We start from the raw sequence: 57671 nt of genomic DNA on the forward strand, positions 1-57671 counted from the left end.
TGACAGCCGTCGCCCGCAAAGTCCTCGTCATCGCAAATGCCCGCGTCCGAGATGCAAATCTGGCACTCCCGCAACTGACTTGATGACAAGGAGTGGGATTTATTTGATGGGGTCGGCGCCTTCCACCGCAACCAGGTAGTCAGCGCCAAGCTCGCTCGCTCTTCGCCAACTATCTTCCAAAAACAAAACCCGTGTCATCCCTGACGGATGCCCGGGCGCGAAGCGGTCCGGGCGGAGATCAGGGCCCCAGACCCGGCATCGCTGATCCAGCTCGCTGACGAGCAAAATTCCACCACCCCGCTGCTGACGCACCGTGCGTCGGCGTCTGGGTTCCTGATCTGCGCCCCCGATCAAGTCGGGGGCATCCGTCAGGGATGACAACGCGTGGTGAACTTACCAATTGCGCAATTCGACCGGCGCCAGGCTCGCCGGATCGGTGCCGCCAATACGGGCGTAGAGATCAATCCAGTCCGGATTCTCGCGCTCGATCATTGTCGTCTTCCAGTCGCGCCGCCAACGCTTGATCCGTTTCTCGCGCGTGATGGCAGCATTGATGTCCTCATGCATTTCCCACCAGACCAGCCGGTCAACGCGGTATTTTTTCGTGAAGCCTGGCACCTGTGCCGTCTTGTGCTCGAACACGCGCCGCACGAGATCATTGGTCACGCCGCAATAGAGCGTGCCGTGCCGGCGCGAGGCGAGCAGGTAGACGAAATAAACCATGTTACAATCTTAACGCGAAACTCTCTTCATGTCATCCCTGACGGATGCCCGGGCGCGAAGCGGTCCGGGCGGAGATCAGGGACCCAGACGTGCCGCCAATCATCCAGCTTGCGCAGGGGAAATTTCCACCGCCACGCTGCTGACGCACCGGGCGTGGGGCGTGTGGGTCGCTGACCTGCGGCCCGACCAAGTCGGGCCATCCGTCAGGGATGACAAGGAATTGGATTTTGAGGGGTGTAAGTCAGGGCCTCGCAGCGCTATCCCCGCCCTCCACTCTGAAAGCCCGAGGCACAACAACCCCTTCCCCCACCACCTCCGCCAGATACCCACACCCCCGCCCAGCGAGCCCATAATACCTCCACGTTCTGCCCCAGACGGTGCACAGGAAGAGGCAGACGGGTGGCGCCGGGTTGGCCTTGATCAGACCGCCCTTAATTGGCTCGAAGGAGCCGGGCTTCACCGGGTTGTGGACGGTCCCGAGGGACGCATTCACCTACATATAAACGCAGACTTCCCGATGGATCGTCCGCAATGCCCGAAAGTGCCGATGCCGCTTGGTAACGGCGTTCTTGCCTATGAAAAACCACACCCTTGTCATCCCGGCCGGATGCCCGGCCTTGTGCCGGGCGTAGCGCCGGGACCTGCCCCCGAATGACAAGTCTGTTGAAAGGCACACAACAAACGTCCAAACCACCACTAAACGACCAAGGAACGACCCCATGAGCACCATCTGGCGCCTCACCGCTTTCGCTGATTTCAAGCCCCTGGCCGATGCAGTCGAGCGGCTGGACGAGGTCTATCCACCGATTGCCCTGTCCTGGCTGTTGTTTGAGGACGGCGCAGCGGCGCGGATGGATGTGTTGTTTGAGGCGCGTCCCGATGAGACAGCGTTTCGGGCGGCTTCAGGGCTGGCGGACGATATCGCGGTCAGCGTCGAGCCGATGCCGGACGAGGACTGGGTGCGCATCTCGCTCGAGGGGCTCAAGCCGGTCGATGCCGGGCGCTTCGTGCTGTTCGGGGCCCATGACCGCGAGGCGATCACGGCCGGGCAGGTCGGGATCGAGATCGAGGCCGGGCCGGCGTTTGGCACCGGCCATCACGGCACCACGCGCGGCTGTCTGATCGCCTTTGATGACATGCTCAATGCCGGCTTCAAGCCGACGACCGTATTCGATCTCGGCTGCGGCACCGCGGCGCTGGCGATCGCGGCGGCCAAGGTATTGCCCGACTCTGAGGTCATCGCCTCGGATATCGACCCGGAAGCGGTCGAGGAGAGCGTTGAGAATTGCGTCAAGAACGGCACGCCGGGGATTGATTGCTTCGTAGCCGAAGGACTTGATCATGCCAAGCTGGCGGGGCGCGAGTTTGAGCTGATCTTCGCCAATATTCTCGCCGGACCGCTGGTCGATCTGGCGCCGGGCATCGCACGAGCGCTGGCGCCGGGCGGGCGGGTCATCCTGTCCGGTCTGCTGACCGAACAGGAGCCCTGGGTGCGCGATGCCTATCTCGCCGCCGGGCTCACCGTCCACCGGCAGCCGCCTCTGGAAGGCTGGGCGTGTCTGGTAGCCAGCAAGCGCTAGTCCAACGACAGGGCAGCGATAGGTTAGCGATAGGCCAACAGGCTATTTGCGCTTGGCTTTCAGGCCGCAGGACGACAGGAAGCCGTCAACATCATAACTGCGTGCACGCACCCGAACACCGGCGCGTTCACGCGAGCGATCCAGGGTGTGGGAAAAGCTGTCACCGCCATTGAGGCGCAGAACGTCATCCATCATCGAATACATTTTAAAGTCTCTCGTTTACGCGCAGTCCACCATCGGGCTTCGAGCGCTGTCTGCGCCGCTTTGTGTCAGCTGTGGAGGCCCGTTACCGCAGGGCCGGTCTGCGCAAATGCATACAGAAGCCAACAGGCATTGAAACCCGCCGCCGCTAGGCCTAGCTTGCGCGAATGACCCAAATGATCTCCCAGACTTTCGACGTAAAAGGCGGCTATCGCTATGGCCGCGAGAATGTTCCCAAGCTGCGCGCAGAGCTGGAAAAGCTCGGTCTCGACGGCTTCCTCGTCCCGCATGAGGACGAGTATGACAATGAGTATCTACCTGATTGCAATGAGCGTTTGCTCTGGATCGCCGGTTTCTCCGGCTCCGCTGGCGCCGCCATCGTGATGGCCGACCGCGCCGCCGTCTTCGTCGATGGCCGCTATACCGGCCAAGTCAAGCAACAGGCCGACCCGGAAATTTTCGAATATTGCGACCTGGTCAATCAGGGCATGTATGGCTGGATCGAAGAGCATGGTCAGCCTGGCCAGAAGATCGGTTATGATCCGCGCCTGCACAGCCCCGCAGCGCTCGACCTTTTGAAGACCGCCGCGATGCGGGCCAAGGTCGATTTGATCCCCGTCGAGACCAACCCGATCGATCTCGCTTGGACCGATCGTCCAGCCGCGCCCATGGCCAAAATCAATCCGCAACCGCTTGAATTTGCGGGCGAAGACCATAATTCCAAACGCCACCGCATCGGCATTGCCGTCGCACGTGGCGGTGCCGACGCCGCTGTTATCACGGCCCCGCCATCCATCGCCTGGCTGTTCAATATCCGTGGCGGCGATGTCTCGCGCTCACCCCTGCCCTTATCCTCCGCGATCATCAACAAGGACGGCACCGCCACCCTGTTCGTGGCGCCGGAAAAGATCACCAATGAAACCCTCAGCCATCTCGGCAATCAGATCGCCCTGCGTCCGGAAACCGAGTTCGAAGCCGGCCTGTCCGAGCTGAAGGGTCAGACCGTCCGCGTCGATCCGGCCACGGCCTCAGCCTGGGTGCTCGAACGGCTCGGTGCCGGCGGTGCCAAGGTGCAAAAGCTGGAAGACCCGGTGATGCGGCCCAAGGCGGTCAAGAATGCCGCCGAGATCGAGGGCTCCCGCCAAGCGCATATCCGCGACGGTGCCGCCATCGTCAAATTCCTGCACTGGCTCGACACCGTTGCCCAGGCCGGCGAGGTCGATGAAATCATCGCCGCCCGCAAGCTGGAAGCGATCCGCAAGACCTTGCCCGAATTGCGGGATTTGTCGTTCGACACCATCTCCGGTGCCCAGAGCAATGGTGCGTTCGCGCATTACCGCGTCTCCGAAGCGAGCAATCTGAAACTCGTGCCCGGCTCGCTCTATCTGGTAGATAGCGGCGGCCAATATCCAGACGGCACCACCGACATCACCCGCACCGTGCCGATCGGCCAGCCAACGGCTGAAATGCGCACCCAGTTCACCCGCGTCCTCAAGGGCCATATCGCCCTGGCCCGCGTGCGCTTCCCCAAGGGCACCACGGGTACCCAGCTGGATATCCTGGCGCGTCTGCCACTGTGGGAGGCCGGTTTCGATTATGATCACGGCACCGGCCACGGCGTCGGCGCTTTCCTTGGCGTGCATGAAGGCCCGCAGCGCATTGCCAAATCACCCAATGCCGTCGCGCTCGAGCCCGGCATGATCCTGTCCAACGAGCCCGGCTTCTACAAGGAAGGCGGCTATGGCATCCGGATCGAGAACCTGCAATTCGTCACCGAGGCGGCCCAAATCGACGGCGGCGAACGGCCGATGCTCGGGTTTGAAAGCCTGACCATGGCGCCGATCCATCGCGAACTGGTTGATGTCACGGCATTAACGGCGGCCGAGATCGGCTGGCTCGATGCCTATCACGCAGAAGTCCGCAGCCGCATCGCTCCGCTGGTCGAGGGTGAGACGGCAGCCTGGCTGCACACCGCGACCGAACCCCTTGTCGGCGCCACACCCTAGTGTCGCGTTTCGTCCCAGCGTCGCGTTTCGTCATTGTTCTTGCGGCACTGATCCTGAGCGGCTGTTTCTATTCGGAACGGCCGCTGATCGGCCGCTTTAGTGCGGAATTTCCGCTGCCCGACGGCATTTACACCCACACGCCCTATCTGACCGACGGCACGCCCTTCGACCAACCGATGTGGCGCGGCGAAGTGCGCCGGCGCGGCGCCAGCTATCACTCCGAAGTCCCCGATTTCCCGCACGAAAACGTTCGCCTGCGCGAACTCTCTCCCGGCATTTACGTCGCCCAGAAGCCCGATGACGATAATTGGGTCTATGGCCTGGTCTGGATCTATCCCGGCGGCATCGTCACCTATCACCAGCCCTCCTGCGCGGAACTGGAACAGGCCGTGCTCGATGATTACGACGTCACCCAGGCCGAGGGCGAGGCGGGCTATTGCCGCGTCGATGACTGGGAGCGGCTGAGCGGGATTTTGCTGAGCTATCTCGAGGCTGTGGGTGAGCCGCGCATTGACGGGGTTTACCGGCTGGTCGGCGAATAGTCTGACACAATCGACACTTCCGCAATTGACGCCACGATCGCCTCCAGCGTGTTCTGAATATCAGGCAGCGGGGGCGGCAGTTCACTTCTAAGGGTGATTTGGATCGTCGGTCCGGTTCCACGCAACCACCAATCCACAAACGCCCCGAATTCATGGAATTCGCCATAACGCTGCCCGGAGACCGAGCCAAATTCGACAGGTTCGGTCGACACAGGCTTTCGGGTTTGTTGCGTAATCCACATGCCCAGATCAACTGGCAATGCCCGCACCGACAATGAAATGAAGAAGGTGTGGTCGAGAACATCAACGCTCCACACCGTTGTGGTCAATGAGTCCGCCGCCCAGTCGGCGCGGCCGCAAAGACGGACAGAGGCGTTCGCCTCGTTCGGAAACTCCAGGACATAGGGTCCGACCAACAGTCTCATAAGGTTTGCTTTCCCTGCAGTGAGACAGACGGAGTGTCGTTGGCACGGCGCAAGACTCACCCCTCCCCGATCAGCACAAACCACTCATCTTCCGAGATCATCTCCACCCCAAGCTCCGCAGCCTTCTTGGCTTTCGAGCCTGCCCCCGGCCCAGCCACCACCAGATCCGTCTTCGCCGACACGCTCCCCGCGACCTTGGCGCCGAGCGATTGCGCCTTGGCCTTGGCTTCGTCGCGGGTCATGCGTTCGAGGGCGCCAGTGAAGACGACGGTCTTGCCCGCGACCGGGCTGTCTGACGCGACGGCCTGCGCGTCTTCGATGGTGAGCTCGGCCACCAGCCGCACCAGAAGATCGCGATTATGCGGTTCGGAGAAATACTGGTCGAGCGCCTCGATGACGGTCTCGCCAATGCCGTCAATGCCGAGCATTTCGGCGCGGACAGTCTCGTCGGACAGGGTCTCGGCGGCGGCGCTGAAGGCGACCCAACTGCCATAGGTCCGCGCCAGCAGCGTCGCCGTATTCTCGCCGACATGGCGGATACCGAGCGCATTGAGCAGGCGTGACAGGGCAATCGTGCGGCGGCTCTCTATGGCGGCGAAGAGATTATTGGCGCTGGTCTCGCCCCAGCCCTCGCGCTCCTGGATTGGCGGATCGATCTCACCGGCCGCATTGCGCGCCTTGAGGGTGAAGATGTGCGAGGGTTCGGTGATCAGGCCTTCATCATGAAAGGCCTCGATCTGCTTGGCACCGAGCCCCTCGATATCGAAGGCCTTGCGTCCGACGAAATGGCGCAGTCTTTCCTTGATCTGGGCACCGCAGATCAGCCCGCCGGTACAGCGGCGCACGACATCGGGCTTGCCGGTCTTCTCGTCATGCTCGCGCACCGCCTGGCTGCCACAGATCGGGCAAGTCGTCGGGAAAACAAAAGCCTCACCGCGACCCGGGCGATCAGCATCGACGGCCCGCACGATCTGGGGAATGACATCACCGGCGCGCTGGATCACCACCCTATCGCCAACGCGGACATCCTTGCGCGCGATCTCGTCCTCGTTGTGCAGCGTCGCATTGGAGACCACAACGCCGCCAACGGTGACTGGCTTCAGCCGCGCCACCGGGGTCAGCGAGCCGGTGCGGCCGACCTGGATGTCGATGCCCTCGAGCACGGTGGTGGCCTGTTCGGCGGGGAATTTATGGGCGATAGCCCAGCGCGGCGCGCGGGCGACCTGACCGAGGCGGGCCTGCCAGTCGAGCCGCTCGACCTTGTAGACGACACCGTCAATATCATAGCCCAGACTGGCGCGCCGGGCCTCGATATCGCGATAGACGGCAATCAAGCCCTCAACGCTGTCGCAGACCCGCATCAGCTCATTGATCGCAAAGCCCCACTCGGCGAAGCGCTGAACGGCGCCCATCTGGGTCTCGGCCAAGGGCGCGCTCAACTCACCCCAGGCATAGGCAAAAAAGCGCAAAGGGCGCTGCGCCGTCATCGCCGGGTCGATCTGGCGTAGCGAGCCGGCGGCGGCATTGCGTGGATTCTTGTAGGCGGGCTTGCCGGCCTCTTCCTGGCGCTGGTTGAGGGCCGCGAAATCGGCATGGCTCATATAAACCTCGCCGCGCACTTCCAACACATCGGGCCAGTCATTGCCTGGCAGACTTTGCGGGATGTCCTTGAGGGTGCGGATATTGGCGGTGACGTCCTCGCCTGTCGTGCCATCGCCACGCGTCGCGGCGGAGACGAGCTCGCCCTTCAGATAACGCAAATTGGCCGAGAGCCCGTCAATCTTGGGCTCGGCGGTGATGGCGACAGCTTCGTCCTCGGACAGTCCGAGAAAGCGGCGCACCCGGCCGACGAAATCGGCGACGTCCTCATCATTGAAGGCATTGCCGAGCGAGAGCATCGGCACGGCATGGGTGATCTCGCCGAACTTGCCCGATGGCGCGGTGCCGACGCGCTGGGTCGGGCTGAACAGATCGACCAATTGCGGAAAACGCACCTCGATCGCCTCGAGCCGCTGGCGCAGGGCGTCGTAAACCGCGTCGGAAACCTTGGGCGCATCTTCGGTGTAATAAGCCTTGTCGTGGCGGGTAATCTCTCGCGCCAGCCGGGCATGCTCGGTGCGCGCCTCGGCCTCGCTGAGAGTTTCGACATCCTTCAAAGCGCTCATGCTCGACCCCGAACCCCGGCCCGCCGCGAATCGAAAGCGGATACCGTTTTACGCCAATACAATAGCATCCTGCTCGCCCGACTCGACTGCCAAACGCCGATCAGCTCACGGCCGGCCGCCGGCCGGGAAGAAGCGGATACGGGCGGTGTCTTTCGTACCGGGAGGGTCCTGAAAAATCGAGCCGGCAGGGCCAGCAGCCTGCGCAGAAATCATTGGCGTCGCTTCTGTCTGTTGCGCCAGTGGCTGAATATTTCCAGCCCGACCGAGAGGGCGAAAACAGAAATCGCCAGCCCAACTGCGGTGCGATAAATCAGCATTGAAATGCAAAACAGGATCGAGCTGCAGGTGTGTACAAGCGGCGAAAAACTGATCCCGAACACTTCCATGAAGTCGAGCAATGCGCCGCGCCCGGTCTGGTCTATCGCGAACAGAAAAAGGGCTCGCAGCCCTATGGGATCGGAAACCGAGAAGGTCCGTAATGCGAAGTCGGGATCAAGGCTCATCTCCCAACCCATAATCAATGTGATCACGACCGGTGCGGCGATGATGAGGATAGGTAGTTGATACAGGGCACGACGCCGGAAGCGGACATCATTGACGCACCGCCGCAGGACCTGCAGCGACCGCAACAAGAGCAGCGCCGGAGCCAGTGCCAGCACGTAGATGAGAAGTGAGTTATTCATTTTCGACCTGTCCAAACACCGATGATATGCGCAGGCACTGGATCGACATCACCCGGCCCGCGCCACAACCCAACTCTGGCCAACTCTGGCCAACTCTGGCCAACTCACTCTCGGGATTGATCCCCCAGAAACCGCGGGGTGTAGCTTTGGTCGATGTGCCAGAAGTTGAGGTCGAGATGCTCAAGCGGCCGCTCGGGATCGCCCGGTTCGGCCCCGGTTCGCATGGTGATGGCGATGTCGGCGAGCACACCGGGATGCAGCCGGAAGTGATTATGCCGGGCCTCACCATGGGCGTCGTCGACCAGGATGAAGTGGACCGAATCCACCCCTTGGAACACAGCCCGGGACTCCGCCGATAATTCTTCAGGCGCGAGCGAGCCGAAGCGCACGCCGCCGAACAGCCAGCCCGACACACCCAAGGCATCATCATGCCGGTTCAAATAAACATCGATCTGGCCAAAGCCGAGGCCAAACATTTCGGCGACCAGGCGTTGTTCCATCACGCCCAGATCAATGTCAGGCGCGGCCAGGATCAGCGTATTGATGCGATAGGTATCGTGCATCGACACGCCGGCACCGCGCGATTCGATCAGAAGTTCGCGCAGCGCCGTCGTCGCAATCTGGGCACCGCGGCTATGCGCGATCAGGATGATTTCATCGACCTCTTCGGTCGCGGCGAGCAGGCGCAGCGTCTCCTTGAGATGAAACACCGAGAACTCGCCATCCTGGGTGTCGCCGAAATAGCTGAGCGCATTCGGCTCCCCAGTCGGCCAGCTGAACATGATCGGGACCCCGTCCCAGCCCGATGCAGCCCACAATTCGAACAGGCTGAAAGCGCCGCGTTCGAAGCTGTTGTTGAAGCCATGAACGAAGAGGACGACCTTGCCGGTGTGACGTTCGGCCAACTCGCCGGTCAAGACGCGGCTGAACTCGCGGCGGGCCGCTTGGTAGGCCAGAATCGTTGTGCGATCGCGCCGCATCTCTCCGTCCTGGATTGAAAACGGCATCGGGGTTCCGGGAAAACGAACCGTCTCCACAATATTGGCAAGATCATATCGCGGGGCAGCGTGGGAGTGGTCTGCGCCCGACATATAGCGGGCATAGGCCTGCGGCGTCATATTGGTGACGCCAACCTCAAGCGACCCGAACGCCATCGAGCTGGACCGGTCAGTGCCATATCCGCCGCCATCAGCCTGACTGCGGTCAGTCACGTAGAGGAGCGTCGGCACCGTCGGTTCGGCGGAAATATCGCTATCAGGCTCAACGGCAGCCGAGCGGATCCAGGGATTGGGTGAAACCGCACCCGGATAAGGATGCGCGCAGGCGCCCAAGGCGAATACCAGAAGAATGCTGCCAATTCTGTTCATTCTTCCAGCCCCCGCCAGTGAAAGAAGATTGTGGATCTTCTCGCTGATTTGCCGGGCGAAACCTAGCAGAACCGTCCAGACAGCCAAGTTTGAACGTCAAAAAGCGCGCAGACGTGAACGGCTGTGATCGGAAACGGAGCGGCTGCTCTTTGGCGAAATCTACGCCCCGACCGCCATCAACTGATCCGCCTGCGCCCGTGCGGCATCGGTGACTTCGGCGCCGGACAACATGCGGGCAATCTCTTCGCGGCGGGCCTCGCCGGTGAGCTGGACAAGCACGGTTCGAACACCGCCAGCACCATCATCTTCCTTGATGATTTTCCAGTGATGATCGGCCAGCGCGGCGACTTGTGGGCTGTGGGTCACGACCAGCGTCTGGCCGGATTTCGCCAAGCGTTTCAGGCGGCGGCCAACCGCATCGGCGACGGCACCGCCCACGCCCTGATCGACCTCGTCAAACACCAGCACCCGGCCATCCTCATCGCCGGCCAGCGACACTTTGAGTGCCAGGCCGAAACGCGACAGCTCGCCACCAGAGGCGATCTTGTCGAGGGCCCCGAAGGGCGCGCCCGGATTGGTCGAGACTTCGAAACGCACACTGTCGCACCCTTCTGGTCCGGCGCGGTCGGTATCGGTGACCAGGGCGACGCGAAATTGGGCCTTGTCCATTTTCAGGGGCGGCAATTCGGTGGCGACGGCGGCGGCGAGCTTGTGGGCGGCGGCGTCGCGTGAGCGGGTCAGGGCGCCTGCCGCGTCGCGATAGAGCGCCTCGGCTGCCTGGACACTCTTTTCGGCCTCAGCGATACGCTCACTGGCGTTCTCGATCGCGTCGAGCTGGTCGGCGAAGCGGATCTGCAGACCAGACAGGGCATCGACACCAACTTCATGCTTGCGCGCCAGTGCGCGCAGGGCAAACAGTCTTTCCTCGACGCTCTCCAGCCGGCCCGGTTCGAGATCGAAAGCGCGCGCCGCGTCGGTCAGAGCGTCACCGGCCTCATTAAATTCTATCAGAGCGCGGTCGATCGCCGCCGAGGCGCGCTCAAGCGCCTCGCCGGCCGCACCGCCTGCGCTGCCGATCTGATCACGCACGCGCTCCAGACCCCGCATCGCGATATTGAGCCGCGCCTCGAGTCCGCCACCATCACCGGCCAGCGCATCCTGGGCCTCCTGCAGATCGCCAAGCGCGCGCTCGGCGCCCATCAGAAAATGCCGTTCGGCGGCCAATGCCTCTTCTTCGCCCGCGCGCGGTTGCAGCGCGTCAATTTCGCCGAGCGCATGACGCAGAAAATCCTGCTCCTCGGTCGAGGCCGAATGGGCCCGTACCAATTCGTCCAGACTGGTGCGGGCCTTCGACAGCTCCGACCAGGCCTTGCGGCAAGCTTCGCGTAGTCCGGCATTGTCGGCATAGGCGTCGAGCTGGCTGCGATGGGTTTTGGGGTCGAGCAGGCCGCGACCGTCATGCTGGCCATGCACTTCGACCAGCACATCGCCAAGAGAGCGCAACAGACCGATACTGGCGGGTTGATCATTGACATGGGCGCGGCTGCGGCCGTCTTCGCCCAGGCGCCGGCGCAGGATCAACGCTTCGCCGGGTTCAACCAGAATACCGGCCTCATCGAGCACCGCCCAAGCCTCATGGCCAGCGGCGAGATCGAACTCGGCAACGGCAGAAGCCTCGTCGGTTCCGGCGCGGACCAGACCACGTTCGGCGCGCTCGCCAACCGCCAGTCCGAGGGCGCCAAGAAGAATGGATTTGCCGGCGCCGGTTTCGCCCGTCAGGGCGCAAAGGCCGCGGTCAAAGCCGGCATCAAGACTATCAATTAGAACAACATTGCGGATCGAGAGCGATTGCAGCATTCAGAGCGACAGCACCTCCCCGTCCGACCTAGCCGAAGATACGCTGCATCGCGCGCTCAAGGAAGGTCGGATCGCGCTGATCGATCGCCTCATCAATCGCAATGCCCTCACGGGTCAGCAGATCATAGCTGTTCTGATACCAGTCGCTGCCGGGAAAGTTATAGCCGAGCACGGCAGCCGTCTGCGTTGCTTCAGCGTCAAGACCGAGCGCGACATCAGCTTCCACCAGGCGATGCAGGGCCTCGGGGACGTGTGAGGTCGTGCCATAATTGCGAATCACGTTTTGAAAGCGATTGATCGCCGCGAGATGGTAATTGCGACGCAAATACCAGCGTCCGATATCCATCTCTTTGCCAGCAAGGTGGTCGCGCGTCATGTCAATTTTCAGACGGGCATCGGTCGCGTAGCGGCTTTCGGGATAGCGGCGGACCACCTGCTGCAGCGCATCGAGCGCCTGCTGAGTGATTTGCTGGTCGCGGCCGACATCGACGATTTGCTCGAAATAACTAAGGCCTATCAGGTAATACGCATAGGGCGCGCTGCGATTGCCGGGGTGCAGTGAGATGAAGCGTTGGGCGTCGGAAATCGCCTCGTCGTATTTATTGGCCTGATAATTGGCGAAAGCGGCCATCAGCATCGAGCGACGGGCCCATTCCGAATAGGGATGCTGGCGCTCGACCTCGTCGAACTGGGCCGCAGCGAGTTGGTACTGACCGCGGTCCATCGAAGCAAACGCGTCGGCGTAGATCGACTCGGCCGGGCGTTCGACATAAGCCACCGAAGCGTCCGGTCCATTTGCGCAGGCCACAACCAGAGCGGACAAAAGAATGGTCGGCAGCAAACGCGACAAGAAGGTCATATTGAACACGGCTCAACAGCTAGGGCGGTCGAATGACCGCCGGTTCCAGAACGCTTGTAGCGGATCATTCGCCGCGACAAAAGTGCCGCGTCAGCTGGACCGCCGCAATATCAGGAATTCGCCATCGCCACGTCTTGCTGGCAAGCATCGCGCAGGGTGACCATCTTCCAGGCGGACGTGTCGGCCAGCAGCGCCCGGAGCGCCTGGTTATTGATCGCATGGCCCGGACGTTGGGCATGATAGCGCCCAATGATCGGCGCGCCGGCGAGGTAAAGATCACCCAGTGCATCGAGCGCTTTGTGGCGTGCGAACTCATCGTCAAAGCGCAGGCCTTCAGGATTGGCGACGCCGTCATCATCGAGCACGACCGCATTGTCCATCGAACCACCACGCGCCAAGCCGGCCGCCAGCAGAGCATTGAGATCTTTGCGGAACCCAAATGTGCGGGCCGAGGCAATATCGGCAGAGAAGATTTCAGGCGTGACTTCGAAGCTGCAGGCCTGATTGCCAACAGCGCTGTGATCGAAATTGATCTCGACTTCGATCATCGATTTGAGCGCCGGCAGGAAGCTGGCGCGGCGGCCTTCGGATTCGATCACAACAGGCTTGAGCACCTGGATCGCGCGGCGTGGCGCGGCAAGCTGTTTCAGGCCAACACGGTTGATAAGCACTACGAACGGCGCAGACGAGCCGTCCATCACTGGTAGTTCAGGGCCATCAACCTCGATCGTCGCATCATCAACACCAAGCCCGGCGAGCGCCGCCATCAGGTGCTCGACCGTCGCGACAGACGCGCCGGCCGCATTGGCGATCGTGGTGCCGAGGCGAACGGTCGTGACGTTCTCGGCCCGCGCCGCAATACGATTGTCGAATTCGGTGATGTCCGAGCGGACGAAGCTGATACCAGCGCCGGTTGAAGCCGGCTTCAAAGCGAGGCGCACATGCTCCCCGGAATGGAGACCAATGCCTGCGCACACCACAGGTGCCGCCAATGTTTGCCGGTAAATCACAACAACAACGCCGTCTCTTCTGGTTCAACAATGAACGACGTACGTCGCCCCTCAGCTGCACAAAACGACATGCGGCGTCATCATTCAATTAAAGCTTTGTTGCTGTTTGTTACGCGGACCCGGTGTCAATTGGCCTGACGGCGCAGGAAGGCCGGGATTTCGAGATCGCTCTCATCCACGCTTTCGCCGAACAGATCGCCACTCGCCATGCGAGTTGTTGATTGTACGGGCATATTTCGCGCGTTTGGCGCGGCCTTCGGGGCCGGCTCGGCCGGCTTGCGGCGACGCCCAAACAGGGAGAATCCGCTCCGCTTTGGCTCGTCTTCAGCTGGCGCGGGCGCCTTGCTGCGGGACGGACCTTCGCTGGCACGGCGCTGTTCATAGCGCGCATTGAGGGTCGCTGCCTCTTCGGCAAGGCGGGCCTGGTCGACACGGACCTGCGGTGTTTCCGCGCCGAAGTGATGCGACGGATCGGCGGTAGACAGATATGGGTCATGTCTGGTCTCGACCGGTGCCTGGTCCTGGGCGACAGCATCGCTCAACTCCTCGGCGCCGACAGCCATTGGCAGGGCTTCAACCTGTGTTTCGCGCGGCGCCTCGTGACGCTCGACCGGTGCGGGCTGGTCTTCAGCCACGACGCGTCCGGGGCGATCCGAATTGGTCCGCTTCCAAGGGAGGATGGCATCACTCGGGGCCCGGTCTTGCTGAGCCGCGCCGCGCAGGCGGGCGCGCGGATCAACCACGGCAACCTCAGCATCGATCCCGGTAGCGACAACGGAGACCCGCATCGAGCCTTCCATCGTCTCGTCAAAGGTCGAGCCGACAATGATATTGGCTTCCGGATCGACTTCGGAACGGATTTCATTGGCCGCTTCATCGACTTCATACAGCGTCATGTCATAACCGCCGGTGATATTGATCAACACGCCGGTCGCACCGCGCATCGAGACATCGTCGAGCAGCGGGTTGGAGATGGCGGCCTGGGCGGCCTCGATGGCGCGTTTCTCGCCGGAGGCTTCGCCTGTGCCCATCATCGCCTTGCCCATCTCGTTCATCACGGAGCGGACATCGGCAAAGTCGAGATTGATCAGGCCGGGCATCACCATCAGATCGGTAATGCCGCGAACACCGGAATGCAGCACCTGGTCGGCCATCGAGAAAGCTTCGGAGAAAGTGGTTTTTTCGGTCGCGATCCGGAACAGATTCTGGTTCGGGATCACGATCAGTGTATCGACATGATCCTGCAGCTGGCCGATGCCCGCCTCAGCCAGTTTCATCCGGCGCGTGCCTTCAAAGTGGAAGGGTTTGGTGATCACACCGACGGTCAAAATCCCCATTTCACGGGCCGCGCGCGCCACAACGGGTGCTGCGCCAGTGCCAGTGCCACCGCCCATGCCGGCGGTGATGAAGACCATATGGGCACCCGCGAGATGCTCGCGGATATCCTCAATTGAATCTTCGGCCGATTGCTCGCCCACTTCAGGGCGGGCACCGGCGCCGAGACCCTCAGTGATCGCGGCGCCCATCTGGATGCGTTTCTCTGCCTGCGAGCGCGCCAGCGCTTGGGCATCAGTATTGGCCACGACGAAGTCGACACCCTCGAGCTTGGCCTCGATCATGTTGTTGACGGCATTGCCGCCAGCCCCGCCGACGCCAAACACAACAATGCGGGGACGCAATTCGGTCGTTTCAGGAAGGGAAAGATTCAACGTCATGCGAGACCTCGTGGTCAGGTGGTTCGGGTAATGATCGATTCACCATGAAGTTTCCGCCTGCGACGCTTAAGCGAGAGTTAAGCATCACGGATATTTTCGAATAAAATCCATCTCGGACCCGGCGATGTGCGGGGCTGGCGACGCCGGGCTCAGCCGGCGCGGCGAGCAAGCTTCGTTCGTTGCCGGATCCAGTGCTCGATGGCGGGGGCCGATTCCAGGTATTCGAGACTGTGCCCCATCGAGCGCATGCCATCAGCGAACGCCGCGATCGTCTCAGCGCCGCGTGCGTCGCCGGCGCGGATAATGCCAAAGCTCAGCCGGTGATTGGCGAATGCGTCGAAAAGCTTGGCCACATGCGGCGCTTCGGCTACGGCGACGTGCATGTTGACCCGTCCGAAATCGAGCAGGATGCGGTAAATGCTCAATTCGTCGATGGCGGCGACGATTTGTTCGATCGTCTGCACCGCAGACATCCAGTCTTCGTGGCCATCAAAGACGACCTCGATATAGCCGGCGGACGCGTGGGGAATTATGCGATTGAGTGACATGGTATCGGCCTGTTGCTTACAGAGCCGATATAGCGCGTTTGGGCGCGCCAATCGTTACTTTACCGGTCATTGATTATGAGCTGTGCAGGCCTGTCTGGCCAATCAGAAGCTCTCGGCGAACCATCGCCAAACGGCACCACCGCGCTCGTTTTCACGCGTCGGGTCACGGCGCAGACGCGTGGCCGACAAATTGCCAACCCGCGGCGGTCCGGCAATGGCTTCGGCCGCCCCGCGCGTCTCACGGCGCACGACGCCGGCCACCGCGCTAAAGGCCGGTCCCGACACAGCATCACCCAGTCCGGTAATGCCACCCGGCCCGGCAATGCGGACCTGTTTGCCAAACACCCGGCCGGCCAGTTCGCCCGTGCCGGGCAATTGCGAGGCCCCGCCGGTGAGCACTAAACGGCGACCGGAGGTTTTGCTGACCCCGGCAGCGTCGAGCCGGTCGCGGATCAGCTCGAAGGTTTCTTCCAGCCGTGGCCGGATGATGGAATTGAGCAGGGAGCGCGGCGCCGAACCATAGACGCGGTCGCCGGTCACCGATGGCACCTCGATCATCTGCTGATCATCGTCCGGGCTGTCCAGCGCGGACCCGTACAGGGTCTTCAAACGCTCGGCAGCGGCCAGCGGCGTCGACAGGCCGCGCGCGACATCGGAGGTAACGTGCGAGCCGCCAACCGGGACTGTGTCGATATGAAGAAGCGCGCCTTCCGAGAAGACGGCTGCGGTGGTCGCACCAGCGCCCATATCGATCAGGGTCGCACCGAGTTGCACTTCATCATCGCCCAACGCCGACAGGCCGGAGGCATAGGGTGTGGCGACCACACCCTTGAGATCGAAATGGCAGCGCTCGACGCAGGTCATCAGATTGCGCAAAGGCCCGATGGCGGCCGTGATGACATGCACCTCAACGCCGAGCGTACGCCCGAACATGCCGCGCGGATCACGAATGCCGCGATGATCATCAACCGACCAAGCCAGCGGAATCGCGTGCAGGACCACGCGGTCAGCGACGGAAAATTCCGACAGCGCGCCGTCGAGCAGACGGCGTAGATCACGCTCGGTGACTTCGCGCTGCGGCAGATCGATCTCGGCCGCCAGGCGGGTGCTGGACGGCTGGCCGGCCGACAGGGTCACGGTCACCGAATTGACCGCTTGTCCGGCCATGCGCTCGGCCTGTTCAACGGCGGCGCGGATCGCTTCGGCCGCCTCGTCCATATCGACAATGGCGCCGGCGCGGACGCCGCGGCTCGATTGATGGCCAACGCCAACGACGCGCGGACGCGGCCCGGCAATCGTCTGATCGGTCTTGGCGATGAAACAGGCAATCTTGGACGAGCCAACATCGAGTGCAGCACAAACGCCGGGTGTCTTGCCATTGGCGCCATTGGCGGCGCTCTGCGGACGGAGAAACTCAAACACACTCATGCTTCATGCTCCCGCATGCCGGCCGCGGCAGCCCGGTCGGGCAACGCTCTGACAATCAAATCACCCTGCCCGCGCAGATCGAAACTCTCAGCCGCCAGCCGCAACACGCCACGCTCGGCCTGCAATCGCGCCAGGATCGCCACCGAGGCCCGGACATCGCCTTCCGGCAATTTCACATCGGCGCCGCTATCAAGCCGCAAATTCCAGCGCCGTTCGCCAACCCGCACGGCACCAACGACATGGGTCTGAATGGCCGGATAGCGCGCCAAGGCATCAACGATCTCGACCACATGCTGATTGGCGCCATCGGCGACCACAAGCGGCAGAGCCGGCGGATTCATCACATCAGCCGCCGCCAGCACGACACCGTCGCGGTCGATGATATTGAGCACGCCTTCGACCTGCCACAGGGCGAAGGCCTCACGCGTCTCGACCACGATAGAGACCCGGTCAGGCCAAAGCCGTGCCACGGTCGCCGAACGCACAATCGGCAGGGCCTCGACGCGGGCGCGGACGGCAGCCGGATCAACGGAAAACAGGGATTGGCCGTCATAGATTTCGGTCGCCAGAACGATGGAGTGGGCAATCTCGTCGCCGGCGCCGGTGACATCGACCGAGCGCACCGCGAAGCCCATATCAGCCAGCCTGACGGTGAGTTTGTCGCCGCCGAGGCGCACCACATCGTCGAGTTGGCCGAACAGAGTCAGGCCGGCGATGGTTGCCAGCAAGAGTGCGGCAGCCGCCATCGCGCCCATACGGGCTGCATTTGCCACTCGATAACGCGCACTTCTGACTTGAGCTTCCGCCCAGTTACGCAAACGCCGCGGTGCAGACACCGCGGCGGACCGGTGGTTAGACTTGCGACGGGGTGCTTTTCGCGACCCGCCACGTGCTACCTTCGACACGACGCATTCTCCGCCATCCACTCCACGAGATCATTAAACGCGATCCCGCAGAACAGCGCCTGTTCTGGCGCCAGTGAAGTCGGAGTCATGCCCGGTTGGGTGTTAATTTCGAGTAACCATAGTGGTGGATTTGCGGATTCATCGTAGCGGAAATCAGTCCGCGTCAGACCACGACAGCCCAGAACGGCGTGGGCCTGCAAGGCCAGGGCGCGTGCCTGGTCAGCGATGGCGGGTGAGACGTCGGCAGGTAAAATATGAGTCGAACCACCCGCTGAGTATTTCGCCTCATAATCGTAAAAAGTCGTGTTGGGGATAATCTCGGTCACCGCAAGCGCCCGGTCCTCCATCACGGCAACAGTCAATTCGCGGCCGGGGATATAGCGTTCGATCAAAACTTCATCGCCGAGCGCCCAAGCGTTCGAGCCGAGCTCGGCCGGTGGACGGTTAGCGCCCTCCAGCACGATATGCACCCCGACCGAGGAGCCTTGCGCATTCGGCTTGGCGACATAGGGCGGTTTCATCGCGTGCGCTTTGGCGGCCTCGAACCGGTTGACGATCAGGCCTTCCGGGCAGGGAATGCCGGAGGCACGCAGCACGGCCTTGGCCTTTTGCTTGTCCATCGCCAGCGCCGAAGCGAGCACGCCGGAATGGGTGTAGGGCTTGCCGAAATGCTCCAGCACGCCCTGGACCATGCCGTCCTCGCCCCATTCGCCATGCAGGGCGTTGAAAACGATGTCGGGATCGGCATCCTTGAGCTGCTGCGCCAGATCACGCGAGGCATCGATCTCGACAACCTCATAGCCCTTTTCGCGCAAAGCCTTGGCGCAGGCGCGGCCGGACACCAGCGAAACATCACGTTCGGGCGAGAGCCCACCGAGCAGTACTGCGACACGTTTGGTCATGAGAGTCCCTCTTTGCCCGGCAGCCCGATGCGTTTGACTTCCCAGCGCAGATCGACGCCAGACTTGTGTTTGACGCGCGCGCGAACTTCTTCCCCGAGATCTTCCAGATCGGCCGCCGTGGCGGTGCCGTCATTGATCAGGAAATTGCAGTGTTGCTCTGAAAAACTCGCCCCGCCAATTCGCAGGCCGCGACCGCCGGCCTGATCGATCAATTGCCAGGTCTTGCGCGCATTCGGCGTGCCGGGCGCATCGGGATTGGCAAAGGTCGAGCCGGAGGTCTTCTCGCGGATCGGCTGGGTCGTCTCGCGCCGCGCGGTGATCGCGGCCATGCGTTCGAGGATAGCGTCGGGCTCGTCGGCTGTGCCTTGCAGCACCGCTTCGACGAAGATCCAGCCCTCCGGTGCGCCGCTATGGCGATAGCCATAGGCGAGCTCGTCGGGCTTGGCGATGATGCGACGGCCGCCTCGGTCGAGCGCCACGACCTCGACCACCACGTCCTTGGTTTCCTGATCATAACAGCCGGCATTCATCCGCAAGGCGCCGCCAATCGTGCCCGGCACGCCGACGAGATATTCCAGCCCGGCAATCCCGGCCTTGGCCGCAGCCTTGGCGACCATTTTGTCGAGCGCCCCGGCCCCGGCACGCAGCTGGTTCTCGCCGAGCGCCTCGGTCTTGGCGAAAGCGCCAGTCAGCCGGACCACGACCCCGCGCACACCGCCATCGCGCACCAGCGTATTGGAACCGGCGCCGAGGACGTGGACCGGGATCTCATCGGGCGTTTCGGCCAGAAAGCGCGCCAGATCGGACTCGTCCGCCGGCAGATACAGCACTTGCGCCGGGCCGCCCACGCGCAGCCAGGTGATGTCTTTCAGAGGCGCGGCCTCGATATATTTGCCGCGAACCGGAGGCAGGCGCTCAATCAGGCTCAACCCAGCGCCTCCAGCTCTCCCGGCAGGGCGTAGGCCCATTGCGTGATATCGCCGGCACCGAGGCAGACGACGACATCGCCTGACACGGCCCGGCTGGCAATTTCGGCGGCTGCCGTCTCGCGCGTTACCGGATTGGAGTCGCGATGCCCGTGGGCGCGCAGACTTTCGACCAGATGATCGCGATCAATGCCCTCGATCGGATCTTCACCAGCGGTATAGACATCGGCGACGAGCACGCTGTCGGCATCGTTGAAACAGGTCGAGAAATCGTCGAACAAATCGTGCAGACGGCTATAGCGGTGCGGCTGCATCACCGCGATCACCTTGCCAGACGAGGCCTGCCGCGCCGCTTTCAACACCGCTGCGATCTCGACCGGGTGGTGGCCGTAATCATCGATAATGCTGACCCCTTTCCACTCGCCGGTCTTGGTGAAGCGGCGTTTGACGCCGCCGAATTCGGCCAGCGCCTTCTTGCCAGCGACCTCGGTGAGGCCCAGCTCGCGCGCCGTCGCCAGCGCTGCCAGCGTGTTGAGGACATTATGCTCGCCCATCATCGGCAGGAAGACATCGCTCCAGCGCTCGGGCTCCTCGCCGCGCAGGCGGAAGCAAACATCAAAGGTCGAGCCGGTGACATCGGCACGCAGGTTTTCCACCCTCACATCGGCCTGCGGATTGAGGCCATAAGTGATGACGCGGCGGTCCTGCACCCGGCTGGCGAGGCTCTGGACTTCGGGATGATCCGTGCACAACACGGCGAAACCGTAGAACGGCAGGTTCTCGACGAATTGGAAGAAGGCTTCGCGCAGCGTGTCGAAATCGCCGTAATGCTCCATATGCTCCGGATCGATATTGGTGACGATGGCGATGGTACCGCGCAGCTTGAGGAAGGAGCCGTCGGACTCGTCCGCCTCAACCGCCATCCAGTCACCCAAGCCCACCTTGGCATTGGAGCCATAGGCGGAGATGATCCCGCCATTAATCACCGTCGGATCAACCCCGGCCGCATCCATCAACACCGAGACCAGTGAGGTCGTGGTCGTCTTGCCATGCGTGCCGCCAACCGCGACGGCGAATTTCAGCCGCATCAGCTCGGCCAGCATTTCCGCCCGGCGCACGACCGGGATTTTGGCGGCGCGAGCCGCGAGGAGTTCGGGATTGGACGGCTTGATCGCCGAAGACACGACAATCGCGCCGGCACCGGTGACATTGTCGCCGGCATGGCCGATGGCGATATTGGCACCGAGACCGCGCAGGCGCTCGACATTCGGGTTGGCCTTGATGTCCGAGCCCTGCACCGCATAGCCCAGATTGAGCATCACCTCGGCAATGCCGCTCATACCAATGCCGCCAATGCCGACAAAATGGACCGGGCCGACCGGGAAAGGCAAAGCGGCAAATTTCATGTCAGGGCTCCTCGGACCAGGCCTTCGACAGCCTTGGCCAGTGCTTGTGCGGCATCGGGGCGACCCAGCGAACGCGCGGCAGCCGCGCGGTCAGCCAGATCAGCCGGATTCGACAGACGGGATTGCAAAAGGCCGGCCAGACGGTCGGCAGTGAAGTCAGCTTCCGGCAGCGTGTCAGCGGCGAGCGCAGCGACCAGGCCTTCAACATTGGCGCTCTGATGATCATCAGCAGCGATGGCGAGCGGACAGAAAATCGCCGGGCGTCCGACACCGGCCACTTCCGACACGGTCGAAGCCCCGGCGCGCCCGATCACGAGATGAGCCGCCGCATAGAGCGCGCCGACATCCTCGAAGAAGGGCTCGCAGCGAGCACTCACGCCGCAGGACTGGTAGGATTCACGCGCCATCGCCAACGACTCTTCACGGGTTTGTTGGACGACATCAAGGCGAGAACGAAGCGATTGTGGGAGTTGTGCAATCGCCGCCGGGACCGTCTCCGACAATAACCGTGCACCCAGACTGCCGCCGAGAATGAGAAGATTGATCCGCCCGTCCGCTGCGATCGGCGTGTAACCGGCAGCGCGCGCATCAAGAATGGGCTGGCGCAACGGATTGCCGGTCAGGATATGGTGTTTGCGGCCCGTGACGGACAGCTTGTCGAGACGTTCAAAACCCGAGGCAATGAAACCGGCGCGACCGGCAAACACCCGATTGACCCGTCCGAGCACGGCATTCTGTTCGTGGATCGCATAGGCGATGCCCATCGTCTGGGCGGCCGCCAGTGCGGGAAAGGCCGGATAGCCCCCGAAACCGGCGACGACATCGGGCTTCCAGCGCTTGATGATGGCATGCGCCTCGGTCAGCCCCTTGGCGAGCTCGAGGCCAGCCTTGGCCAGCTTGATCGGGTTTTTCGTCGATGGGCTGGCGGCATGGATTTCGTCAATCGCCACGGCGGGAAAGCCGGTCGTGTGCTTGAGGCCGCGCGCATCGGTGACCAAGCGAACCTGCCAGCCGCGCGCGATCAGCGCCTCGGCGGCGGCGCGGGCAGGAAACATATGTCCGCCGGTTCCCCCGGCAGCAATCAGGCAGCGACGCGGTGTCATCCGGCGGCTTGCATCGAATAGGCGCCGGGGCGGCGGCGTGTCAGGGCCAGCATCAAACCGGCCGCAAAGGTCAAGGCGAGCATGGACGAGCCTCCATTTGAAACGAATGGCAGTGTCATGCCCTTCGGCGGGATCAGGTTCAAGTTCACAGAGATGTTGATCAGCGCCTGCAGTCCGAATTGCAGCGCCAGGCCGGCGACCGCCAGCTGCGCGAAATGATCATTCAGCCGCATCGCCTGGTTCCAGGCCCGCGTCACCAAAATCGCGAACAGGCCGATGATGGAAAGCGAGGCCAACAGGCCGAACTCCTCGGTCGCGACCGAGAAGATGAAATCGGTATTCGCATCGGGCAGGAGATGTTTCACCTCACCCTCACCGGGCCCGACCCCCATCAACCCACCGCGCGAGATCGCCTCGATCGCCCGGTCGATCTGATAGGTCTCATTGCCTTCCGGATTGATGAAGCTGTGCACCCGCGCCGCCACGTGCGGCAAGGTCAGATAGGCCAAGCCCGATCCAGTCACCGCCAGACTGCCGAGCACGGACACCCAGAGCCAGGACAGGCCGGAGGCGAAGAACACGCCGCCAAAACACAGTGTCAGCAAGACCGATTGTCCGAAATCCGGCTGCGCCATCAACAAACCGATCGCCGCGATATACAGGCCAAAAGCGACCAGCCGCCCCGGGATCGGCGCGCCGCGTTTTTCTTCGGCAAACAACCAGGCCACCGTGACGAGCAGCGCGGGTTTGAGGAACTCCGAGGGCTGCAGCGAGAAGGAACCAAAGCGCAGCCACCGCGTCGCGCCCTTCACCTCATCGCCCAGAAACAGCGTCGCGACCATCAGCACGAATGAGCCGACCAGGACCAGCGCCGCGAGCCGGCGTGCGCCCTTGGGGCTCAGGCTGGAAAGGACCAGCATGCCGGTAATCCCCAGCAGGGCAAACACCGCCTGCCGGTAGAGAAAATGGAAGGGGTCATCAATTCCGAGCCGCGCCGACGCAGCCGGGCTGGACGCCATCGACAGCACGATGCCGGTGGTGATCAAGGCGAGAATCACGAAGAGCAGCGTCCGGTCGATACCGCGCCACCAGGATGTCACGGCGCGGTGCAGCGACACGATCATGCGCCGGGCTCCGGCTCAAGCGCCGGCGCCATGAACGCGCCAACCAGCTCGCGGAAAGCGTCACCCCGAGCCTCGAAATTCGCAAATTGGTCGAAAGACGCCGCCGCTGGCGATAGCAGGACCACCGCGCCTTTGCGGCCCTCAGCGCGCGCGTCGCGGCCGGCCGCCGCCGTCGCCGTCGCCAGATCACCGCAGCGCTCATAGGCCAGCTTGCCGTCAAGTTCGCGGGCAAAACGCGGCTCCGCCTCGCCGATCAAATAGGCCTTGGCGATGCGCGGATAAAGGTGCGCCAACGCGGCGAGCCCGCCGGCCTTCGGGCGCCCGCCGGCAATCCAGTAGATCGGGTCATAACAGGCCAGCGCCTGCATCGCGGCCTCGGCATTGGTCGCCTTGCTGTCATTGACGAAGCGCACGCCGTCCAACTCGCCGACCAGCTCCTGGCGGTGCGCCAGCCCGCCAAACGAGCCGATGGCATCGGCGGCCATCCGCGCGCTGACCCCGAGCACCCGCACGGCGGCCAGCGCGGCCGCAATATTCTGGGCGTTGTGACGGCCCGGCAGGGCCGCAGCGCGACCAAGCTGCATCACCGCTTTGGGGGCGCTGTCGAGCGCCTCATAAACCTGATCGCCCAACGCATAGACACCGCGCGACACCACACGGCCGGCCGAGATCGGGATCGCCCGCGTATCGGGACGCTTCATCCGCAGCCGCGAATAAAAATCGCTGGTCTGCGCATCATCAACGCCGACAATCGCGACACCGTCCGGCCCCTGCATCGAGAACAGGCGTTGTTTGGCCGCGAAATAGCCGGCGAAATCGCCATGCCGGTCGATATGGTCCGGCGTGAGGTTGAGCAGGATCGCGACATCGCATTGCAGGCTCGCCGTCAGATCAAGCTGATAGGAGGATAATTCCAGCACATAATACGAGCCGGGGCGTGGCGGATCCTGGGCCAGAACCGCATCGCCGATATTGCCGGCGACCGTCACATTGCGGCCCGCCTCGCGCAGGATATGGCCGATCAGCGCCGTGGTGGTCGATTTGCCATTGGTGCCGGTAATGCCAATGATTTTCGGACGGCGCTTGACCGGCATCGCCAGCACTTCCAGCGCAAACAATTCGATATCCCCGATCACCGGCGCGCCGACCGCCTGCGCCAGCTCGACAACGCGGTGCGGCGCCGGATGGGTCAGGGCCACGCCGGGAGAGAGCACGAGAGCGGCGACATCGCCCCAATCGCGTCGATTGAGATCATCAAGCACGAAGCCTTGCGCCTCGGCTGCGGCGCGCGATTGAGCGGAATCATCCCATGCCGACACCTCGGCACCGCCGGCCTGCAGCGCACGGACCGTGGCAAGCCCGCTACGCCCCAGTCCGAAGACCGCAACACGGCGTCCCTTGAAGGCATGGACCGCAATCATCGTCTATCTCAGCTTGAGGGTAGCAAGGCCGATCAGCGCCAGCACGACGGCGATAATCCAGAAACGGATCACGATAGTCGCCTCGGCCCAGCCCTTTTTCTCGTAATGATGGTGAATTGGCGCCATGCGGAAGACGCGCTTGCCGGTCAGCTTGAAACTGACGACCTGCACCATCACCGACACCATTTCCAGCACGAACAGCCCGCCAACAATCGCCAGCACGATCTCATGCTTGACCGCCACAGCAATCACGCCGAGCGCGCCGCCGAGCGAGAGCGAACCGGTATCGCCCATGAAGATCATCGCCGGCGGAGCATTCCACCACAAAAAGCCCAGTCCAGCACCCAGCAGAGCGCCACAGAACACCAGGATCTCGCCAGTGCCGGGCGTGTAGAAGACGTGCAGATATTCGGCGAAGTCGACACGGCCGACGACATAGGCAATGACGCCGAACGTGGCGGCCGCAATCATCACCGGCACGATCGCCAGCCCGTCGAGCCCATCGGTCATATTCACCGCATTGCCCGAGCCCACGATCACCATGCAGCCGAAGACATAGAAGAGCGGCCCGAGATTGAGCAGGAAATCCTTGAAGAAAGGGAAGGTGATCGAGGTCGTCACGGCGGCATCCATGCCATAGCCCTGAGCCGTGGCCGTTGCCCACCAGACCGCGATCAGGGCGATGGAGAATTCGCCAAGCAGTTTGAGCTTGCTGCCAAGCCCGTCCGTCGTCTGCTTGGTGACTTTCTGATAATCATCGATGAAGCCGATCAGGCCAAATCCAGCGGTGACGAAAATCACGATCCAGACATAGGCATTGCTCAAATCGGCCCAGAGCAGCGTGCCGACCATCACGCCGAGCAGGATCAGAAAGCCGCCCATCGTCGGGGTGCCGGCTTTCTCGATCACATGGCGTTCAATGCCTTCGGCGCGGATCGGCTGACCCCTGCCCTGCTTGCGCCGCAGCCAGCCAATCATCGGCTGCCCAAACACGAAGGCGATCAGCATCGCCGTCATCAGCGCACCGCCGGAGCGAAAAGTGATGTAGCGAAACAGATTGGCGATCTGGAAATCGTCCATCAACGGTGCGAACAGCAGGTACAGCATGGGCGGATCAGGCCTCCGTCAGGGTGAATGCCGAGCCGTCGGCCAGAACAGCGGCGATTTTATGAAGCCCGGAACCATTTGATCCCTTGATCAACACGATGTCGCCGGCCCGAATTTGTGATGTCAGCATGTCCAGCGCTTCGCCGGCATTGGGCGCATAGCCTGCGCGCAGCCGCTCCGGCAAGTGGTCGTGCAGATCTCGCATCCGCACTCCACAGCTGAAGACAGCATCGACATCCGCTTCGACCAGAGACGGCGCCAGAGCGCGGTGCAGCTGAGGCGATTGAGCGCCCAGCTCCAGCATGTCGCCGAGCACAGCGATCCGGCGGCCGCCCGGTCCTGGCCGGGCACTGCCAAGCGAGGCAATCGCGGCGGCCATCGAGACGGGATTGGCGTTGTAGGCATCGTCTAGCAAAGTGAATTGGCCACCCTTGGGCAGTGCCACGGTTACCGCACGACCGCGCCCCGGCTCGGCATCGACCTGGCCGAGAGCGTCGGCGACATGTTTCGCATCAAGCCCGGCGGCTGCGGCAGCGGCAAACACCGCGCCGGCATTCCAGGCCCAGTGTTCACCGGTTGCGGCGAGGTGGAAGGGGACGCGCACGCCCATCACATTGACGACGCCATCGCTGCCGCCCAGCCCGGTTTCGAAGGATTCAATCCGGATTGCGGCCCCGGCACTGCGTCCGAAATCGAGCATGAAAGCGGCGCTGGAGCGCTTTGCGAAGCCGGCCAGACGTTCGGCCAACGGATCGTCGGCGGGATAGATCGCGACACCGTCGAGCTCAAGGCCTTCATACATCTCCGCCTTGGCATCAGCGATGGCCTCGATCGTACCGAGATGTTCCAGATGCGCCGGCGCGATGCGGGTGATCAGGGCGACATGGGGCCGTACCAGGGAGGTCAGGTCACGAATCTCGCCGGCATGATTCATCCCGAGCTCAAATACGGCACGCTGGGTTTCCATCGGCATCCGCGCCAAGGTCAGCGGCACGCCCCAGTGATTATTGTAGGATTTGACGCTCCAATGCGCCGGCCCTGCTGCGCGCAGCACAGCGGCGAGCGCCTCCTTGACGCTGGTCTTGCCGACACTGCCCGTGACCGCAATGCGGATCGCAGGGCTGCGATCCCGCGCCGCTTCGCCCAGCGCACGCAGCGCCAGCAGCGTATCCTTGACCTGCAGGGCGGGGCCCGGACAGTTGGACGTATCGGTGACCAGGCAGGCGGCCGCACCGCGCGCCATCGCGTCGGTGACGAAATCATGCCCGTCGCGCTCATCCTTCAGCGCCACGAACAGATCGCCCGGCATAATGGAGCGGGTATCGATCGACAGGCCGCAGCAGGTCCAGTCGAGATCGCCGACCAACATGCCGCCGGTCGCTGCCATCGCCTGTTTGGCGGTCCAGAGCGGTTTAAGCATGAGCGCCCTCCTGTCGCAGATAGGCCTTGCGGGCCGTGAGAGCCTTACGTCCCTCCTCGCGATCATCGAAGGGATGCACGACGCCGGCGACGGTCTGGCCGGTCTCATGCCCCTTGCCGGCCAAAAGCAGGCAATCACCGGGCTGCAGCAGCGCCACGCCACGCGCGATGGCCGCGGCGCGGTCGGCGATTTCTTCGGCCTCGGGACAACCCTCAAGGATTGCGGCCCGGATCAGGGCCGCATCCTCGGAGCGCGGATTGTCGTCGGTGACAATGACATGATCGGCCTGGCGCGCCGCGATCGCACCCATCTTGACGCGTTTGGTCGGATCGCGATCACCGCCGCAACCAAACACCAGAATGACGCGGCCACGCGTATGCGGACGTGCTGCGCGCAGCAATTTGTCGAGTCCGTCTGGGGTGTGGGCATAATCGACCAGCACCGGCGCCGCCGCCTCGGTCTCGCCAACTTTTTCAAGCCGCCCCGGAACCCCGCCCAATTCGCCCAGCGTCTTGAGGACAATTTCGAGTGCGACACCCTCGGTCAGGGCAATGGCGGCCGCGCCGAGCGCGTTGAGGATTTGGAACTCGCCGACCAGCGGCACGTCGACATGATATTCAACACCGCGCCAGGCGAAGACAACATCTTGGCTCGCCGGGCGCGGGGTGATTTCACGGATTTGCAGATCGCTGCCGCGCCAACCGATCGTCACCAGCTGCAGCCCACGCGTCCGCGCCAGATCCGCCATGCGTCCACCCCACTCGGAATCGACATTGATCACGGCGCCAGCGCCATCGGGCAGGCGCTCGGTGAACAGCATTGCTTTGGACGCGAAGTAATCGTCAAAGTCGGGATGATAATCGAGATGATCCTGGGTCAGATTGGTAAAGGCGCCAATCGCCAGTCGCGCGCCATCCATCCGCCTTTGCTTCAACCCATGGCTGGAAGCCTCCATCGCCAGATGCGTCACACCATCGGCAGCGAGCGCATCGAGCGCCTGGTGCAGCGCGACGGCGTCGGGTGTGGTGTAGCCGGTGGTCTCGAGCGAGGCGCCGCGCGCCACGCCGAGCGTACCCAGGCTGGCGCCGTCTATCCCGGCGGCGGTCCAGATCTGGCGCAGGAATTCCACCGTCGAGCTTTTGCCATTGGTGCCAGTGATCGCCACGATATGGCCCGGCTGGCGCGGATAGAAACGCGCCGCCATCGCCGCCAGTGCGGCGGCGGCATCTGCGGCGACAATGACGGGCACATCGAGTTCAGGGATCGCCTGGTCCGACAGGATTGCGACCGCACCTTGCGCGACAGCTTTCGCCGCAAAGGCGCGTCCGTGCAGTTTGACTCCGGGCAGAGCGGCAAACAGAAAGCCCGGCTTCACAGCCCGGCTATCCAGCGTCAGACCCGCGATCTCGATCCGGTCGGTCGCGGGCGTTGCTTGCGCGGGGTCGAGCAGTTCGGACAGGGTCAAGGGATCGGCTCCGGCATGAGTGCCGCGCGAACCATGGCCGCACGCTCACTATGATCAGCATTCGAACGCTCAACCCCGAGGATCGGTGCAATGCGCGAGACAATCGCACTCACCGCCGGCGCCGCCGTCCAGCCACCGGTGGCATAGCCGTGCGTTGCTGCAGTTCCCTGCGGCTCGTCGAGCAGGACCAGAATGGCGTATTGCGGATCATTATAGGGAAAAACGGCCGAGAATGAGGAGATCAGACGGTTGCGGTCATAGCCGCCGCGCGATGGTTTTTCCGCCGTGCCGGTCTTGCCGGCGACCAGATAGCCAGGCGCCTCGGCGCGGCCGCCCGTGCCATCGGTGACGTTTTCACGCATCAGCGTCATGACATCCTGCGCCGCCTGGGCGTCGAGCACCCGCTCACCGACAATCGTCTCGTCTGCGGCAACAGGTTGCAGGGTCGGAGCAACATAAATTCCGCCATTGGCGATGGCTGCGAAGGCGGCAATCGTGGCGATGGGGCTGACGGCGAGGCCGTGGCCATAGGAGATGGTCGCGGTTTCCGTCGGTCCCCAATTGCGCGGCAGCAGTGGATCGGCGCTTTCGGCCAACTCGATCGGCGCGCGCTCAAGCAGACGCATCCGCCCGAGAAACTCTCTCTGCGCCTCGGCGCCGACTTCCAGCGCAATCCGTGAGGAGCCGATATTGGACGAGTGAATGAAGATTTCCGACAGGGTGAGCCAGCGATTTTCGCCATGATAATCATGGATCGTATAGCCGCCGATCTGCAGCGGCTCGGTCGCGTCATAGCCGCTTTCCAGCGTTGCGGTGCCTGCCTCCAACGCCATCGCGACGGTGAAGGCCTTGAAGGTCGAGCCCATTTCATAGACCGACTGGGCACTGCGATTGAGGCGCTCATCGCTGGACGCATCATTGGGGCGGTTGGGATCAAAATCGGGCAGCGACACCATGCCGACAATCTCGCCGGTGCGCACATTCATCACGATACCCGATGCGGCGAGCGCTCGGTATTCCGCCATCGTCGTGCGCAGAACTTCGTCGAGGTGGAATTGCACGCCCATATCGATCGACAGCGCTACCGGACGGCCATCGCTGGAGGACAGCGCGGCATCGAAGGAGCGCTCAGCGCCGGCCAAGCCATTCATATCGCGGTCGGTATAGCCCACCACATGCGCCGCCAGCCGGCCGCGCGGATAGATGCGCCGCGGTTCAATGCGAAAATCCAGCCCAGGAAGGCCTAGCGAGAAAACGGCCTGGCGCTGCCGCGGCGTCAAATTCCTTTGGATCCAAACAAAACGCCGGTGCGAGGATAATTCCCGCGTCACCGCTTCCACATCAAGGTCCGGCAGGACCGTCGACAATGACTGCGCCGCCTCGGACGCATCCCAGACCAGGGTCGGGTCAGCAAACAGCGAATAGGTTTGCAGCGTCGTCGCCAGCACTTGGCCGGTGCGATCAAACAGATCGCCACGCATCGGCTCGGAGGCAACCGGACGCGGCGTCGCGGCATGGGCCGGGCTGGTCACGGCCAGTTCGACAGCGCGCAGGCCGAGAATTGCGAAACTTAGCGCCAGCGTCAGGCCGACAATGCGAAGCCGGCCGCGCGCCGCATCCAGCGCCCGGATTTCTGTGCTCTCAATCCGCAATAGCCGTGACATGTCCGCCGGCGCAGCCTCGGCCATCGGCGGCGGTCCGACACGGTGCGACTCGGCTGATATTTGACGGCGAAAGGGCCACCAGCGCATCAGTGCGACCCCCCAACCTCGCGCGGCTCGGCAAGCGCCAAGGCCTGATCGGACTGGGCGACCAGCAAGCCATCATTGCGGATCGACTCAACCTCGCCAACGGTTTCGGCCAGCAATGGCAAATCGCTCAGCGCGACTTCATGGCTTGGGTCGAGCGGTTCGAATCCGAGATAACGCCGCGCCAGCAGACGCAGGCGTTCCGGGTCTTCCAGATGCGCGATCTCGACATTGAGAACATTGATCTGCCGCCGCTCCTCGACCAGTTGCGACTGGATTCCCTCCAACCGCTCCTGGGAGTTCTTGGCTTCGGTCTTGGCGACATAGAGCGCGCCAGCCAGGGCGACAGCAACGACGAGGGCAATTGCATTGAACGTACGGATCATAACACTGCCTCCAGACGCGCAAGCGACACAACATTCTTCGGCGACTCCGACAGCGCAGCCCAGGCTGGCGCTTCGGTACGAATGGCAACACGCAATTTGGCGGAACGGGACCGCGGATTGACCGCAATTTCAGCCTCGCTGGCGGCGCTCGCCTTGCGGTGCAGCAGAGAAAAGCTGGGACTGATGACAGGACCGGTTTCCACTGCGGGCGCATGGCGCGAGCCACCCCCTCCTGCCTGCCCGGTGCGGGCCCGCAAGAAGTCCTTCACCATGCGGTCCTCCAGTGAATGGAAGGTAACCACGACGAGGCGGCCGAGCGGCGCGAGAATTTCCTCAGCGGCCTCGAGCGCACGGGCCAATTCGCCCAACTCGTCATTGACGTAAATCCGCAAGGCTTGAAAGACTTTGGTGGCTGGGTGAATCTTTGAGTGTTTTCCGCCCGTTGCCCGCGTCACAATCGCGGCGAGCCGGTCCGTCGTCTCGATGGGAGCCTCGGTGCGGGCCTCGACAATCTGCTTGGCGATCCGGCGCGAGCGGCGCTCATCGCCGTAAACATAAAATATGTCTGCAAGCTCTGCTTCACTCAACAGATTGACCGCATCTGCGGCGCTGGCACCATCGCGCGCCATGCGCATGTCGAGCGGGCCGGCGCGCATGAAGGAAAAACCGCGCTCGGCCTGGTCGATCTGCATCGAGGAGACGCCGATATCGAGCACGATGCCATCAACCGTCTCACCGCCATTGGCGTGGATCACCTCGGCCATTTTCGAGAACGGTGCCTGGACAAACACGAAGCGTCCGCCGGATGCCTTACCCAGCTGTTCGGCGGCAAGAACAACGCTCGGATCGCGATCAATTCCGATCAGACGGCAATCGGCGGCCGACAATATGGCGCGCGAATAACCGCCGGCGCCAAACGTGCCATCGATATAGAGCCCGCCATCATGCGGATCGAGCGCACGCACAACTTCGTCCAGCATCACCGGGAGATGGCTCATGACCCACCCCCATTGCGCGGAACCAGGCGCAAGGAGCGCTTGTTCTCGCGGGCAAAGGCGCGCGCCGAAGCCTGGTGCTCGGCATAAACGTCGGGCGACCACAGCTCGAAGCGCGAACCGAGACCGACAAAGGTCGCCTTCGCATCGAGCCCTGCATGATCAATCAATTCCTTGGGCAGTGTGACGCGGCCATTGGCATCGAAGGCGAGCGGTTTGGCAGCGCCGAAAATGGCGCGCTCAAACGCGATGCGCGCCTCATCATAGGGATCCATATCCTCGATCAGGCGCTGATAGCTTTCAAGCAGGGCTTGGCCGCCGCCTTCCAGATAGGGACCATCGAATGAGGGCCAGACAATAATGCCGTCGAACACACCACCGCGCACCACAGAACGGAAGTCGGCTGGCACCGAAACCCGTCCCTTGGCGTCAACGCCATTGATGGTGGTCGATAAAAACACGCTCGAATTGCTCCCCGCCCATACTGATCGATCCCCGTATGGTTAACCATGGGATAACATGGGATCAGATGGGAAACAACGCCGAAAGCATCGATTTCTTTGGTTTGGGGCGCCTTTTGAAGTAATCAAATATGGCTAAATTGAGAACATCAAGGGAACATTAAGTTAATATCCACAGGGCAGTGGAAGCAGATGTCGGGAGAAGTGCGATCAGGTGGCCTGTAAGCCGGGTTCTGTGTCGCTTTTTCCAAAATGGAAAAAACGCGACGACCATTCATCTGCGACATGCCTTGCGACATGCCTGGTGCGACCTACCCGGATGGCATGCGGAGACGCATGTGTGGCCGAAGCCACGGCCCATCCCTATTCGGTCTTGCTCCAGGTGGGGCTTGCCTAGCCCCCTTCCTTGCGGTCGGGGCGGTGCGCTCTTACCGCACCGTTTCACCCTTACCGGACGCGCGCGCCCGGCGGTCTTTCTCTGCTGCGCTTTCCCTGGGGTCACCCCCGCCGGGCGTTACCCGGCACCTTGTCTCCGTGGAGCCCGGACTTTCCTCGGTGCCGCCTTTTCAAGCCTGACACCGCGGCCGCCCAGCCACCTGATCGGGGATGTATGTGGTTGAAGTGGGGGGTGGGGTCAAGCGGTGGGGGATGCGGGGGTGGGCATGCTGTCCCAAGGTCCACACGGCCTCGAACCTCATCCTATGTGATGGCAGCGATCACAAGCGCCACAATCAGCGCAAGAAAAAGAACGGCAGTCACCTTCCAAATAAGACGATTGGTCGTCCTGCTCCCGAATTTGACCCGGGAAAGATTGGTGAGAATTTTCTCCCGATTGATCGTGAAATTGAGCAATCCCAGAAACAGGAGCGTGATCAGGATGCCTACGAAAATACCCACTCGGATTCCGCCATCCAGGCCCATCTCCAGGCCCGTAACATCGGCGAATTGAAAGGCGACAAAATACCAGGCAGGTGCCGCGAAAAGGACCAATAGCCGCAAGGTCAGAAACCAATCGATGGTCTTGTTCATTTCACGCCCCAGATGCCGCGCGCACCCCGTCGCCGAAACTGTAACACCAGGGAAGACACGCGAATACCCACGATTTGCCTGCAAGCATCTCCCCCTCAAATCCCACGCTGCGCTCCAAATTCTCCCGCCCTCGCCGGGCAGAGCCATCCCTAAAATCCTTGCCAAGCAAGGGCGCCAGACTGGTTTTCAGGGCAGGTTGTGGCCGGCCGAGGGCCATTTCCTCCAATAGATCCGGCCACATTTTTCCCCGCGATGGGCGGCGCTCCTCCAGGGGAAGATGGTGTGCTCGGTGTTGGAGCGGTGCGCAATCGTCGGCTTATCCATCACCAAAGTCACAATACATCGTCATCCCAGCGCAGGCTGGGACCCAGATTCACGCGCCACGATCTGATTGATTTAGCGCCAGTTTTCCATCCGTCCCGCGCTACGAACTGGGTTCCAGCCTGCGCTGGAATGACGATTTATTGAGCCAACTTCTATTTCGGCGCCCAGCCTATCCGGCCCGCTCCACCAGCGCACACCCCGCCTCAGCCAGCCTGTCCCAGGGGAATTTCTCGCCGGGGTCCTGTTTGCGGCCCGGAGCGATATCGGAATGGCCGACGACGCCCTCGGGGCCAATCCCATGGCGTCCCATGATGTCGTGCACCAGTTCGATCACGGCGGCGATCTGGATGGCGGGGTAATCGGGCAGGCCGTAATCATGGCCGCCATTGACGATCTCGACCCCGATCGAGGCGGAATTGATATCGGTCTCGCCGTGCCAGACGCTGACGCCGGCATGCCAGGCGCGCTTTTCCTCATCGACCAGCGCGAAGATGCGGCCATCCTCCTCGACCATGTAATGGGCGCTGACTTCAGCCGCCGGATCGCGCAGTCGCGCCAGCGCCGCCGGGCCGCTCTCCATGCCGGTATAGTGCAGCACGATCAGCGAGATCGGCAATTTGCGGGTGTTGAAATTGGGCGATGGGGCAGCGATCAGCATTACAATACCTTCTCCCGCGCCAGACCGGCCTCGGGCAGGGCACGGTTGGGCCGCAGGGCGATGATGCCAACCCCGAGCAGGGCCAGACCGCCGCCAACGAACAAGCGCCAGCCATAGGGGTCGCCGGTGATGGCGATGCCGGATATGACGCCAATCAGGGGCGCCAGCAGGGTGATCGGTGCAATCATGGTCGCATCATAGCGCTGCAGCATTTTGTAGAACACACCATGGCCGAACACATTCACCAGCAGAACCGTGAACATGACCGTCAGCGCGAAGGCCCAGCCACCGGCCATGCTCCTGGAAATCTGATCCTGCTCGAACACCAGCGACAAAACCAGCAAAGGCGGCCAGGAAATCATCCCGATCCAGGCCTGCATCCGCATCGAATCCAGCGGCATGCGCTTGACCAGAATCATCCCCAGCGCACCGGTGAAGGCGGCGCCGACCCCGAGCAGCAGGCCGAAGGAGAGGCCGCCTATTCCCGGGCGTGCGACGACCAGGATGATGCCGGCGAAGGCGATGATGATGCCAGTGATGCGCGGCAGGCCAAGCCTTTCCTTCAGCATCACCACAGAGAGCAGGGTCGCGAATGGCACGCCCATCTGCAGCGTGATCGCCATGCCCGAGGGCGTCGCCCATTGCAGACCAAGGAACATCAGCGAGTATTGCAGCGCGCCCATCGACAGCGCGATCCCGACCATCGCTTTCATATCGCCGGGTCGCGGCCTCAACCAGGGTGACAGCACCGCCGCCAGCAATGCGAAGCGGATGAAGGCGAAAAACAAAGGCGGTGAGCCTTCGAATCCAGGCACCCATCCCGGTGAGCCCGTGATCGAGAATTTCGCGACAACAAAATTGACACCCCAGACGGCACAAACGGCGATCAGGGCGAGGAGATCACGTAAACGCATATCGCTTCATGGACCGGCCCGGCCAGCCACACAAGCGGGCCGGCGTATAGACCGTATGCACGTTTGATGTCAGTGCGTTGCGAAGTGGGCATCAAGAAAGGCGAGGAAGTTTTCCCAATCGGCCGGCTGGACGCCGTGAAGGCCCGGGCGCATCGCGACAGCGAGATCGGCCGCCGGATCGAAATCGCCCAGACCGGCCTGGGTCAGACCGGCTGAGCCGTACAGGCGGTAGATCGAACTGGCACCCTCGGCCGCGCGGAAGCTCGATTGCGGATCAGACCATTGATCGCGCCAGGCGCCGCCGATCAGCAAGGGCCGCGGTGCCATCAGGGCGATCAGTTGATGCTGGTCAATCGGGATATCGGTGGGATGGCTGGCATAGGCGGCATAGGCCGGCACAAACCAGTGCGGATAATCTTCGGTGATGGCTGAAACCGGCTCACCGACGCCGGTGCGGGTCAGGGCTGTACCGCCGGTGCCGGCCTGGTGGGCGATCACCAGATCGATGCGTGGATCGAGCGCACCGGCGAGCAGCGCCGCCTTGCCATTGCGTGAATGGCCCCAGACCGCTGTGCGGGCATTGTCGAAGCGATCATCGCTGTCGAGCACGTCGACGGCGCGCGAATAGACCCAGGCCCATGCCCCGATGGCACCGCTGGGCTGGCCGGGCACCAGTGCCGCCAGCCGCTCGGCGGCGCCACTCGCATCATCCGGCACGAAATCGCCGGGATAGATCAGGGCGATGGCATAGCCGTGCGACAGGATTTCCGTGAGCGGCGGTTCCATGATGTAACGCCCGAAAATCGTCCGCGTCGGCAGGCCCTGGAGGCCGGTATCGCAGTCTGGAGCATAAGCCGTCGTGGGCGCGGCGATATCGAGCCGTCCGCCGAGCGCGGTGCGGTTGCCGCAGAACATTTGCAGGATAATCGTCGGGAAAGGGGCGCCGCCGTGATTGGGCAGGATCACCACCAGATGGGTCTCAGAGCCCGACAGGTCGAGCGTGTATTGCTCGATCCGGCCAAGCCCGTCGAACGCCTGCGCTTCGATGACATCATGCGACAGGATCCGAGCCGGCTCAGGGGCTGGCAGTGCGCCATAAATGTGGTCGAGAAATTCCTGCTGCAGATCAGCCCGTCCAGCCTCCCAGCTGACCCGGTCGAAACCGGCCAGAGAGGGTGAGGCCGCCGCGGCATCCAGTTGCTCAGGGACTCTGGGCAGGGCCTTGTTGACACAGCCGGCCAGCAATAAGAGCGGCACCGCGATCAGCGGCACAATCAGAGTTCGGAATCGCATACGCATCCCCTCGACTGGCGCTCAGGCCAGCAGATCCCGCATGATCTGCGGATCAATATAATGTGAGAAAATCGGTTTCAGGAGCCGAGACCATCAACGGTCCAGCCTTCGGGACCACGGGTCGCAACCAGGATTTCAGGGCCGCCGCGCGAACGCCGTCCACGCACCTTGATCCACAGCCAGTAGACGCCAAAGGTGACCAGGCCGGCACCGGCAATGACGAGGAAGACAGCGGTCAGCATGACCGCGAGGAAGACCATCGCGCCAATGAAGGCCAGGGCGATGATCGCCGCCAGAACATCGCGTACGATCCGGCCTGCGCCGGTCGCGAAGAATGCGGACTGGGTGTGAGCTGTTTCGGTCATGATCCTCTATCCATCTCTGCCCCTCACCCCAATGTTGGCATTTCAGACGCCAAGGTCAATTGGCAGTGCGGACATTTAGTCCACGCTCTTCAAGAATCTTGCCATAAGCCGAGTTGATTACTGCCATTTTTTCATTGGCGAAGCGCTGGGTTTCGAGCGGCGCACCGCGCGCCATCATCCGGTCCGGATGGTTTTGCGACGCGATTCGACGATAGGCGCGCTTGAGATCAGCGTCGGAGATGTCGGCCTCTATGCCCAGAATGATATAGGGATCATTATCGGACGCGCCGAGATGGGCCGTGCTGATACGGCGAAACTCCAATGGCGAGAAGCCGAAGATTTCCGCCACCCGGTCGAGATAGTCCAGCTCGTCAGACGTCACAGCGCCATCGGCCTTGGCTACATGAAACAGACCGTCGAGCACATCTTCCAGGATCGCGGGATTGGCACGGAAGCGCCGCGCCAGACGCCGGGCATAGCCGTCAAAGCCGAGCGTCGTCTGCATCGCCAGCTCGAAAGCCCGGTCCAGCGCCGCGCGTCCCTCGGGTGGCGGCCGGAAGACTTCATAGAAGGCCTTGATCTCGCTTCGGGTCACAACGCCGTCGGCCTTGGCCATTTTGGCACCGAGCCCGATCAGCGCCATCGCGAATTCGGCATCCCCGACCCGGCGCTCAGGCACGGACTCAAGCTGGCCGTCGCAACCATCGCAGTCGAGGAAACTGTCCCGCCCCTGCAGACGGTCCGCCAATTTGTGCCAAAAACGCATGCGTGAATTATCCCTCGCACCGTCATATAGGGAATGTGCCGTGTTCAGGCGATATCAGGACGGGCAGATTGCTGGTGTTTTGGCAGCTTATCCATTCGCGGCGATCCAGACCATGCTAAACCTCGCTCATAATGGCGTGAGCATGCGGTGATTTGACGGGAGTTATCATGTCAGACTGGGAATTCTGGATCGACCGTGGCGGCACCTTCACCGATGTGATCGGCCGCGCCCCCGATGGCCAGCTCCACCCGCTCAAACTGCTCTCGGAAAGCCCCGACTATCCCGACGCCGCCAGCGAAGGCGTGCGCCGCCTCGCCGCTGGCGCTGCGGTCGGCTCGGTCAAGATGGGCACCACTGTCGCCACCAATGCCCTGCTGGAACGCAAGGGCGCCAAGACGCTGTTTCTGGTCACGCGCGGCTTTGCCGATCTGCTGATCATTGGCGACCAGACCCGCCCGGACATCTTCGCCCTCGACATCCAGCGCCCGGCCCCGCTGCACGCCCGTGTCGTCGAGATCGATGAACGCATCGATGCCACCGGCACCGTGCTGACCCCGCTCGACGACGCCCCCGTGCGCGAGGCGCTCGCCGCCGCCAAGCAGGACGGCTTCACCTCGGTCGCGATCACGCTGATGCATGCCTATGGCAATGACGCCCACGAGATCGCGCTGGAAAGCCTCGCCCGCGAGGCCGGGTTCAAGACCGTGATCCGCTCGAGCATTGCCAGCCCGCTGGTCAAGATCGTGCCACGCGCTTCAACCACGGTGCTTGATGCTTACCTCACCCCGGTGCTGCGCGATTATGTCGACCGCGTTGATGCCGGGCTGGAGGGCACGCCGCTCTATTTCATGCAGTCCTCGGGCGGGCTGGCGCCTGCGGCCGGATTTCACGCCCGCGACGCGGTTCTGTCCGGGCCGGCCGGCGGTGTCGTCGGCATGGCCAAGACAGCGCTGGCGGCCGGTCATCCCAAAGTGATCGGCTTCGACATGGGCGGCACCTCGACCGATGTCTCGCGCTTTGATGGCGAGACCTTCGAGCGAGTCCAGGAAACCCTGGTCGCCGGACACCGCCTGCGCGCGCCGATGATGGCCGTCCACACGGTCGCCGCCGGCGGCGGCTCCCTGCTCACCTTCGACGGCGAACGCGCCCGCGTCGGCCCCGAGAGCGCCAGCGCCATGCCCGGCCCGGCCGGCTATGGCCGCGGCGGACCGGCGGCCGTCACCGATGCCAATATCGTGCTCGGCCGGGTGCAGGCCGAGTGGTTCCCGCTCGTCTTCGGCACCGACGGTGCCTCGCCGCTCGATGTCGCCGCCAGCCGCGCCGCGCTGCAGACACTGGCCGATGCGATGCAGCTCGACAGCCCGGAAGCCGCCGCCGAGGGCTTCCTCGCCGTCGCCGTCGAGAGCATGGCCCAGGCGATCAAGCAGATCTCCATCGGCCAGGGCGTCAACCCGTCGGCCTATGCGCTGGCCGCCTTTGGCGGTGCCGGGGCGCAACACGCCTGCAAGGTCGCCGATGCGCTCGGCATGACCTCTGTCCTGATCCACCCCTATGCCGGATTGCTCTCGGCGCTGGGCATCGGCCTCGCCGAAATCCGCCAGACCAAGCTGGCCGCTGTCGAGCAGGACTTCAAAACCGGGCTGGAAACCGCCCACGCCCTCGCCGCCGATCTCGCCGCAGACGTCATCGCCCGCCTTACCGCCGAAGGATTCGCCAGCGATCAGGTCCGCACCCGCACCGAATGGCGCTTGCGCGTGCAGGGCTCCGACACCAGCCTGCCCGTCGCCGTCGACGAGCCCGAGGCGATGGAGGCCAATTTCGCCGCCGCCCATAAACGCCTGTTCGGCTTTGCGCCCGATGCCGCTCTGGTGATTGAATCCGTGATGGTCGAGGCCGAGGCTGACCCGCCCGGCGCGGGGGGCTGGTCCATCGCGATGAGCGAGGAGACGGCAGCGCCGCAAGCCATCGCCTCCGTGAAAGTCTTCGATCGCGGTGCCTGGCGCGAGACGCCGCTCTACCGGCTCGACCAGTTTGGTGCTGGCGCTGAAGCAATGGGCCCGGCCCTGGTGATGGATCCCAATTCCACAATTGTCATCGATGCCGGCTGGTCCGCGACCCGCCTGCCCGATGGCACGCTGAAACTGACCCGCACCGAAGCCCTCGCCGCCGAGACCGCCGACACCGCCCTCGACCCGATCCGGCTGGAACTCTTCAACAAGCGCTTCATGAGCGTCGCCGAGCAAATGGGCCTGGCGCTCGAACGCACCGCCCACTCGGTCAATATCAAGGAGAGGCTGGATTTCTCCTGCGCCGTGTTTGACGCGGATGGCGGGCTCGTTGCCAACGCCCCGCACATGCCGGTCCATCTCGGCTCGATGTCGGCCAGCGTCCGCGCCGCCGCCGACGCGCATCCCGATCTCAAGGCCGGCGATGCCGTCGCCGTCAACGCGCCCTATGATGGCGGCACCCATCTGCCCGACATCACGCTGGTCACCCCCGTCCATGACGAGGCCACCGGCGAGCGCATCTTCTACGTCGCCTCGCGCGGTCACCATGCCGATGTCGGCGGTATCGCGCCGGGCTCCATGCCGCCCTTCTCGACCTCGATCGAGCAAGAGGGCGTGCAATTTCGCAATATCAAGATCATGTCCGGCGGCAAATTCCTCGAAGCCGAGACCCGCGCCGTGCTCGCCTCCAAGCCCTGGCCGGCCCGCAATCCGGACCAGAATATCGCCGACCTCAAAGCCCAGCTCGCCGCCTGCGCCAAGGGCGCCGACGAGCTGCGCCGGCTGGTCGATGATAACGGGCTCGATGTCGTCAAAGCCTATATGGGCCATGTCCAGGACAATGCCGAACGCGCCGTGCGCCGCGTGATCGATGCGCTGAGCGATGGCGAGCACAGCGTCAAGCTCGATGACGGGGCCGAGATCCGCGTCGCGATCCGGGTCAACCGGGCGCAGCGTTCCGCCGTGGTCGACTTCACCGGCACATCGCCCCAGCGCCCGAGCAATTTCAACGCGCCCTCATCGGTGGCGCGGGCGGCCGTCCTCTATGTCTTCCGCTGCCTGGTCGGCGATGCCATCCCGCTCAATGAGGGCTGTCTGAAACCGCTCGAACTGATCATCCCGGAAGGCAGCCTGCTCAACCCGAAACCGCCCGCCGCGGTGGTCGCCGGCAATGTCGAGACCAGCCAGCTGATCGTCGACGCGCTATTCGGCGCCACTGGCCGTCTCGCGGCCAGCCAAGGCTCGATGAACAACCTCACCTTCGGCAATGACCGCCACCAGTATTACGAGACGATTTGCGGCGGGGCCGGTGCCGGCATCGGTCATGACGGCCATGGCTTTGCCGGCCTCTCCGCCGTGCACACCCACATGACCAATTCGCGCATGACCGACCCGGAAGTGCTCGAACGGCGCTTCCCGGTCCAGCTCCTGTGCCACACCATCCGGCCCCACTCCGGCGGCACCGGCAAATTCCCCGGTGGCGATGGCTCGATCCGGCGCCTACGCTTCCTGGAAGCGATGGAGGTCGCGCTGCTCTCCTCACGGCGCAAGGAAGCGCCCTTCGGTCTGGATGGCGGCGGCGAGGCCGCACGCGGCGAGCAGAGCGTCACCCGCGCGGGCGGGGAAGCGGAAGCCTTGCCTGGTCTGTTCCGGATTGATGTCGAGCCGGGGGATAGTGTTGAGGTCAAGACGCCGGGTGGCGGGGGGTATGGGAAGGGCTAAAATAAATTTGAATAGATAAAGCTGGCACATTCACCAATTGACGAGCCGCAGGCCTTGTCATCCCGCCCACAAACAACTTGTGCGGGATTTGTTCACAGATAAATTGGTGATTGTCCCTGCTTTTTGGAGAACAATTCTCCGTGGGCCGACATCTGACGTTTGCCAAACAGACGGGGATTAAATGTTGAAACTGCTACTTGTGCTCCCTTTGGTCGTGTTGTTGATGTGTTGCAAATCAGAACACGACTTCGTGGAATTTGACGTTGTCAATACTTCGTTGATTCGAGCGCTCGATTCAGGCGATCTGTCTGAAGCTGATCGCGCGATCGATGCTGGAGCCGACCTTAATTATGCAGGAAACGACGGAATAACACCTGCAATCTGGTATTTAAGGCTGAATCACGGGGCTTCGGTCGAGGTTCTGGAGTATGCGCTTGCGAACGGTGCCAACCCCAATCTGCAATCCGATGCTGGCTATTCATTGATGTATTTTGCGGCGGAAAGGGCGGATCCTGAACTTCTGGCCGTCCTCATTGAAGCTGGGGGTGATGTGAATTTGCCCAATCCGAGCAATCATCTCGACAGCTTCCCGATTTTTAACGTCCTGGGGTCGAGCAACCTGAACAAGCTCCCGGCACTTACTTTCATGATTGAGCAAGGGGCCAACTTGCGCGCGCGCAGCGGTGGAGGGCGCACCCCTCTCATGCGAGCAATCGCCTTCGGCCAGTATGATCTGGCACTCGAGATTGTTCGGGCCGAACCACTAAGCCGGTGCGACGTGAGAATTTCGGAGAATGGAACGTCGACAGTTGACGGCTTGATCAACGCTCGCGCGATTTCACCATTGTCTCGGCAGATCCCATTTCGAGCGCGGGTCTTGGAGCTTATTGCAGAGGTCGAATGTCCCAAGGCGGGTTGAGACCTAGAAACAAATGGTGCCAAGCACCCATTTCCTCCAGCCAAGCATCCATAGGATTGATCGAACTTCCAACCCCGCCCCCAGCCCGCGCCGGCCAAAGCCCTCCCCGAAATCCTTGCCAGGCAGAGCGCCAGACTGGACTTGTCTCGTCAAGGGTCATGACCGCGCAGCGGCGCTTCGCGCCCTTGACGAGACAAGTCCAGTCCGGCCGGATCCCGGCATGGTTTTCAGGGCGGGGTCTGGCCGCTCGGGCCATTTTTTTTGAATAAAATCAAAAAACTATTTCCCTGGCATTCGCTCCTCCGGGGTAAGGTGATGTGCGGTTTGGGGTGTGTATCCGCGCCTTTTCCATCACCAAACGCACAAACAAGCGTCATTCCAGCGCAGGCTGGAACCCAGATTCACACGCCATCGTGAATCCCATAAGCGCCAACCCATCAGAGCCTTACGCTCTATGAGCTGGGTTCCAGCCTGCGCTGGAATGACGCTTTGTGGTGGTTTGTCGGGGAACTTATCTCCCTCCACAAAAAATGTTGGCCGGCACCTACAGGGTCGATTGAGGTTCCACCCCCGGGCCCCGCGCTTATCCGCCCCCCGCCCGGCCGGGCTATACTCCTCCCAACACCGCTCTTTGACATCGTTGGCCCGAACAGAAACCCCGCCGGACGGGGTCCGCTCATCCGGCATCAGGGCGCGGCCCGCTTCGCCATAGTCATTGTAGTAGTAGCAGCCCGCTCCAAACCGATTCCAATTTTGGCAATCAGGACGCGGTGTCCGCCGCCGGCTTCGATGCCACCGCCTTTTTCCGCCGCACCGTCTTGCGGGCGATCGGGCGGACATGGTCTTCGATATATTCCACGATCATGCCGGCGACATCCTTGCCCGATGTGCGCTCAACGCCCTCCAGGCCGGGCGAGGAATTGACCTCCAGGATTTTCGGCCCCACCGAGGATCGCAGCAAATCCACACCGGCGACCGCGAGGCCGAGCGCCTTGGCGGCCCGCAGCGCGGAGAGGCGTTCGTCCTTGCTCACCTTGGCCTTGGTCGCCGAACCGCCGCGATGCAAATTGGAGCGAAACTCGCCCGGCGCGCCCTGACGCATCATCGTCGCGACCACCTTGCCGCCGACGATGAAGCAACGGATATCGGCGCCATCGGCTTCCTTGACGAATTCCTGGACGATGAAATTGGCCTCGAGGCCGCGAAAGGCATCGATCACCGATTCCGCCGCCTTCTTGGTCTCGGCCAACACGACGCCGCGCCCTTGCGTGCTCTGCAACAGCTTGACCACCAGCGGGGCGCCGCCGACATGGTCGATCAGGTTCTGGGTGTCCTTGGGCGAATGGGCAAAGGCCGTCACCGGCATCGCAATGCCCTCACGCGCCAGCACCTGGTGCGCATACAGCTTGTCGCGCGAGGCCCCGATCGCTTCGGGCGCATTGAGGCAATAGGCCCCCATCATGTTGAACTGGCGCAGCACCGCCATGCCATAACCGGTCATGCTGGCCCCGATGCGCGGAATGATCGCGTCATAGGCCGGCAGCGGCTTGCCATCATAATACACCCGCGGATCAGCGGCATCGAGCGCCAGGGTGCAGCGCGCCGTATTGATCATCTCGACGACATGGCCGCGCGTCTCGGCGGCATCCTTCAGCCGCTGCGAGGAATAATTATTCGGCTCGCGCGTCAGGATCGCGACGCGCAAGGGCCGCTTGACGGGGCGGCGGCGCGGAAAATCCTTGTAGAGCTCGTAGGATAGCGACCCTTGGGCGCAGGACTGGCCCGGATTGACCACCATATCCTCGCCAATCGCCTGACGCCCGAGCAGCATGCGATAGGTCATGGATTCGCGATTGGTCAGGGTGAGCTCAACCGGCCAGGTCCGGTCACCAATCTTCATCGGCGTCTCGATCACCCAGCGCAATTCACGCTCGCCATTCGACGACGTCACCTCACGCCGGTCGACCGCAGAAGCGGAACAGACGACCTCGATCTCCGGCTTGTCGGGCACCGGGTGCATGATGAAACGCACCTGCGGCTTGTCGAGCGGCCCGAAGGGCTCAACCGAGACCGCATGCAAAGCCGATGTCCGCGCCCCGGTATCCACCTTGGCCCGCACCGCCGGCAGCCCCAGCTTGGGAAACGCCGCCCATTCTTCCCAACCGAGCTGGAATGTCTTGTCCATTGGTCTCTCAATGATATCCGCGAAATGCCCGGTCGTCTTAGCAGAATGGCGGAGGGAGCCAAGCGCCAACGGGACATGCTTCTGCCCGAACGGGCAGGTGCGTGTTCCGTGTGCTATTCGCTGGGAACCGCCACCCAGATCTTCATCGTCAACTGCCCGCTCGGCTCGTCGGGATGCAGCGAGGTCTGGTGCGCCAGTTTGAGGCCGGCACCTTCGATCCAGGCTTGCATCTCCTCATCGGAGAAGCCGAGGCGGCGGTGATAATGGTCCTCGCGCAGGGTTTCCAGCTGGTGCGGCGCGAAGTCGACGATCAGGAGATGGCCACCGGGTTTGAGCAGGCGGCCGCATTCGGCGACAGCGCCGGCCGGGTCGTCGAGATAGTGGAGAACCTGGTGCACGGTGACCAGGTCGGCGGCGCCATTCTCGAACGGCAAGGCGCCGACATCGGCATGGCGCACCGAACAATTGGTCAGGCCGGCATTGGCCAGGTTGAGGCGGGCGACATTGAGCATGGAGTGATTGATATCGACGCCAATGCCCCGCTTGACCCGGTCGGCGAAGAGTTCAAGCACGCGGCCCGTGCCGACCCCGACATCGATCATCAGATCGAACGGACCCGGTCCGGCCAGTTTGCGCATCGCCGCCTCGACCTCGGCATCGGCCAAGTGCAGGCGGCGGATCCGGTCCCAATCCTCGGCGACGCTCTCGAAATAGGTCTGCGCCGCCAGGGCGCGTGCCTGTTTGATCGATTCAAGCCGGGCGATATCGCGCGTCAGAACCGGGTCATCATCGGGTAAAAGCTCACCGAGGATTTCCGCCACGCGGCGGCCACCGCCCGACTCAGTCAGGCGATAAAAGACATAGGCGCCCTCCGGCAGACGTTCGGCCAGGCGTGCATCGCTCAACAGTTTGAGATGGCGGCTGACGCGTGGCTGGCTCTGACCGAGCACATGCACCAGTTCCGACACGGTCAATTCGCCGCGCGACAAGAGCGAGACCACCCTCAGCCGGGTCGGTTCGGCGATCGCCTTAAGCTGTGTGACCAGTGCATCCATGAAATTCTTGCCTGTAAGTGCGGAATGTCCCTTGCTTTTATCTGCATCGCGAGGAAGTTCAAAGGCAGCATGTCGCCGACCCCCTGGAGCGCAATGTGAAACGCCGCGAGATCATCATTATCGGTGCCGGGCTGGCCGGAGTTTGCGCCGCCTGGACACTCGCCCGCAACGGCCATTCAGTGACAGTGCTCGACGCCTTGGCCGGGCCGGCGCTGGAGACCAGTTTCGCCAATGCCGGCGCACTGACCCCGTCTGAGCCGGAGCCGTGGAATCAGCCCGGCGTCGCCGGGCAATTGATCGCCTCGCTGTTTGACCCCAAGGCGGCGATGAAATTGCGTCTGGCGCCCCTGCCCGGCCTGATAGGCTGGGGCCTGCGCTTCCTGCGCAATTCGACCCATGCGCGCCATGCCGCGGCGAGCCAGGCCAATTTTGGCCTCTCGCGCTACAGCCTCGCCGCGACCCAGGCCGTGCGCGATGAACTCGGGCTCAAATTCGACAATCTCAAACGCGGCACGCTGAAGATCTGTCGCAGCCAAGCCGGCATCGAGGCTTCGATCCTCGCCGCCGACAAGCTGGTGCCGCTGGGCCTCAATTACCGCGTCCTCGACCGCGCCGCGACGCTGGAGTTGGAACCGCAACTCGCCGCCATCGCCGATCAGATTGCCGGCTCGATCCATTATCCCGACGATGAGTCCGGCGATGCCCACCGCTTTACCGCCGGTCTGGCCGCCGCGGCAGAGGCGGCCGGGGTGAGCTTCGAATGGAATACGCGCGTCACCGAACTGATGGAGCGCGGCGGGCAGGTGATCGGCGTGCGCACCGAGACCGAGGAGATCGAGGCCGACACCATCATCATCGCCGCCGGGCATACCGCCTGGAGGCTCATGAAACCGCTGGGCCTGCATCTGCCGGTGCGGCCGGTAAAGGGCTATTCCCTCACTCTCGACATGACCGGTCTCAATGCCCGTCCCGGCGTGCCGGTGTTTGATGAGGCCCTGCATGCCATCGTCACGCCGATGGGCGACCGTCTACGGATCGCCGGCACAGCCGAGATCGCCGGCAATGACAAACAATTGCGGCCCGAGCGAGTGGAAAATCTCAAATCCCTGGTGCGCGCCCTCTATCCTGAATTTGCCGACCAATTGCTGGCCGGCGAGATCAACGCCTGGACCGGTTTTAGGCCAATGAGCGCCGATGGCCGCCCCTTCATCGGCGAAACCCGCGCCAAGGGCCTGTGGCTGACCACCGGCCACGGTCATCTCGGCTGGACCCAGGCAATGGGCTCAGCCGGACTGCTCGCCGCCCTGATTGATCACGAAACGCCGCCCGTCGATCCGGCGCCGTTTGCGGCGAACCGGATCTGATACAAAAAGGCCCGGCGCAAGCACCGGGCCTTGATGGCTTGTGATTTGACGAAGACTACCGGCCGAATTTCTGGAATTTGATCCGGTGCGGGATGTCCGCGTCGGCGCCGAGGCGGCGCTTTTTGTCTTCGAGATAATCGGAGAAGGAACCTTCAAACCATTCCACATGGCTATCGCCTTCAAAGGCGAGGATGTGGGTGGCGATGCGGTCGAGGAAGAAGCGGTCGTGGGAGATGACCACGGCGCAGCCGGGATACATTTCCAGCGCTTCTTCAAGCGCCGAGAGGGTTTCGACGTCGAGATCATTGGTTGGCTCATCGAGGAGGAGAAGATTGCCGCCCTCTTTCAGCATCTTGGCGAGGTGGACGCGATTGCGCTCGCCGCCGGAGAGCAGGCCGACTTTCTTCTGCTGGTCGCCACCCTTGAAATTGAAGGCCCCGACATAAGCGCGGCTTGGCACTTCGCGATTGCCGAGCGTTAGAATGTCATTGCCCTCGGAGACTTCCTCCCAGACGGTTTTCTTCGGATCGAGCTTGTCGCGTGACTGGTCAACATAGCCCAGCTTGACGGTTTCGCCGAGCCGGATCGAGCCTTCATCAGGCGTTTCCTGGCCGATAATCATCCGGAACAGGGTCGACTTACCGGCACCATTGGGGCCGATCACGCCAACCACGCCGCCCGGCGGCAGTTTGAATTCGAGTCCGTCGATCAGCAGTTTGTCGCCATAACCCTTTTTCAGGGCCTCGACTTCAACCACAACACCGCCAAGGCGCGGACCTGGCGGGATGTTGATCGTGGCGTGCGATACATCGGCCCGTTCGGCCGTCTCGCGCAATTGCTCATAGGAGCGGATACGCGCCTTGGACTTGGCCTGGCGCGCTTTCGGCGAGGAGCGGATCCAGTCCAGCTCACGAGCGAGTGCGCGCTCCTTGGCGGATTTCTCGCGGCCTTCCTGGCCCATGCGCTTGGTCTTTTGTTCCAGCCAGGACGAATAGCCGCCCTCATAGGGCACGCCGCGGCCACGATCGAGCTCGAGCGTCCAGGTGGTGATCGAGTCGAGGAAATAGCGGTCGTGGGTCACAACCAGTACGGCGCCGGCAAATTTCTCGAGATAGTGCTGCAGCCAGGCCACGGATTCGGCGTCGAGATGGTTGGTTGGCTCATCGAGCAGCAGCATGTGCGGCTCGGACAGCAGCAGACGGCACAGGGCCACGCGGCGGCGTTCACCACCGGAGAGATCCTTGACGCCCCAATCGGCCGGCGCGCAACGCAGCGCGTCCATCGCCATTTCGATCTTGGAATCAATGTCCCAAGCGTCGGCGGCGTCGATTTTTTCCTGCAGCGTATTCATCTCTTCCATCAGCTCTTCGGAATAGTCTTCCGCGAGCTTCATCGAGACGGCATTGAAATCATCGATCAGCTTCTTGGCCGCCGAGCCTTCAATCACGTTTTCCCAGACGGTTTTGCTATCGTCGAGATGTGGCTCCTGCGCCAGATATCCGACCTTGACGCCCTTCTCAGCCCAGGACTCGCCGCCGAATTCGGTATCCATGCCGGCCATGATTTTCAGCAGGGTTGACTTACCCGAACCATTGACGCCAACGACACCGATCTTGGCGTCCGGCAGAAAATGCAGCGACAAGTTCTCGAACACGGGCTTGGAGGCACCGGGATAGGTCTTGGACAGCTTGTCCATATGATAGACGTATTGATAGGCGGACATGGGCGGACGGTCTCTTCAGTAAAGGGGGTAAAAGCTGGGCTCCCTTTAACTGACCGGCGCGCATTGGGCAACGCGGCTGCAGCGCATGAGGTCAGATGGGGGAGTATCCGGCGGATTGGGTGTTGGTTTGTAGATAGGGCCGGGCTGGCGCGATTGCCATGGCGGCAAGCCAGATAATCACGGCGCGCCCGGGACATGGTCCAGCTTTGCCGGTCCGTGTCCCGACTTGGTTACGTGATCGCGCTCCACGCGAAGCGGGACACGGACCTGTTGCTTTGAAACAGGACCATGTCCCGGGTGACCATCCGGCGGCGCGCGAAGGCTAATCCGGTTCTGCCGGTTGGTGCGGCTGCGCTGCCTCGGGGAGCAGGGCAATCAACTCCCCCGCCCGCAGGCCGATGTCCGCCGCCTTGGAGGACGCGAAAAAGGCTAGAGTGCGCATCATCTGGACGTCCGCCATCAACGTCGCGCGCTGTTCGAGCGACATTGCCGCGACCAGGTCGGGGAATTCCTGTGCCGTGACCAAATGCCGGTAAATTCGCTCCCAGGCACTGCCATAGGAGTCCCCACTCACGCCCAATGCCAGCTTCGAATTATCGAGCCACTGGCCGAAACCACTCAACTCGTGCCGCAGCTCGTCATCACTGAGCAGGGAGAATCCGGCGGTCGACTTGATCTCGTCATAGATCGCAAATTCAGTCACCGGGTCTGGATAGCCCAAGACCGGCGAGATCATCTCACGCCAGGCTTCGGGACTCGCCTCCAGCGAGCCTGGGTCGCGGATAAACTCGATTGTGCGATCGAATTGCGCATTCATCGCGTCCCGCTGCCCCGCCACCCGCTCATTGACCTGCTGCAGCGCCAGCAAATCCTCGCCGAGCCGCTCGAGCAACATGCCCTCGCGTTCGCGTTCCGCCAGCGCGCCTTGCCAAAGCGTGACTTGGAAGCCGAGAAAAACACCCAACACCACGATCAGGAGGTCGAGCACCACGGCAAACCAGTTTTGCTCGCGAAAATGCAATGTGAGACGCCGCAAAATCATGTTTCCCCCCTGCAGCAGGCCCGCCGCCGCAATCGCCTGAACGCTAGCAGTGTTTGCTCGTCGCTGTCATGGGGCCGGATGATCACCGGCTTCGATTTCGGCGTCCGCACCGCGATCACCGAGCCCGTCGGACACGCGACGCAAGTCGGGACACGCACCAGCCCGCCCCGATAGCCACCTAGCCCTTCAAATTCTGCCGCAGCCAGCTGACGATCTGGTCGGCATTGATGGCGCCGGCATGGCGGGCAACATCCTTGCCCTTGCTAAACAGGATGATCAGCGGAATGCCGCGGATCTGGAAGCGGGCGCCGACGCTCTGGTGCTGCTCGGTATTGAGCTTGGCAAAGCGCACCCTTGGCGACATCTGCCTGGATGCGTCCGCGAACATCGGCCCCATCATCTTGCAGGGACCGCACCAGGGCGCCCAGAAATCCACCAAGAGCGGCACTTCGTCATTGCGCAAATGCTTGTTAAGCCTGACTTCATCGAGCTCGAACGGCGCCTCCGGAAACAGCGGCGCCTTGCATACGCCGCAGGTCGGCCCAGCGGAGAGCTTGGCCGTCGGGATGCGGTTCTTGGCCTGACAGGCCGGGCAGATGATGTGGAGCGTGTCGGTCATGGCCAGTTCAGTCCCGTACAGCTGGTGCAAGGTCGGCGACGCCGCTAGCTGCCGGTATCCGCTGCGGATGACGTCTCCGCGCCCGGCATTTGCGTTTCAAGCCACTCCATCGCGGCAGGGGCTGCGTCGAAGGCCCGGCTCGGCCGGCCAGTTTCTTCCAGGCGGCGCGTCATATAAATCGCCCGCGCGACCTGGGCCTGATTATAGACAAAGGCGACCGGGAAGCCGGCCGGGAATTCGGTGCAATATACGTCGGCGATCTGCGCAAATTCTTCCATCTCGAACGTCAGATCGTAAGCGCTATAGTCGATCAGCACCCCCTTGAGCGGATTGTTCACCAGGGTTTGCGCCAAGGCTTTTAGCGAAACAATCGAGGCATCCAGATGGCAACCGCCATGAAGCTGGATCGAGAGCACACGATCATTTGACGTCACATCAAGCGTATAGGAAAAATCATCCGACATATGCGAATCCCTCTGCTCCCATTCTAGTTGTTTCAACTAACAAATTGGGAATCAAGCGGGGTCAGCCGATCTTCGTTGACGTTTCCGTGTTCACGCCCCGTGGGTCCAAACCCACAGATCGGCATCGCGCCGCATGGCATCGCGGTGCAAACACCAATCCGGCATCACTCGCTCAACCGTGCGCCAAAAAGCCGCAGAATGATTGGCCTCGACCAGATGCGCCGCCTCGTGAGCGCAGACATAGTCAACCAGCGCCTCGGGAAAACCCATCAATCGCCAGTTGAGCCGAATCGTCCCGTCCGGCGCGCACGAGCCCCAGCGACGCTTCTGGTCGCGGATGACGACCTTTCGCACCGGGCGGTCAAGCTGCGCCGCGAACGCTTCGACCCGCGGCGTCATGAAACGCTCACCTTCGCGCTTGTAGTGCCTGATCAGCGCGGCGCTAATCGCCCGCCGGCGCAGCGCGCCGGTCGCCTCCGGATCGACTGTCACCAACACCCGCTCGCCCTCGCGCCGCAATGTCGTGCGAATGCCGCGCGGCTCGACACGCAAGACCAGTTCGCCGCCCAGCCAGGGCAAAACCTCGCCGGTCTCGAACGCCAGTTCGCGCCTTTGCGGCCGCGCGGCCCAAGCCGCCAGCTTGCTCAAAATCCAATGCGATTTTTCCTGCAGCGCGCCTTCAATTTCACGCAGGCTGACATGCGCCGGTGCCGTCACCGTCAGCCCGTCATGACTGATCCCGAAACCGATCGTCCGTCGCGCGCTGCGCTGCAGGCGATAGGGCACAACCTGCCCGCCAAGCAGAAGCGAGTGGCTCTGCGTCACAGCGTCAGCAGATCGCCGCAGATCGCCTCAAGGCCGGCCTGGTCCTCCAGATCAAAGGCACCGAGCTGCGTCGAGTCGATATCAAGCACGGCGGCCAGGCCGCCATCGCGGTCGAAAACCGGCACGACGATCTCCGAATTCGAGCGGCTGTCACAGGCGATATGACCGGGGAAGGCGTTGACATCGGTGACCAGCTGGGTCTGGCCACTCGCGGCAGCAGCGCCGCAAACACCCCGACCGATCGGGATGCGCAGACAGCCCAACGTGCCCTGATAGGGGCCAACCACGAGTTCGGTGGGTTTGAGCGAGTCGACGACATAGAAGCCGGTCCAGAAGAACCGCGTCCCGAAGGCCTCGCGCAACAGGCAGGCGGCCGACGCATAGCGCGCTGTCACACTGGTTTCGCCGGCAATGACCGAAGCGATCTGCTTGCGGACATCGGCATAAAGCGCTGCCTTGTCATTCATGGCGGTCATCCTTGGCTGGAGCCAACTAAATCGGGTGCCCGCCGCACCGGTTCAAGTCTCAACTACAGCCGCCTGCCCGGATCAGGGTTCGGTTCAGAGGCGGATCCCGCCGCGCAAGCTTTCCCGGATCAGATGGTCGATTGACTTCTCCGCATCGTCGCCCTCGGCCGGCGCACTGTCGGGATTGGCGCTGCGGCGCTCTTCAAATTCCAGCCGGGTATGGATCATCCGGATGCGGGCATCGACCAGGCCGTAAATATCGGCCGGAATTTTGGTCGCGATGTTCATACCGAGTTTTGCCGCTGCGTCCGGCGAAATCGCTTCGCTGTGCGACAGTTCACCAGAGGAGAGGTAATCGGCAAGGAAATTGGGGTCCTTATTCGCGTCCTTGTGATTGGTGTGGACAATTTCGCGGGCGATGCGATCCGCATAGCGGTCGTATTTCTCCGCCTCATGCGCGAGCATCACCAGCACGTCCTGGGTTGCCAGCGGGCCCTTCTTGTCGAGCAGGTCGCGATAGGTCTCGGTCGGGAAGCCGCCGTAAATCGTGTCGATCGGGCCAAGCGAGGCGGTCGGGTCCATCACAACTTTTTCCGCCGCCAACGCGATCATCGCGCCGCCTGACATCGCAACATAGGGCACATAGGCGGTGACATGCGGGTCACGCTTCGAGCTGTGTTTGGCCTGTTTGATATGTTGTTTCAGCGCCAGCGCGATCATGTGCGCCGGCCGCGCATAACCACCCAGCGTATGCAGCACAACCACGATTTTCGATCTTGGATTGGCCTGGCGGATCGAGGCAACCGCCTCGAAGGCCTCGTCGAACACAATCTGTTGCTGGGCGCTGTCGCGGCCGATGAATTCATCGCCGAGATCGTGAATGAACTCGATCAGTAGCGTGTTGGCCGTCTCAACCTTTTTGCGGAACTTGTCGTAATCGCGCTTGGCATCCTCATAACGCGCCACCCGTTTGCGGCGCAGCTTGGCGACCTGCTGCTCGTCGGAGACGTGTTGCCGGCGCGACACAAACATCACGACGATCACGATCAGCAGCACAAGAATGAGTGCCGCCATCCCGACGCCAATGAGTACAGTCTGATCCGTAAAGTCCAACACCACTCCCCCCGGAGGTTGCAGCACCGATCAAGGCGCTGCGAGGGATCATGTTAACCATTCTGAATGCGGTGCGGCAAGCGCCAAGACGCCCCCCCGGCGAAATCCCGGAGGAACGCGGACATGGCCGAAATCGCGGCTCGTCATGCGTTTGAGTTGACCAACATCGGGTTGGAGACCCGCGATGCGGGTCAGCGGGCGCGCCGTTAGCCAAAAAGAGACTGGTAAAGATTGAGCATCGGCAATGAGAGATAGGCTGCCGTAAGACCAATGGTCCAGATTGCGAACGACCCGACCAAGAGCCAAAGGTTCCAACGGTCCGCTGCGGCGCACCGGGCCGCCAATTCCGGATCGGCCGGGCACTGCCGGCCCGGGCGAAATCTTGCCCACGACGCGGCGGCGAGCAGCACCCCACTGCCAATGAAGAGATAGAGTTTGTAATGCGAGAGCGTGACCAGAAAAGGCAGACTTGCGAACAGCGTCGCGGATACCGCACCCAGCCCGAGAAAAACCAACAGGATGGGCAGGGCGCAACAAAGCAGGGTCGTCGTCGAGGCGAAGAGCACGAACCAGCCCCACGGCCGCGCTGGCGGCGGCAGGACCGTCATTCGCTCGCCGGTTCTTCGATCACGCACGTCTCCGAACGCGTCGCGGTGCGAAAAGTGAAACCCTTGGAGCGGAAGAGATCGCGCAGCTCGTCATCGGTCAGCACGACACTTTCGTCTGCGCAAACGCTGATCGTGCCTGTCTCCAGATCGCCCACAACTCGCGAGACACCCTCGATCGTCTCCAGCGCATCTTTGGACGTGGCGAAGCAGAACGGGCAGGTGATGCCGTCCACACGGATATCATACTGGATCTGATGCCCGACAGGCGGGGTCTGTGCGAGTGCCAGCGCGGCATATATCGTCGTGACAATCATCGTTATGGCTCCTTGCCGTCAGAAGTTCAGCCGCAGGCTGGTGATCAGGGCATAATCCGGTTCCAGCGCCGTGCCGTTCAATTGCGTCGCCGCGGGAATGCGGACGGCCGCCTCGGCGATCCAGCGCCTCGCAGCATACTGCACGCCGGGTGTGATCCACAGGGTCGTGCCGCCGGAATTGGGATCAACAATGTTCACAATCCTGTTCCCGTCAGCATGGGTGAGATTGGCTTCGAGTACGCCGTATAAGAATCCGCGCGTCCCGACATCGATGTGACGTGGCGAAATCCGGTATTGCACTGACGCGTCCAGACTGACGCTATCGCCGCGTTGGAATCCGCCCGCCTCGCCGTTCCGCACAAACTCCACCTGCCCGTCAAAGCTCCAGTCGGTGTGGGCGGAGGTGAGCACAAGCCCGCCGAAGAGATCGGTCGAGCCATCCCCAGTCTCTCCTGTCCGGCCGGTTGGAATTGTCACGCCGGCAAATGAGGCGAGACGCAGCGTTCTGCCGGGGCCATCGCGGCGAAATACTTCGTAGCGTGCAAAGGCCTTGGCATCGGCAAGCCCGGACGCTGCGCTCGACGAGCTGCCAACGCGCAATTCGCGGTCGATAACCGGAACCACGCCAAAGACAGCGAGCCGCGGGGACAGGCCATAGCCAATCACCGACACTGAACTGGTCACAGTCAGTTCACGCGATATTCCGGCCAGACTGTCGGAGGCCCGGGAAAATATCAGTTGTTCGCGCAGGATGATTTCGCCTTCGCTGACCGGCAGCGCGGTATTGCTTGTGATCGGCACGGCGAAAGCACCGGTAGAGATGCCTGCGGTCAACGCGCAGGCCAAGCCCAGCAAGCCAAGGCGATGTATTGGACTCATCTCGCGCTCCTCGGGTTCCGGCGGCTTCCCGGCCAGTATTACGCTTGGAGTGTTTGCAACAAAAGCGGGCAACGGTTTTGTTGATAAAACGCTAGTCGTCCAGTGCCGACGCCGCTGGTCCCCCGCCCAGCCCGGCGACGCGGCGTTCGGCGACGAGTTCATTGAGCAGGCCGGCGAGGCGCACCCCGCCCTGTTTCAATTGCTGGCGACTGATGCGCAGGCCGCGCTGATAATAGGCCTCGCCCGGCGCGAGCGCATGGTCGGCGCTGGCCCAATAATATGCAAAATCGCGCGAGCGCACGATGTCCTGGCTTTCCTGCGCCCAAGCGATCGGGTCGAGTGGCGTAAAAATCTCAACACCGTTGAGCGGAATTTCCGAGGCCAATTCGTCAGCAAAATAGGACCAGCGGTCGGCCTCGGGCGCCCAGCCCCATTGCTCACTCATATAGTCGAGGATGATCTCGCTATCCCAGACCCGGTGCAGATTGGTGTGCCGTTCGCCACGCCACAGCACCTCGATATCATTGCCGCCGCGATCACCCTCGATCGAGACATGCAGCGGCTGATGGATATCGCCCATCCAGTGGGCGAGAAATTTGAGTGCCTCAAGACGTTCGCCATCGCTGCGGGCGCGGTCGAGGAAAATGCCGGCGTGCAGGTTTATGGCAGAGGTGATGCAGCCGTCCTCAGCGCAGTCCTCGGCGTCAACATGCGGATCGTCACGGCGCTGATTGATGTAATGCCAAGGTGCCGTCTCGGGATGGATGGTGGCGCGCACCGCGTCCGCCCAGGAACAGGCATCGCGGAAATTCTCGAACTCCGGATCGAGCGCGATCAGGCGGTCCACTTCAGTGCGGGCTTCGTCGCTGAGATAGCGATAAGCCAGGTCGCAAACGATGCGGTGGCCGTCGCGTCCGTAAGCGAGTGCCGGGGACGAACTGAGCATGACAGCCGCAAGGCCGCCCGCCACGAGAATACGCAGAAATGACATCGGAGACCGCCCTGAAGATTGCGCGGCCGCCCGCCGCCTGTATCGTGAATGTGTCTAGGTCAGCGCACGACACATCTCCACTATGCAAGGCGGGCGTTGCCCATGATTGAAACCGGTGATTTCAATTTCGACACGGCGACAGGGCCTGCGCCAATCCGCCGCTTGACCACACACACAGTGCAGGCAAGGCTCGCCCCATGACCGGTCTCAATTCCGTCCACAATATCGACGATTTGCGCACCCTCGCGAAAAAGCGTCTGCCACGCATGGTGTTCGACTATATCGATGGCGGTGCCGATGACGAGGTGACGCTGCGGGCCAATTGCTCGCGCTTTGACGCCTATGCGCTCAACTGGAAAGCCTTGGTCGATATCTCCAGCATCGACATGACGACGAACGTGATGGGCTCGCCCTGCGCCGCGCCGATCATCGTCACCCCGACGGCAGCCCAGCGCCTCTTTCATCCGCGCGGCGGCGAAACCGCCGTGGCGCGCGCCGCCGCTGCCAGCGGGCTGATCTATTGCCTCTCGACGCTCGGCTCGACCTCGATCGAAACCATCGCTGCAGAGACGACCGGGCCGAAATGGTTCCAGATGTATGTCTGGAAGGATCGCGCCATTGTCGAAGCCTCGCTCGAGCGCGCCAAGGCGGCGGGCTATACCGGCCTGATTCTGACCGTAGACGTGCCCGTCGCCGGCAATCGCGAGCGCGACCTGCGGAATGCTTTCACCGTGCCGCCAAAGATCAATCCCAAGACAATCGCCCAAGTGCTGGCCCGCCCCGGCTATCTGTTCGACATGCTGACGACGCCAAAGATCACGCCGGCCAATTTTGCCGACGACAATCCGGAAGGCGACGGGATCATGGGCTATATCAATCGCCAGTTCGACCAGACCGTCAGCTGGGATGATGCGCGCTGGATGAAGCAGGTCTGGAGCGGTCCGTTTGCAATCAAGGGCATCGTCCGGCCCGATGATGCGCGGCGCTGCGTCGATATCGGTGCCGATGCGGTCTGGGTCTCCAATCATGGCGGCCGCCAGCTCGACGGCTCGACCGCGACGATCGATGCCCTGCCCGCTATCGTCGATGCCGTCGGACGCCAGGCCGAAATTGTTCTCGATGGCGGCATCCGGCGTGGCACCGACATCATCAAGGCGCTGGCACTCGGTGCCCGCGCCGTTGCGATCGGCCGGCCCTATCTTTACGGGCTCGGCGCAGCCGGTGAAGCCGGCGTCAACCGCGCCCTGGAATTTCTCACCACCAGCCTGCAACGCGACCTGGCCCTGACCGGGGTAACCCGCCTCGATGATTTGGGTCCCGATTTCGTCCGCCGCCCGCCTCTCTGACCCTCTCACCCGAAAGAGCCCCGCCATGTTTGCTGCCGAAAGCCTGGTCCGCACCCTGATCAATCAGGGCGTCGAGCTCTGTTTCACCAATCCGGGGACCTCAGAAATGCACATGGTCGCGGCGCTCGACCGCGTCGAGGGCATGAAATCCGTACTGTGCCTGTTTGAAGGCGTCGCAACAGGCGCCGCCGACGGCTATGCG

The 57671-nt window shown here is 62.7% G+C and carries 53 protein-coding genes and 1 other RNA gene (1 of these 54 running past the window's edge); 8 read left to right on the top strand and 46 right to left on the bottom strand.

Going from position 1 to position 57671, the window contains the following annotated elements:
- Positions 1–393 precede the first annotated feature (393 nt).
- Positions 394–723 (bottom strand): GIY-YIG nuclease family protein, encoded by a 330-nt coding sequence (locus tag AAC029_RS14230; RefSeq protein ID WP_339749096.1) that lies wholly within the window; start codon positions 721–723, stop codon positions 394–396.
- 719 nt (positions 724–1442) lie between these two features.
- On the opposite strand from AAC029_RS14230, the gene AAC029_RS14235 reads away from it, so the two are divergent.
- Entirely contained in the window at positions 1443–2303 is an 861-nt protein-coding gene (locus AAC029_RS14235; RefSeq protein WP_339749098.1) for a 50S ribosomal protein L11 methyltransferase, read from the top strand.
- Between the two features lie 42 nt (positions 2304–2345).
- Here AAC029_RS14235 and AAC029_RS14240 read toward each other — a convergent pair whose 3' ends face one another.
- Positions 2346–2507, bottom strand: a complete 162-nt coding sequence (locus tag AAC029_RS14240; RefSeq protein WP_339749101.1) for a hypothetical protein — start codon at positions 2505–2507, stop codon at positions 2346–2348.
- Positions 2508–2671: 164 nt separating this feature from the next.
- On the opposite strand from AAC029_RS14240, the gene AAC029_RS14245 reads away from it, so the two are divergent.
- Entirely contained in the window at positions 2672–4510 is a 1839-nt protein-coding gene (locus AAC029_RS14245; RefSeq protein WP_339749104.1) for an aminopeptidase P family protein, read from the top strand.
- Positions 4510–5052 carry a hypothetical protein gene (locus AAC029_RS14250; protein ID WP_339749108.1) on the top strand — a complete coding sequence of 181 codons (543 nt, stop codon included), beginning with the start codon at positions 4510–4512 and terminating at the stop codon, positions 5050–5052. Before AAC029_RS14245 ends, AAC029_RS14250 begins: the two co-directional genes overlap by 1 nt.
- Here AAC029_RS14250 and AAC029_RS14255 read toward each other — a convergent pair.
- The 31 genes from AAC029_RS14255 to AAC029_RS14405 form a co-directional block, all read right to left on the bottom strand.
- Positions 5031–5477: a hypothetical protein gene (locus tag AAC029_RS14255; RefSeq protein WP_339749113.1), complete on the bottom strand. Its 447-nt coding sequence runs from the start codon at positions 5475–5477 to the stop codon at positions 5031–5033. The two genes, AAC029_RS14250 and AAC029_RS14255, sit on opposite strands and share 22 nt — an antisense overlap.
- A gap of 56 nt (positions 5478–5533) precedes the next feature.
- Positions 5534–7642: an NAD-dependent DNA ligase LigA gene (ligA, locus tag AAC029_RS14260; protein ID WP_339749117.1), complete on the bottom strand. Its 2109-nt coding sequence runs from the start codon at positions 7640–7642 to the stop codon at positions 5534–5536.
- A 209-nt stretch (positions 7643–7851) separates the two neighbouring features.
- A complete protein-coding gene (locus tag AAC029_RS14265) occupies positions 7852–8325 on the bottom strand; it encodes a hypothetical protein (RefSeq protein WP_339749122.1) in 474 nt (157 codons plus the stop codon).
- Between the two features lie 104 nt (positions 8326–8429).
- Positions 8430–9692, bottom strand: coding sequence for an alpha/beta hydrolase (locus AAC029_RS14270; protein ID WP_339749126.1), 1263 nt, complete (start codon positions 9690–9692; stop codon positions 8430–8432).
- Between the two features lie 159 nt (positions 9693–9851).
- Entirely contained in the window at positions 9852–11549 is a 1698-nt protein-coding gene (gene recN, locus AAC029_RS14275) for a DNA repair protein RecN (protein WP_339749130.1), read from the bottom strand.
- A gap of 28 nt (positions 11550–11577) precedes the next feature.
- Positions 11578–12408: an outer membrane protein assembly factor BamD gene (locus AAC029_RS14280; RefSeq protein ID WP_339749134.1), complete on the bottom strand. Its 831-nt coding sequence runs from the start codon at positions 12406–12408 to the stop codon at positions 11578–11580.
- Positions 12409–12518: 110 nt separating this feature from the next.
- On the bottom strand, positions 12519–13418 hold the full coding sequence (gene lpxC, locus AAC029_RS14285) for a UDP-3-O-acyl-N-acetylglucosamine deacetylase (protein WP_339749137.1): 900 nt from the start codon (positions 13416–13418) through the stop codon (positions 12519–12521).
- 125 nt (positions 13419–13543) lie between these two features.
- Positions 13544–15133: a cell division protein FtsZ gene (ftsZ, locus tag AAC029_RS14290; protein WP_339749141.1), complete on the bottom strand. Its 1590-nt coding sequence runs from the start codon at positions 15131–15133 to the stop codon at positions 13544–13546.
- Positions 15134–15282: 149 nt separating this feature from the next.
- Positions 15283–15681 carry a hypothetical protein gene (locus tag AAC029_RS14295; protein WP_339749146.1) on the bottom strand — a complete coding sequence of 133 codons (399 nt, stop codon included), beginning with the start codon at positions 15679–15681 and terminating at the stop codon, positions 15283–15285.
- A gap of 102 nt (positions 15682–15783) precedes the next feature.
- The gene (gene ftsA / locus AAC029_RS14300; protein WP_339749148.1) at positions 15784–17109 is read right to left on the bottom strand and encodes a cell division protein FtsA; all 1326 of its coding nucleotides are present in this window, start codon (positions 17107–17109) and stop codon (positions 15784–15786) included.
- Positions 17106–17882, bottom strand: coding sequence for a cell division protein FtsQ/DivIB (locus AAC029_RS14305; protein ID WP_339749151.1), 777 nt, complete (start codon positions 17880–17882; stop codon positions 17106–17108). Before AAC029_RS14305 ends, ftsA begins: the two co-directional genes overlap by 4 nt.
- Before the next feature lie 119 nt (positions 17883–18001).
- Entirely contained in the window at positions 18002–18916 is a 915-nt protein-coding gene (locus tag AAC029_RS14310; RefSeq protein WP_339749153.1) for a D-alanine--D-alanine ligase, read from the bottom strand.
- Positions 18913–19845, bottom strand: a complete 933-nt coding sequence (gene murB / locus AAC029_RS14315; RefSeq protein ID WP_339749156.1) for a UDP-N-acetylmuramate dehydrogenase — start codon at positions 19843–19845, stop codon at positions 18913–18915. Before murB ends, AAC029_RS14310 begins: the two co-directional genes overlap by 4 nt.
- Positions 19842–21248, bottom strand: a complete 1407-nt coding sequence (murC, locus tag AAC029_RS14320) for a UDP-N-acetylmuramate--L-alanine ligase (RefSeq protein WP_339749158.1) — start codon at positions 21246–21248, stop codon at positions 19842–19844. The genes murB and murC overlap by 4 nt, the downstream gene beginning before the upstream one ends.
- The gene (gene murG / locus AAC029_RS14325) at positions 21245–22351 is read right to left on the bottom strand and encodes an undecaprenyldiphospho-muramoylpentapeptide beta-N-acetylglucosaminyltransferase (protein WP_339749160.1); all 1107 of its coding nucleotides are present in this window, start codon (positions 22349–22351) and stop codon (positions 21245–21247) included. The genes murC and murG overlap by 4 nt, the downstream gene beginning before the upstream one ends.
- Positions 22348–23475: a putative lipid II flippase FtsW gene (ftsW, locus tag AAC029_RS14330; RefSeq protein WP_339749162.1), complete on the bottom strand. Its 1128-nt coding sequence runs from the start codon at positions 23473–23475 to the stop codon at positions 22348–22350. The genes murG and ftsW overlap by 4 nt, the downstream gene beginning before the upstream one ends.
- Complete coding sequence (gene murD / locus AAC029_RS14335; RefSeq protein WP_339749164.1) at positions 23472–24896, bottom strand: UDP-N-acetylmuramoyl-L-alanine--D-glutamate ligase; 1425 nt, start codon at positions 24894–24896, stop codon at positions 23472–23474. The genes ftsW and murD overlap by 4 nt, the downstream gene beginning before the upstream one ends.
- A gap of 3 nt (positions 24897–24899) precedes the next feature.
- Entirely contained in the window at positions 24900–26003 is a 1104-nt protein-coding gene (gene mraY / locus AAC029_RS14340; RefSeq protein ID WP_339749166.1) for a phospho-N-acetylmuramoyl-pentapeptide-transferase, read from the bottom strand.
- Positions 26004–26010: 7 nt separating this feature from the next.
- Complete coding sequence (gene murF, locus AAC029_RS14345) at positions 26011–27423, bottom strand: UDP-N-acetylmuramoyl-tripeptide--D-alanyl-D-alanine ligase (RefSeq protein ID WP_339749168.1); 1413 nt, start codon at positions 27421–27423, stop codon at positions 26011–26013.
- Entirely contained in the window at positions 27416–28888 is a 1473-nt protein-coding gene (locus tag AAC029_RS14350; RefSeq protein WP_339749170.1) for a UDP-N-acetylmuramoyl-L-alanyl-D-glutamate--2,6-diaminopimelate ligase, read from the bottom strand. The genes murF and AAC029_RS14350 overlap by 8 nt, the downstream gene beginning before the upstream one ends.
- Positions 28885–30576 carry a penicillin-binding protein 2 gene (locus AAC029_RS14355; protein WP_339749172.1) on the bottom strand — a complete coding sequence of 564 codons (1692 nt, stop codon included), beginning with the start codon at positions 30574–30576 and terminating at the stop codon, positions 28885–28887. Before AAC029_RS14355 ends, AAC029_RS14350 begins: the two co-directional genes overlap by 4 nt.
- A gap of 62 nt (positions 30577–30638) precedes the next feature.
- The gene (locus tag AAC029_RS14360; RefSeq protein WP_339749174.1) at positions 30639–31022 is read right to left on the bottom strand and encodes a hypothetical protein; all 384 of its coding nucleotides are present in this window, start codon (positions 31020–31022) and stop codon (positions 30639–30641) included.
- Positions 31019–32020, bottom strand: a complete 1002-nt coding sequence (rsmH, locus tag AAC029_RS14365) for a 16S rRNA (cytosine(1402)-N(4))-methyltransferase RsmH (protein ID WP_339749176.1) — start codon at positions 32018–32020, stop codon at positions 31019–31021. The genes AAC029_RS14360 and rsmH overlap by 4 nt, the downstream gene beginning before the upstream one ends.
- Entirely contained in the window at positions 32017–32478 is a 462-nt protein-coding gene (locus AAC029_RS14370; protein WP_339749178.1) for a division/cell wall cluster transcriptional repressor MraZ, read from the bottom strand. The genes rsmH and AAC029_RS14370 overlap by 4 nt, the downstream gene beginning before the upstream one ends.
- A 206-nt stretch (positions 32479–32684) precedes the next feature.
- Positions 32685–33078, bottom strand: an RNA gene (gene rnpB, locus AAC029_RS14375) — RNase P RNA component class A.
- 99 nt (positions 33079–33177) lie between these two features.
- Positions 33178–33507: a hypothetical protein gene (locus tag AAC029_RS14380; RefSeq protein WP_339749180.1), complete on the bottom strand. Its 330-nt coding sequence runs from the start codon at positions 33505–33507 to the stop codon at positions 33178–33180.
- 493 nt (positions 33508–34000) lie between these two features.
- Positions 34001–34489, bottom strand: coding sequence for an N-acetylmuramoyl-L-alanine amidase (locus tag AAC029_RS14385; RefSeq protein WP_339749182.1), 489 nt, complete (start codon positions 34487–34489; stop codon positions 34001–34003).
- Entirely contained in the window at positions 34489–35403 is a 915-nt protein-coding gene (locus tag AAC029_RS14390) for an EamA family transporter (RefSeq protein WP_339749185.1), read from the bottom strand. Before AAC029_RS14390 ends, AAC029_RS14385 begins: the two co-directional genes overlap by 1 nt.
- Positions 35404–35472: 69 nt before the next feature.
- On the bottom strand, positions 35473–36696 hold the full coding sequence (locus AAC029_RS14395; RefSeq protein WP_339749187.1) for a hypothetical protein: 1224 nt from the start codon (positions 36694–36696) through the stop codon (positions 35473–35475).
- A gap of 77 nt (positions 36697–36773) precedes the next feature.
- Positions 36774–37061 carry a hypothetical protein gene (locus AAC029_RS14400; RefSeq protein WP_339749189.1) on the bottom strand — a complete coding sequence of 96 codons (288 nt, stop codon included), beginning with the start codon at positions 37059–37061 and terminating at the stop codon, positions 36774–36776.
- 55 nt (positions 37062–37116) lie between these two features.
- Positions 37117–37827 (bottom strand): molecular chaperone DjiA, encoded by a 711-nt coding sequence (locus AAC029_RS14405; protein ID WP_339749193.1) that lies wholly within the window; start codon positions 37825–37827, stop codon positions 37117–37119.
- 167 nt (positions 37828–37994) lie between these two features.
- Between AAC029_RS14405 and AAC029_RS14410 the strand changes: the two genes are divergently transcribed.
- Together AAC029_RS14410 and AAC029_RS14415 are read left to right on the top strand one after the other, a co-directional pair.
- The gene (locus tag AAC029_RS14410; RefSeq protein ID WP_339749195.1) at positions 37995–41555 is read left to right on the top strand and encodes a hydantoinase B/oxoprolinase family protein; all 3561 of its coding nucleotides are present in this window, start codon (positions 37995–37997) and stop codon (positions 41553–41555) included.
- Positions 41556–41736: 181 nt separating this feature from the next.
- Positions 41737–42474, top strand: coding sequence for an ankyrin repeat domain-containing protein (locus tag AAC029_RS14415; RefSeq protein WP_339749197.1), 738 nt, complete (start codon positions 41737–41739; stop codon positions 42472–42474).
- Positions 42475–43234: 760 nt separating this feature from the next.
- Here AAC029_RS14415 and rimK read toward each other — a convergent pair.
- Together rimK and AAC029_RS14425 are read right to left on the bottom strand one after the other, a co-directional pair.
- Complete coding sequence (gene rimK / locus AAC029_RS14420; protein WP_339749199.1) at positions 43235–44659, bottom strand: 30S ribosomal protein S6--L-glutamate ligase; 1425 nt, start codon at positions 44657–44659, stop codon at positions 43235–43237.
- A 113-nt stretch (positions 44660–44772) separates the two neighbouring features.
- Entirely contained in the window at positions 44773–45714 is a 942-nt protein-coding gene (locus AAC029_RS14425) for a metalloregulator ArsR/SmtB family transcription factor (protein ID WP_339749201.1), read from the bottom strand.
- A gap of 95 nt (positions 45715–45809) precedes the next feature.
- On the opposite strand from AAC029_RS14425, the gene AAC029_RS14430 reads away from it, so the two are divergent.
- Complete coding sequence (locus AAC029_RS14430) at positions 45810–47078, top strand: D-amino acid dehydrogenase (protein ID WP_339749203.1); 1269 nt, start codon at positions 45810–45812, stop codon at positions 47076–47078.
- 55 nt (positions 47079–47133) lie between these two features.
- On the opposite strand, the gene ettA is transcribed toward AAC029_RS14430, so the two are convergent.
- The 11 genes from ettA to AAC029_RS14485 form a co-directional block, all read right to left on the bottom strand.
- The gene (ettA, locus tag AAC029_RS14435) at positions 47134–48801 is read right to left on the bottom strand and encodes an energy-dependent translational throttle protein EttA (RefSeq protein WP_339749206.1); all 1668 of its coding nucleotides are present in this window, start codon (positions 48799–48801) and stop codon (positions 47134–47136) included.
- Between the two features lie 322 nt (positions 48802–49123).
- Positions 49124–49843, bottom strand: coding sequence for a hypothetical protein (locus AAC029_RS14440; RefSeq protein WP_339749209.1), 720 nt, complete (start codon positions 49841–49843; stop codon positions 49124–49126).
- A 178-nt stretch (positions 49844–50021) separates the two neighbouring features.
- Entirely contained in the window at positions 50022–50462 is a 441-nt protein-coding gene (gene trxC, locus AAC029_RS14445; RefSeq protein WP_339749212.1) for a thioredoxin TrxC, read from the bottom strand.
- Between the two features lie 44 nt (positions 50463–50506).
- The gene (locus AAC029_RS14450; RefSeq protein WP_339749214.1) at positions 50507–50926 is read right to left on the bottom strand and encodes a hypothetical protein; all 420 of its coding nucleotides are present in this window, start codon (positions 50924–50926) and stop codon (positions 50507–50509) included.
- 90 nt (positions 50927–51016) lie between these two features.
- The gene (locus AAC029_RS14455; RefSeq protein ID WP_339749216.1) at positions 51017–51751 is read right to left on the bottom strand and encodes a SprT family zinc-dependent metalloprotease; all 735 of its coding nucleotides are present in this window, start codon (positions 51749–51751) and stop codon (positions 51017–51019) included.
- Positions 51748–52218: a GAF domain-containing protein gene (locus tag AAC029_RS14460; RefSeq protein WP_339749219.1), complete on the bottom strand. Its 471-nt coding sequence runs from the start codon at positions 52216–52218 to the stop codon at positions 51748–51750. The genes AAC029_RS14455 and AAC029_RS14460 overlap by 4 nt, the downstream gene beginning before the upstream one ends.
- A gap of 93 nt (positions 52219–52311) precedes the next feature.
- The gene (locus tag AAC029_RS14465; RefSeq protein WP_339749223.1) at positions 52312–53334 is read right to left on the bottom strand and encodes a hypothetical protein; all 1023 of its coding nucleotides are present in this window, start codon (positions 53332–53334) and stop codon (positions 52312–52314) included.
- 203 nt (positions 53335–53537) lie between these two features.
- Complete coding sequence (locus AAC029_RS14470) at positions 53538–53939, bottom strand: hypothetical protein (RefSeq protein ID WP_339749225.1); 402 nt, start codon at positions 53937–53939, stop codon at positions 53538–53540.
- On the bottom strand, positions 53936–54253 hold the full coding sequence (locus AAC029_RS14475; RefSeq protein ID WP_339749227.1) for a heavy-metal-associated domain-containing protein: 318 nt from the start codon (positions 54251–54253) through the stop codon (positions 53936–53938). The genes AAC029_RS14470 and AAC029_RS14475 overlap by 4 nt, the downstream gene beginning before the upstream one ends.
- Before the next feature lie 18 nt (positions 54254–54271).
- The gene (locus AAC029_RS14480; protein ID WP_339749229.1) at positions 54272–55132 is read right to left on the bottom strand and encodes a transporter; all 861 of its coding nucleotides are present in this window, start codon (positions 55130–55132) and stop codon (positions 54272–54274) included.
- Between the two features lie 91 nt (positions 55133–55223).
- Positions 55224–56123, bottom strand: a complete 900-nt coding sequence (locus AAC029_RS14485; protein ID WP_339749233.1) for a S1/P1 nuclease — start codon at positions 56121–56123, stop codon at positions 55224–55226.
- 197 nt (positions 56124–56320) lie between these two features.
- On the opposite strand from AAC029_RS14485, the gene AAC029_RS14490 reads away from it, so the two are divergent.
- Positions 56321–57469, top strand: a complete 1149-nt coding sequence (locus AAC029_RS14490) for an alpha-hydroxy acid oxidase (protein ID WP_339749237.1) — start codon at positions 56321–56323, stop codon at positions 57467–57469.
- 25 nt (positions 57470–57494) lie between these two features.
- Positions 57495–57671, top strand: the 5' end (the start) of a protein-coding gene (locus tag AAC029_RS14495) for an acetolactate synthase large subunit (protein WP_339749239.1). The gene runs 1374 nt beyond the window's last position; 177 of the gene's 1551 nt are visible here — the first part of the coding sequence; its start codon is at positions 57495–57497; the stop codon falls past the right edge of the window.

The organism is uncultured Maricaulis sp. (assembly GCF_963975345.1).
Classification (GTDB): Bacteria; Pseudomonadota; Alphaproteobacteria; order Caulobacterales; family Maricaulaceae; genus Maricaulis.

Excerpts from the sequence above, each read along its gene's own strand:
- AAC029_RS14230 (WP_339749096.1), bottom strand. The coding sequence starts at position 723 with ATGGTTTATTTCGTCTACCTGCTCGCCTCGCGCCGGCACGGCACGCTC.
- AAC029_RS14235 (WP_339749098.1), top strand. The coding sequence starts at position 1,443 with ATGAGCACCATCTGGCGCCTCACCGCTTTCGCTGATTTCAAGCCCCTG.
- AAC029_RS14240 (WP_339749101.1), bottom strand. The coding sequence starts at position 2,507 with ATGTATTCGATGATGGATGACGTTCTGCGCCTCAATGGCGGTGACAGC.
- AAC029_RS14245 (WP_339749104.1), top strand. The coding sequence starts at position 2,672 with ATGACCCAAATGATCTCCCAGACTTTCGACGTAAAAGGCGGCTATCGC.
- AAC029_RS14255 (WP_339749113.1), bottom strand. The coding sequence starts at position 5,477 with ATGAGACTGTTGGTCGGACCCTATGTCCTGGAGTTTCCGAACGAGGCG.
- ligA (WP_339749117.1), bottom strand. The coding sequence starts at position 7,642 with ATGAGCGCTTTGAAGGATGTCGAAACTCTCAGCGAGGCCGAGGCGCGC.
- AAC029_RS14265 (WP_339749122.1), bottom strand. The coding sequence starts at position 8,325 with ATGAATAACTCACTTCTCATCTACGTGCTGGCACTGGCTCCGGCGCTG.
- AAC029_RS14270 (WP_339749126.1), bottom strand. The coding sequence starts at position 9,692 with ATGAACAGAATTGGCAGCATTCTTCTGGTATTCGCCTTGGGCGCCTGC.
- recN (WP_339749130.1), bottom strand. The coding sequence starts at position 11,549 with ATGCTGCAATCGCTCTCGATCCGCAATGTTGTTCTAATTGATAGTCTT.
- AAC029_RS14280 (WP_339749134.1), bottom strand. The coding sequence starts at position 12,408 with ATGACCTTCTTGTCGCGTTTGCTGCCGACCATTCTTTTGTCCGCTCTG.
- ftsZ (WP_339749141.1), bottom strand. The coding sequence starts at position 15,133 with ATGACGTTGAATCTTTCCCTTCCTGAAACGACCGAATTGCGTCCCCGC.
- AAC029_RS14295 (WP_339749146.1), bottom strand. The coding sequence starts at position 15,681 with ATGTCACTCAATCGCATAATTCCCCACGCGTCCGCCGGCTATATCGAG.
- ftsA (WP_339749148.1), bottom strand. The coding sequence starts at position 17,109 with ATGAGTGTGTTTGAGTTTCTCCGTCCGCAGAGCGCCGCCAATGGCGCC.
- AAC029_RS14310 (WP_339749153.1), bottom strand. The coding sequence starts at position 18,916 with ATGACCAAACGTGTCGCAGTACTGCTCGGTGGGCTCTCGCCCGAACGT.
- murC (WP_339749158.1), bottom strand. The coding sequence starts at position 21,248 with ATGAAATTTGCCGCTTTGCCTTTCCCGGTCGGCCCGGTCCATTTTGTC.
- murG (WP_339749160.1), bottom strand. The coding sequence starts at position 22,351 with ATGACACCGCGTCGCTGCCTGATTGCTGCCGGGGGAACCGGCGGACAT.
- ftsW (WP_339749162.1), bottom strand. The coding sequence starts at position 23,475 with ATGATCGTGTCGCTGCACCGCGCCGTGACATCCTGGTGGCGCGGTATC.
- murD (WP_339749164.1), bottom strand. The coding sequence starts at position 24,896 with ATGATTGCGGTCCATGCCTTCAAGGGACGCCGTGTTGCGGTCTTCGGA.
- mraY (WP_339749166.1), bottom strand. The coding sequence starts at position 26,003 with ATGCTGTACCTGCTGTTCGCACCGTTGATGGACGATTTCCAGATCGCC.
- murF (WP_339749168.1), bottom strand. The coding sequence starts at position 27,423 with ATGCTTAAACCGCTCTGGACCGCCAAACAGGCGATGGCAGCGACCGGC.
- AAC029_RS14355 (WP_339749172.1), bottom strand. The coding sequence starts at position 30,576 with ATGGCCGAGGCTGCGCCGGCGGACATGTCACGGCTATTGCGGATTGAG.
- AAC029_RS14360 (WP_339749174.1), bottom strand. The coding sequence starts at position 31,022 with ATGATCCGTACGTTCAATGCAATTGCCCTCGTCGTTGCTGTCGCCCTG.
- rsmH (WP_339749176.1), bottom strand. The coding sequence starts at position 32,020 with ATGAGCCATCTCCCGGTGATGCTGGACGAAGTTGTGCGTGCGCTCGAT.
- AAC029_RS14380 (WP_339749180.1), bottom strand. The coding sequence starts at position 33,507 with ATGAACAAGACCATCGATTGGTTTCTGACCTTGCGGCTATTGGTCCTT.
- AAC029_RS14385 (WP_339749182.1), bottom strand. The coding sequence starts at position 34,489 with ATGCTGATCGCTGCCCCATCGCCCAATTTCAACACCCGCAAATTGCCG.
- AAC029_RS14390 (WP_339749185.1), bottom strand. The coding sequence starts at position 35,403 with ATGCGTTTACGTGATCTCCTCGCCCTGATCGCCGTTTGTGCCGTCTGG.
- AAC029_RS14395 (WP_339749187.1), bottom strand. The coding sequence starts at position 36,696 with ATGCGATTCCGAACTCTGATTGTGCCGCTGATCGCGGTGCCGCTCTTA.
- AAC029_RS14400 (WP_339749189.1), bottom strand. The coding sequence starts at position 37,061 with ATGACCGAAACAGCTCACACCCAGTCCGCATTCTTCGCGACCGGCGCA.
- AAC029_RS14405 (WP_339749193.1), bottom strand. The coding sequence starts at position 37,827 with ATGCGTTTTTGGCACAAATTGGCGGACCGTCTGCAGGGGCGGGACAGT.
- AAC029_RS14410 (WP_339749195.1), top strand. The coding sequence starts at position 37,995 with ATGTCAGACTGGGAATTCTGGATCGACCGTGGCGGCACCTTCACCGAT.
- AAC029_RS14415 (WP_339749197.1), top strand. The coding sequence starts at position 41,737 with ATGTTGAAACTGCTACTTGTGCTCCCTTTGGTCGTGTTGTTGATGTGT.
- rimK (WP_339749199.1), bottom strand. The coding sequence starts at position 44,659 with ATGGACAAGACATTCCAGCTCGGTTGGGAAGAATGGGCGGCGTTTCCC.
- AAC029_RS14425 (WP_339749201.1), bottom strand. The coding sequence starts at position 45,714 with ATGGATGCACTGGTCACACAGCTTAAGGCGATCGCCGAACCGACCCGG.
- ettA (WP_339749206.1), bottom strand. The coding sequence starts at position 48,801 with ATGTCCGCCTATCAATACGTCTATCATATGGACAAGCTGTCCAAGACC.
- AAC029_RS14440 (WP_339749209.1), bottom strand. The coding sequence starts at position 49,843 with ATGATTTTGCGGCGTCTCACATTGCATTTTCGCGAGCAAAACTGGTTT.
- trxC (WP_339749212.1), bottom strand. The coding sequence starts at position 50,462 with ATGACCGACACGCTCCACATCATCTGCCCGGCCTGTCAGGCCAAGAAC.
- AAC029_RS14450 (WP_339749214.1), bottom strand. The coding sequence starts at position 50,926 with ATGTCGGATGATTTTTCCTATACGCTTGATGTGACGTCAAATGATCGT.
- AAC029_RS14460 (WP_339749219.1), bottom strand. The coding sequence starts at position 52,218 with ATGAATGACAAGGCAGCGCTTTATGCCGATGTCCGCAAGCAGATCGCT.
- AAC029_RS14470 (WP_339749225.1), bottom strand. The coding sequence starts at position 53,939 with ATGACGGTCCTGCCGCCGCCAGCGCGGCCGTGGGGCTGGTTCGTGCTC.
- AAC029_RS14475 (WP_339749227.1), bottom strand. The coding sequence starts at position 54,253 with ATGATTGTCACGACGATATATGCCGCGCTGGCACTCGCACAGACCCCG.
- AAC029_RS14480 (WP_339749229.1), bottom strand. The coding sequence starts at position 55,132 with ATGAGTCCAATACATCGCCTTGGCTTGCTGGGCTTGGCCTGCGCGTTG.
- AAC029_RS14485 (WP_339749233.1), bottom strand. The coding sequence starts at position 56,123 with ATGTCATTTCTGCGTATTCTCGTGGCGGGCGGCCTTGCGGCTGTCATG.
- AAC029_RS14490 (WP_339749237.1), top strand. The coding sequence starts at position 56,321 with ATGACCGGTCTCAATTCCGTCCACAATATCGACGATTTGCGCACCCTC.